Genomic DNA, 57,671 nt, shown 5'->3' with positions numbered 1-57,671 from the left:
TAAACATATTAAATATTATTTTCCGAAAACTAAAACGCCAAAAGTTATTACAATAATCTCTGAAATGGATTATAATAATAAAGCTATTTTTGCGGATAGTTTGGTCATTATTTCTCTTGAATTGTATTTAGGAAAGGAACATAAATTCTATCAATTTCCAAATTATATAAAACAAAACCTAGAGCAAAAACAAATAATGCCGGATATCGTTTCGAGTTTTTCTATTCGAAAGATTGCTCCCGTTTCAGATAAAAATTTACTGAATCAAATGGTCTATTTTGGAAAACAATTATATTTAAAAGACTTACTTTTGCCTAATTATAGTGATGCAGATAAAATGGGTTATACTGCGGAACAAATCAAATGGTGTCAGGAAAATGAAAGTTATATGTGGCGTTATTTCGTAGAAAAAGAAATGCTTTACAGTGATGATCAAAAACTACTGCCTCGTTTTATCAATGCAGCTCCATTTTCTAAGTTTTATTTAGAAATTGATAATGAGTCACCGGGGCGTGTTGGTGCTTGGATTGGTTGGCAAATTGTGCGTTCATACATGAAAAATAATGATGTGTCTATCGCAGATTTATTAAAAACAGATGCAAAAGAAATATTCGGAAAATCAAAATATAAACCTAAAAAGTAATGTTAGATAAAAATACATCAGAAATTAAATTTCTAATCGAATTAGACGATAATCGAGTTCCGGAAAAATTAATGTGGTCTGCTAAAGACGGTGGAGTTGAGGCTCAGGAAGCAAAAGCGATCATGTTGTCTATTTGGGACAGTAAGGCCAAAGAAAGTATGCGTATCGATTTATGGACTAAAGATATGCCGGTAGACGAAATGAAAATTTTCTTTCACCAGACTTTAGTAGCTATGTCTGAGACTTTTAAACGTGCCACCGATGATGAAAAAATGGCCGATACAATGAAAGATTTTTGCGATTATTTTGCAGAAAAATTAGAGCTAACGAAATAAATCAGATAATTTATAAAACAAACAAAATCCCAAAACTACTATTTAAGTTTTGGGATTTTGTTTGTTTTAAAATGTAAAGAAGAAAGTTTCTAAAACTGATTGTTGTTTTTGAAAACTTCTTGATTTACTTCGTCAATATAGCTTAATAATTCTTCTTTTCCAGTAGATTCAGTTGCTGAAGTAACAAAATAGTGAGGCATTTCGGCCCAGTTATTAGCAAACATTTTCTTTTTGTAAGCCGCAACGTGAGAGTCAATTTTTACTTTACTGATTTTATCTGCTTTGGTAAAAACGATGCAAAAAGGAATTTCGCTTTCTCCCATATATGACATGAACTCAATATCTATGGTTTGGGCCTCGTGACGAATATCAATTAGAACAAAAGCACAAACTAATTGTTCTCTTGTTTCAAAATAATCAGTGATGAATTCCTGAAAAATAGATTTTGTCTTTTTAGAAACCTTGGCATAGCCATAACCTGGTAAATCAACAAGAAACCAATTGTTATTAATCAAAAAATGATTTATCAATTGTGTTTTCCCTGGTCTTCCAGAGGTTTTTGCTAATTTCTTTTGATTAGTTAACATATTGATCAATGAAGATTTACCTACATTTGATCGGCCTATAAAAGCATATTCTGGCAAAAAATCTTTGGGACATTTGGCTACATCAGAATTGCTGATAATAAATTCGGCGGTATTAATTTTCATGATTTGCGTATCTAATTATTCTTTTTTTTAAGCGTGTACTTGTAAATGGGTTACTGATAACCATTCTTCCAGCAAACGATTAAATTCTTCCGGTTGTTCCATCATGGCAGCATGGCCGCAATGGTCAATCCAATATAAGGTTGAATTAGGCAATAATTTATTAAATTCTACTGCAACATCAGGAGGAGTTACCTTATCGTTTTTGCCCCAAATGATACAAGTTTGTACATGCATTTTTGGTAAATCCTTTGCCATATTATGACGAATAGCACTTTTGGCAATCGTCAATGTTTTTATTAATTTTATTCTATCATTTACTGAGGCATACACTTCATCAATAAGTTCTTTAGTAGCTACTTTTGGATCATAAAAAACATCTTCTGCTTTTTTCTTAATGTATTCATAGTCCCCTCTTTTTGGATAACTATCTCCCATCGCGCTTTCGTAAAGTCCAGAGCTACCGGTTATTACAAGTCCAGCCACTTTTTCTGGATACATTTTTGTATGGTATAAAGCAATATGTCCTCCTAGTGAATTTCCTAAAAGAATTACTCGTTCTAGGCCTTTAAAAGTGATAAAATCTTTAACGTATTTTGCAAAACTCTTTACATTAGTTTTTAGAATGCTTTGAGTGTATATTGGTAGATCGGGTATTATTATTTTGTATCCTTTATTAGAAAAATAACTGGCAACAGCATCAAAATTACTTAATCCTCCCATCAAGCCGTGAAGGATGACAATAGGGATTCCTTCTCCAGCTTCATAATAGCTGTATCTACCTTCTTTTTTATAGTATTTTTCCATGTTTTTAGAATCCGGATTATCAATTTTGACAAATATAGGATTTAAAAAATAAAAATAAATTTTTACGACAATTTTAATTATTTAATTCTTTAGGCGAATTATGATAAATTTTACTTGTTTAAGGTCTAAAATGTTAATTATTTGCTCTTTTTTCAAAAAAGTAAAATTGAAATTGTAAGGTGTCTTTTAATCTTCTTTTTTAATGATGTTATCTTTCTTACAAATAAAATAAAATCGACATAACCTGCTGATTGTCCAAAAATTAAGGGTTTTTATTCGAAAGTGGTTAAACTTATTAACAAAGTGGTATATAGTGGTAAAATGTGGTAATATTTTTTATATTTTTGCTTTACACCATTTAATACATTTTCTTGGATACAATTGTTGGAACATATGAATGTAAAGTCGATGCTAAAGGAAGGTTGCTGTTGCCAGCACCTTTGAAAAAGCAATTGGCCGCTTCTCTTCAAAACGGGTTCGTTTTGAAGCGTTCCGTTTTTCAGTCCTGTCTGGAGTTGTACCCTATGCAAGAATGGTTGTTGATGACGGAAAAAATCAGTAAGCTGAATCGATTTGTCAAGAAAAATAATGACTTTATCCGCAGGTTTACTGCTGGGGTAAAAGTAGTGGAGATTGATGCTTTAGGACGATTATTGGTGCCGAAGGATTTAGTTCTTTATGCAAGTATAACGAAAGAGGTAGTGTTTTCTTCAGCTATCAATATTGTAGAAATTTGGGATAAAGACTTATATGAGAAATCTATAGGTGATGAAGAAATAGATTTTGCTGATTTAGCAGAAGAAGTAATGGGAAATATAAATGACAACGACTATGGAATATCATAATCCGGTTTTGCTTCAAGCATCAGTAGATGGTTTAAATATCAAGCCTGACGGCATTTATGTCGATGTAACTTTTGGTGGAGGTGGTCATTCAAAAGAGATTTTAAAAAGACTTGGTCCAAACGGAAAATTATTTGCTTTTGATCAAGACGAAGATGCATTGGCTAATGCTTTGCCTGACGAAAGATTTACACTTATTAATGAGAACTTCAGGTTTATTAAACGGTTTTTACGTTTTTACGGAGTGAAGAGTGTTGATGGAATTTTAGGTGATTTGGGTGTTTCATCACATCAGTTTGATGTGCCAGAAAGAGGTTTTTCCACTCGTTTTGATGCGGAGTTGGATATGAGAATGAGTCAGAAAAATGATTTAAATGCTTATCGGGTAGTTAATGAATATGATGAGGTGAATCTGAAAAGAGTATTCCTTGATTACGGAGAATTGAAAAATGCACCAGCTTTAGCAAGAACAATTGTAGAAGCTAGAGAGGAGCGTCCAATCAAAACCACAGATGAATTGAAAGAGGTTTTAATGAAATATTTACCGGAAAGAGTTAGAAATAAAATATTGGCTCAAATCTATCAGGCGATTCGTATTGAAGTAAATCAAGAGATGGATGTTTTGAAAGAATTTTTAGAACAATCCTTAGAAATATTAAATCCAGGCGGTAGATTAAGCGTAATTTCTTATCATTCTTTAGAAGATAGATTAGTGAAGCGATTTGTGAAAAACGGCATGTTTGAAGGCGAGCCTGAACGTGATTTTTTTGGTAATTTTTCAGTTCCATTCAAAACTGTTGGAAAATTAATTGTGCCAGATGCTGCTGAAATAAAAGAAAATAACAGAGCAAGAAGTGCCAAATTGAGAATAGCTGAAAAGATATAATCCCACCCAGCCTTCCCAAAAGGGAGGAGTCAAAGTGGAAAAACAAATACTTTAACTTTTAATATCTCGGCTCCCTTTCCTTTGGAGAGGGCCGGGGAGAAGACACATGAAAAACGGAGTTTACAATCTTTTAAAAGCGAGGTTTCTGATCGATGATGATGCTGTTAAAAACTGGCGTTTCATCGTTTTTGTAATTGTTTTAGCTATAATTATGATTGCTAATACGCAGCGATTTGAACAAAAAGTTTTTAAGATTACTGAGTTGACAAATCAGGTAAAAGAATTGCGTTCAGAATTTGTAGACAAACGATCGGAATTAATGAAATTGAAAATGGAATCGACTGTTTCTGAAAAAATGGTAGAAAAAAATATTTTTCCGTCCACAGTTCCGCCAGTTAAAATAGAAGTTAAAAAAGAAGAAGAAAAAAGTTTCTTTAAAAAAATATGGCAGTAGAAGATAAACACATATCGTACAGAATTTATCTGGTTGCATTCGCTATCTTTTTGATGGCAATTGCGATTGCTGTAAAGTTGACAAATATTCAATGGGTAGAAGGGGATTATTATAGAAAATTAGCCAAAGAAAGAACGGTTAGAAATTTTGTGATTCCCGCTAACAAAGGAAATGTTTATTCTGCTGACGGAAGTCTTTTGGCAACTTCTATTCCTAATTATGAAATACGTTTTGATGCTGTTACTCCAAAAGCAGAAGCGTTCGAAAAAAATGTTAAACCATTATCGGATTCATTAGCAGCAGTTTTAGGAAAACCGTCAAGCTATTTTCAGAATGAATTAAGAAAAGCAAGAGCAAACAAAAACAGATATTATTTGATTGCCCGAAATTTAAGTTACACAGAATATTTTAAAATTAAAGGGTTTCCATTGTTCAATTTGGGAAGTAATAAAGGAGGAATTATTATTGAACAAGAAACGGTTAGGAAACATCCAATCGGAAAAATTGCAGAGCGAACCATTGGTTATGAAAGAACAAATTCAAACGGAACTTCAGATGGTAAAGGTATTGAATGGGCTTATCGTAAATATCTTAATGGTAAAGATGGTAAAATTTTAAAACAAAAAATTGCAAAAGGACAATGGAAACCGTTGCGGGACATTAATGAAGTAGATCCGCAGGATGGTTACGATGTGATATCTACAATTGATGTTTTTATACAGGATATTGCGCACCACGCTTTATTGAAACAATTAGAAGATTATCAGGCAGATCATGGCTGTGTTGTCGTTATGGAAACTAGTACGGGACAAGTTAAGGCGATTTCGAATTTAGGAAGAGGCAAAGATGGAACCTATTATGAAACTACCAATTATGCAGTTGCTGAGTCGCATGAACCAGGTTCTACATTTAAATTAGTTGATTTAATGGCTATTCTTGAAGATAAGGTCGCGGATACAAGCACTGTTTTTGATAGTAATGGCGGTGAAATTAGATATTCAGGAAAAGCGGTGCGAGATTCTCATAAAGGTGGTTATGGAAAAATATCGTTAGCACGTGGATTTGAAGTTTCTTCTAATACAGTTATGGTGCAAGCCGTTTATAATAACTACAAAAACAATCCTTCAAAATTTGTGAATCATGTCGATTCGTATGGTTTGAATAGAAAATTAGGATTGGATTTAAAAGGAGAAGGAATGCCGGTTATTCCTCAACCAAAGGATAAAAACTGGTCTAATATTTCGCTTCCTTGGATGGCTTTTGGATACGGTGTGTCAGTAACACCTATGCAAACACTTACTTTTTATAATGCAGTTGCTAATAATGGCGAAATGGTAAAACCCCAATTCGTTTCGGAAATAAAAGAATGGAATAAAACAATCAAAAAAATTGATAAAGTAGTTTTAAATCCAAAAGTATGTTCACAAGAAACTATTTTGAAACTAAAAGCAGTTTTGTTGAATGTTGTTAAAAAAGGTACAGCATCAAAATTGTATTCTAAAGATTTTTCTATGGCAGGAAAAACGGGAACGGCTGCGGTGAATTATGCAAAAGATGGAGGATTAGGAAAATATTATGCCTCTTCGTTTGTTGGCTATTTTCCAGCGGACCACCCAAAATATTCTTGCATAGTTGTCGTTCACAAGCCGAGTACGATAAATAATAATTACTATGGTGCAGACGTGGCAGGTCCAGTTTTTAAAAGGATTGCCCAAAAGATTTTTACAGATGCTCCTTCAACTAATAAAATTAAAAATTTAGACAGGAAGATTCCAAAACAAGAAAATAATTATGATTCTTATTTTGTAAAGTCGCAAATGAAGTCCCCATTAATCCCTAATGTAAAAGGAATGTCGGGGATGGATGCATTAGCTTTATTAGAAAACTTAGGTTTAAAAGTGAAAGTTACCGGAATAGGAAAGGTAAAAAAACAATCACTTCAAGCAGGTCAAAATATTGTGAAAAACACAACTATACTATTGGAATTATCATGAGTATATTAAAAGACATATTATACAAAGTAGCTATTCAAGCCGTAAAAGGTTCGACGGATGTTGTTGTAAACAAAATGGATTTCGACTCAAGAAAAATCGAAAAAAATGATGTTTTTATAGCTATTCGTGGTTCTATTTCAGATGGTCATGATTATATAGAAAAAGCAATTGAGCAAGGGGCTGTGGCAGTAATATGCGATACATTTCCAGAAAATATTGCTGAAGGAATTACCTATGTTCAGGTAAAAGACACTAATTCAGCCTTAGCATTTATGGCTGCAAATTATTTTGGTGATCCTTCTGAAAAACTGAAATTAGTTGGTATTACAGGAACAAATGGTAAAACGACCATTGCTTCTTTGTTATACCAATTGTTTAAAAAAGCAGGTTTTAAAGTTGGATTACTTTCTACAGTGAAAATTTTAGTTGATGAGAAAGAATTTAAAGCGACACATACCACTCCGGATTCGATTACAATTAATCATTATCTGAAAGAAATGGTGCAGAATGGAGTTGATTATTGTTTTATGGAAGTGAGTTCGCATGGAATTCATCAAAAAAGAACAGAAGCACTACATTTTGTTGGCGGTATTTTCACCAATTTGTCTCACGACCATTTGGATTATCATCCAACATTTGCAGAATACAGAGATGTAAAAAAATCATTTTTCGATTATTTACCTAAAGCAGCTTTTGCATTAGTAAATATTGATGATAAAAATGGGCAAGTGATGTTGCAGAATACGGTAGCAAAAAAATTGACTTATGCTTTAAAATCCTATGCAGATTATAAAGCACAAATCTTGGAAAATCAGTTGTCAGGTTTGTTGCTAAAAATAAATGGAAATGAAGTTTGGGTAAAACTGATAGGAACATTCAATGCTTATAATCTGCTGGCTATTTACGGAACTGCAGTTCAATTAGGAATGGAAAGTCTGGAAGTATTACGATTATTATCAGATTTAGAAAGTGTTTCGGGACGTTTTCAATTTATTGTTTCAAATTCTAATATTACAGCGATTGTGGATTATGCGCATACGCCTGATGCATTAGAAAATGTGCTAAAAACAATCAATGACATTCGAACCAAAAATGAGCAATTGATAACTGTTGTAGGATGTGGTGGGAATAGAGACAAAGCCAAGCGCCCAATTATGGCTGGAATTGCATCTGATTTGAGTGACAAAGCAATTTTTACTTCGGATAATCCAAGAAATGAAAACCCAGAAGTTATTATTACTGAAATGGAGCACGGTGTTGCGCCTCAAAATTATAAAAAAACATTGACTATAACGGATAGAAAGCAGGCTATAAAGACGGCTTGCCAATTGGCTCAGCCAAATGATATTATTTTAATTGCTGGAAAAGGACATGAGACGTATCAGGAAATAAATGGCGTTCGTCATGATTTTGACGACATGAAAATAGTTAAAGAAATATTAGATCAACTTCATAAATAGAAAAATATGCTGTATTACTTATTTGAATATTTAGATAAAACATTAGATGTTCCTGGGACAGGCGTTTTTCAGTACATTACTTTTAGATCTGCATTGGCATTGATGCTTTCTTTGCTGTTATCTACGATTTATGGTAAAAGAATTATCAGTTTTCTGCAAAGACAACAAGTAGGAGAAACGGTTCGTGAGCTTGGTTTGGCTGGTCAAAATGAAAAAGCAGGTACGCCAACTATGGGAGGTTTAATAATCATATTTGCGACATTAGTTCCAGTTATACTTTTTGCAAAACTGCATAATATTTACATCGTTTTATTGATTGTGACCACACTTTGGATGGGGATTATCGGTTTTATAGATGATTATATCAAAATTTTCAAAAAGGATAAAGAAGGACTTAAGGGAATTTTCAAAGTTGTAGGACAAGTAGGTTTGGGTTTAATTGTGGGTATAGTCCTTTATTTTAGTCCTGCTGTAACTGTTAGAACTGATACAGCTAAATCGGATATTTTTAAAACACCTACAGAAAATGTAATTGTTCAAGCCCCAGTCGAAGAAAAATCTACTGCAACGACAATTCCTTTCTTTAAAAATAATGAATTTGATTATGCTGAATTATTAGCTTGGACAGGTGAAGGATATGAAAAATGGGCTTGGTTGATTTTTATTCCAGTTGTTATTTTTATTATTACTGCGGTTTCTAATGGTGCTAATTTAACGGATGGTATCGACGGACTGGCCGCAGGAACTTCCGCTATTTCAGTGCTCGCATTGGGAATATTTACGTTCGTTTCGGGAAATATTATTTTTTCTAATTATTTGAATATAATGTATATCCCTAATTCGGGGGAAATGACTGTTTTTATCGCTGCATTTGTGGGAGCGTTAATTGGATTTCTTTGGTACAATTCCTATCCAGCATCGGTTTTTATGGGAGATACAGGGAGTTTGACTATCGGCGGAATCATTGCTGTTTTGGCAATCGCCGTTCGAAAAGAAATGCTAATTCCTTTACTATGTGGAATTTTTCTTGTCGAAAACTTTTCAGTCGTTTTACAAGTTGCTTATTTTAAATACACCAAGAAACGCTTTGGCGAAGGCCGAAGAATCTTTCTTATGTCGCCTTTGCATCATCATTATCAGAAAAAAGGATATCACGAAAGTAAAATTGTTACCCGTTTTTGGATTGTTGCTATCATGCTGGCCATATTGTCAATCGTCACTTTAAAATTAAGATAATATGAGGCTAGTAATTTTAGGTGCAGGAGAAAGCGGTATAGGAACTGCTATTCTGGGTAAGAAAAAAGGATATGATGTTTTCGTGTCTGATTTTGGAAAAATAAAAGGAAATTATAAAGAGGTTCTTATTATTAATGAAATTGCTTGGGAAGAAGAAAAGCACACCAAAGATTTGATTCTAAATGCTGATGTGGTAATGAAAAGCCCAGGAATTCCGGATAAATCCCCAATTGTGAAAAAGCTTTTAGCGAAAGGAATTCCAGTGCTATCGGAAATTGAGTTTGCGGCTCCTTTTACAGATGCAACTATAATAGGAATCACCGGAAGCAATGGAAAGACCACCACCACGATGTTGACTTATCATTTGTTGAAATCTGCCGGGTTAAATGTAGGATTAGGGGGGAATATTGGAAAGAGTTTCGCTTGGCAAGTAGCAGATAATAAATATGATTCGTATGTACTCGAGTTGAGTAGTTTTCAATTGGATGGAATCTTAAAGTTTAAGCCACATATTGCAATAATTACGAATATCAGTCCGGATCATTTAGATCGATATGATTACAAATATGAAAATTATATTGCTTCAAAGTTTAGAATAACAATGAATCAAACCGAGGAAGATTACCTCATTTATGATGCCAATGATGAAGCCATTACAGAATGGTTTAAAACACATACAACTAAAGCCAAATTAATTCCTTTTTCATTGACAAAAACTTTCAGCGAAGGAGCTTACATAAAAAACAACAAAATGGAAATTTCAATCAATCAAGAAGAGTTTACAATGGATACAGAGCATATTGCCTTAGAAGGAAAACATAACATGAAAAACGCAATGGCAGCAACCTCTGTGGCAAAATTGATGCAAATTAGAAAGTCGACGATACGCGAAAGCTTGTCCAACTTTCAAGGAGTAGAACATCGTCTTGAAAAAGTATTGAAAATTCAAAATGTACAATACATAAATGATTCAAAGGCGACTAATGTAAATGCCTCTTTTTTTGCATTAGATAGCATGAATACGCCTACTGTTTGGATTGTGGGAGGTGTCGATAAAGGAAATGATTACAATGAATTGATGTCGTTAGTTCGTGAAAAAGTGAAAGCAATTATTTGCCTTGGAGTTGATAATAAAAAAATAATAGATGCTTTTGGGAATGTGGTAGATATGATGGTCGAAGTGGATAACATGAACGATGCAGTGAGAATGGCGCAGCGTTTAACCGAAAAAGGAGATACAGTATTACTGTCGCCGGCTTGCGCTAGTTTTGACTTATTCGAAAACTATGAAGACAGAGGAAACCAATTTAAACAAGCAGTAAAGAATTTATAAAAATATTTAAGGTTTAAAACTAAAGGTTGAGAAACTTTAAACATAAAAATTTTAAATAAAAAAAAATGAAACAACTAATAAACAATTTAAAAGGAGATAAAGGTATTTGGTCATTCGTGGCCTTATTAGCCTTGTTTTCGTTTATGCCTGTTTTTAGTGCGAGTAGTAATTTGGCATATATAGGCCAAGGAAACGGAAATACATTGGGGTATTTGGTAAAACATTTAGCTCATATTTGTATTGGTTTCGGGATTATTTATTGGATTCATAAAGTCCCATATCATTATTTTAGAGCTATTTCTAAAGTAGGATTACCAGTCGTTTGGATTTTATTAGCCTACACTTTAATTAAAGGAACTGTGATCGCTGGTGCAAATGCCAGTAGATGGATTCAAGTACCATTTATTGGAATAACATTTCAAACATCTACTTTAGCATCTATCGTTTTATTTATATTTGTAGCACGTTATTTGTCTAAAACCAGAGAAGAACCTATTACTTTCAAGGTCTCTTTGTGGGAGCTTTGGTTACCGGTATTTTTCACTTTAATACTAATCTTGCCTGCTAATTTCTCTACAACAGCGTTGATTTTCTCGATGATATTGATGCTGGCTTTTATTGGTAAATACCCATTAAAATATATTGGAATTATTATTGGATCGGGAATATTATTTCTCGCTTTTTTTGTTCTTCTTTCTAAAGCATTTCCTGATTCCAGATTTTTTAGCAGAGTGCATACTTGGGAAAGTAGAATCGAAAATTTTAGTACAGATAAACCGGATGAAGACGATTATCAAATTGAGAAAGCTAAAATTGCGATTGCATCAGGAAAAATTTATGGATTAGGTCCTGGTAAAAGTGTTCAAAAAAATTTCTTGCCTCAATCTTCTTCAGATTTTATTTATGCAATTATTGTTGAAGAATATGGACTTGTAGGTGGTTTAGGAGTTCTTGCTTTGTATTTGTTATTATTATTTCGATTTGTTGTAGCCTCTCACAAGGCCAATTCATTATTCGGGAAATTAGTGGTTATAGGATTAGGCTTTCCCATGATATTTCAAGCAATGATTAATATGGCCGTAGCAGTAGAATTATTGCCTGTTACAGGACAGACATTACCATTGATCAGTAGTGGAGGAAGTTCTATCTGGATGACTTGTTTTGCACTTGGAATTATAATCAGTGTAACCAAAAAAGAAGAAGAAATCGCTCAGGAATTAAAAGAGTCAACTTTAAGAGACGAAGCGCTTCAAAAATTAATTGACAAACAATTGGAAGAGCAATATAGCTCAGATAATGATTATTCTATCGAGGATAAAGCTAAGAATCCAATGAATGCAGTTTTAAATAAGTAATCGGTTTTAAGATTATTAGATTAAATAATTTTTGAAAACATAGGAACTCAGTAACATTATATAAATGAAACAATACAAATTCATACTAAGCGGTGGCGGAACTGGAGGACATATCTATCCAGCAATTGCGATTGCCAATGAATTAAAATCTCGTTTTCCGAATGCTGAATTTCTTTTTGTAGGAGCTCAGGATAAGATGGAAATGCAAAAAGTGCCGCAGGCTGGTTTTAAAATAAAAGGACTTTGGATTTCCGGTATTCAACGAAGGTTGACATTTGATAATTCGCTTTTTCCACTAAAATTAATGGCGAGTTTATTAAAATCCAGAACTATAATCAGAGAGTTCAGACCGGATGTGGTAATAGGAACAGGAGGTTTCGCAAGTGGTCCGCTATTACAGGTGGCTGCGATTGCAGGAATTCCAACGTTGATTCAGGAACAAAATTCCTATCCTGGAATTACAAATAAATGGTTAAGTAAAAAAGCAAACAAAATTTGTGTTGCTTATGAAAATCTTGAACGTTTTTTTCCAAAAAACAAAATGATTTTGACAGGAAATCCTGTTCGAGAAGATTTAATTGATAGTAAAAGCAAAAGAGCCGAAGCAATTCAGTTTTTTAATTTAGATTCCAAAAAGAAAACGTTGTTGGTTCTTGGAGGAAGTTTAGGTGCCAGAAGAGTGAATCAATTAATTGAAAAAGAGTTGAAAAATTTGCTTTCTCAGAATGTTCAGGTGATTTGGCAGTGCGGAAAATTATATTTTGAAGATTATAAAAAATATAATGAAAGTGATGTTCAAGTAATGGCTTTTATTGAAAAGATGGATTTGGTTTATGCGGCCGCCGATATTGTCATTTCTCGTGCCGGTGCGTCATCGGTTTCGGAACTGTGCATTGTGGGGAAACCGGTGATTTTTATTCCATCTCCTAATGTTGCTGAGGATCACCAAACTAAAAATGCTCATGCGATTGTAGATAGAAAAGGAGCAATTATGTTGAAAGAATCTGAGCTGGATTCGCAATTTGGTCTTGTTTTTGAAGCCTTGCTGAAGGATCAAGGAAAACAGAATCAATTAAGTGAGAATATAAAACAATTGGCCAAACCGGAAGCAACGAAACAAATTGTTGACGAAATCGTGAAGTTAATTAAATAAAAAATAAACGCGCAAAGTATCAAGAATATGAATTTAAATCAAATACATAACGTCTATTTTATAGGAATTGGAGGCATCGGGATGAGTGCTTTGGCTCGTTATTTCAAAAATATCGGTAAACAAGTTTCAGGTTATGATAAAACGCCTACGATGCTTACAGATGAATTAATAGAGAGTGGTATTACAATTCATTTTGAAGATAATATTGATTTAATTCCAAAAGATTTTTACTCAGAAAACACCTTGGTTATTATTACGCCAGCAGTTCCTAAAAGCCATTCCGAATGGAATTATTTCTTAGAAAGAGAGTATCAGGTAAAAAAAAGAGCAGAAGTTTTAGGGATTATAACCCAAGACACTTTTTGTTTCGCAGTTGCCGGAACTCATGGTAAAACCACTACCTCTAGTATTTTAGGACATATTCTATTTGAAAGTGGCGCTGATGTTACTGCTTTTATTGGCGGTATTGTAGAAAATTATAATTCAAATTTAATCGGAAGCGGTAAAACAGTCACTGTTGTTGAAGCAGATGAATTTGATCGTTCGTTTTTGCATTTGCATCCTAATATTGCTTGCATTACGTCGATGGATGCGGATCATTTGGATATTTATGGAACTAGTGCCGCGATAGAAGAATCTTTTATTGAATTTGCTTCTAAAGTGGAAGATAAAAGCAATCTTTTTATAACGAAAGAACTACCAATAGAAGGAATTACTTGTGCAGTAAACGAAGATGCTGTTTATAAGGCGTTTAATGTGAGAGTTGGGAATGGCAGTTACACATTCGACGTACAAACTCCTACTGAAATAATAAAAGATTTACAGTTTGGATTACCTGGAAAACACAATTTAATGAATGCTTTAATGGCTATCGCAATGGCAAAATTATTCGGCACCCCAACCGATGCCATTGCAAAAGCCATTGCATCATTCAAAGGAATAAAAAGAAGGTTTTCTTATCAAATTAAAACCGATAAGCTAGTTTATATAGATGATTATGCACATCATCCAACGGAAATAAATGCCGTTCATCAGGCAGTTAGAGAATTATATCCAAATCAAAAAGTGTTGGCTGTTTTTCAACCTCATTTGTTTAGTAGAACAAGAGATTTTGCGGATGATTTTGCCAAAAGTTTATCTGCTTTTGATGAAGTTGTTTTATTGGATATTTATCCTGCTCGTGAATTACCAATGGAAGGAATAACTTCTAAATGGTTAATGGATAAAATGACGAGTGACAATAAAAAATTGGTGATAAAAAATGACTTGATTCCAACAATTCTCGCATCTGACGCTACGGTTATTGTGACTATTGGCGCAGGAGATATTGGAGAATTAGTTCCAACAATTAAAAAAGCGATAAATGAAACTCTTTAATTGGACAAATATTCGATTAATACTGATGTTTGTGTTGGTTGTTTTTCTGTATTCGTTTACGTCAAATCGAAATGAAAATCGAAAATTAATTAAATCTACCGTTATTTTTGTAGGAGATATTGCTCCTTTTGTTAAACAAGAAACGGTTAATAAATTGTTAATAGAAAATAAAAAAGATGCATCGAGCATTCAAAAAGTTAATTTAGATTTGAATAAGCTGGAAAGAATTCTGGATGCGCAAGAAATGATTGAAAAGTCAGATGTATTTGTTAGTATCGATGGTGTTTTAAAAGCAGTAGTGAAACAAAAGACTCCAATAGCCAGAGTTTTTGATAATGAAGGTTCTTTCTATATTGATTACAAAGGGAATAGAATGCCATTGTCGACAAATTTTACAGCTCGAGTTCCACTTGTTTTAGGGATAATTAATAAAAAAAATAACGAAGATTTAGCTGATTTATTTCGCATAATCTATGACGATGCTTTTTTGAAAAAAAACATAATCGGAATTCAAATTGTGCCTAATGGTAGTTTAATAATGCTCAATAGAAATTTTGATTTCCAAATTGATTTTGGCAGAATGATAAATGTCGAGCGTAAATTTAAAAATTATAAAGCTTTTTTTCAAAAAGCAGTTTTAGATAGTTCGTTGTATAAATATAAAAAAATAGATCTCAGATTTACGGAACAAGTAGTTTGCACTAAATAATAGATAATGGAAAAAGAGAATATTGCAGTAGGTCTAGATATTGGGACAACCAAAATAGTTGCCATGATAGGCAAGAAAAATGAGTATGGGAAATTAGAGATTTTGGGAATTGGAAAATCCAAAAGCTTAGGAGTAGCGAGAGGTGTTGTAAATAACATTACTCAAACTATTCAATCTATCCAACAAGCAATTCAAGAAGCGGAAAATAATTCAGGTTATAAGATTAAAGACGTAGTGGTTGGGATCGCTGGTCAGCACATTCGCAGCATCCAACATACAGATTATATTAGCAGAAATAATCCCGAAGAAGTTATCGGGGAGAATGATATACAGCTTTTGATCGATCAGGTAAATAAATTGGCCATGTTGCCAGGTGAAGAAATTATACACGTATTACCACAGGAATTTAAAATTGACGGACAATCAGAAATAAAAGAGCCTATAGGAATGTATGGCGGAAGATTGGAGTCAAGCTTTCATGTTGTAGTAGGTCAAGCTTCTTCGATACGTAATGTAGGAAGATGTATTCAAAGCTCAGGAATAGAATTGTCAGGTTTGACATTGGAGCCATTAGCGTCTGCTGATGCCGTTTTGAGTCAAGAAGAAAAAGAAGCCGGCGTAGCACTTATCGATATAGGAGGCGGAACAACGGATTTAGCCATTTTCAAAGATGGTATTATTCGCCATACGGCAGTCATACCTTTTGGAGGAAATGTAATCACAGATGATATCAAAGAAGGATGTTCCATCATTGAAAAGCAAGCGGAGTTATTGAAAGTTAAATTTGGTTCTGCTTGGCCAGGAGAAAATAAAGACAATGAAATTGTTTCTATTCCCGGCTTAAGAGGAAGAGAGCCAAAAGAGATTTCCTTAAAGAATCTCTCGAAAATAATTCATGCTAGAGTTGTTGAAATTATCGACCAGGTTTTTACGGAAGTAAAAGCATACGGACATGAAGATCCTCGTAAAAAACTGATTGCAGGAATAGTGCTTACTGGTGGTGGTGCACAATTGAAACACATCAAGCAGTTAGTGGAATATATTACAGGAATGGATACTAGAATTGGATATCCAAATGAGCATTTAGCAGGAAATTCTGATGAAGAAATTTCAAGTCCTTTATATGCTACGGCAGTAGGACTAGTAATGAATAGTATTCAAAATAATTCTCAAAGTGCTGTTAGAATGGACGCTATTGAACCTCCAAAAGCGACTGTTTACAGAGCTCCGGTTATGCAAATTCCAGAGGTGGTAATGCCTATAATAGAAGTAGAAGAGGAATCGAAGCACTTTGGAGAAAAACAAGTATCGACTGGGGATAAAATACAAAGATCATTTTTTGACAGATATGTTGATAAGATTAAAGATTTCCTGGATAACGCAGAATAGCTAAAAGATAATAAACATACAATTCTCCTTTTTGCCCCAAACTTTAAGAAGAAAAAAAAGAATTAAACAAGAATTTAAAAACCAAATAAAATGATGAGCAACTCAGAATTTGGAAGTATTTCATTTGATTTACCAAAAAATCAATCAAATGTAATAAAAGTAATTGGTGTAGGTGGAGGCGGAAGTAACGCCATCAATCACATGTTCAAACAAGGTATTAAAGGCGTTGATTTTATCGTCTGTAATACAGATTCACAGGCTTTGCAAAACAGCTCTGTGCCTAATAAAATACAGTTAGGGGTGCATTTGACAGAAGGACTTGGTGCTGGAGCAAATCCAGATGTAGGTCAGCAATCCGCTATTGAAAGTATTGCCGATATTGAAAAAATGTTGGATCGCAATACTAAAATGGTTTTCATTACCGCAGGAATGGGTGGCGGAACAGGAACTGGAGCTGCACCGGTAATAGCGCAATTAGCTAAAGAAAGAGATATTCTTACGGTAGGGATTGTGACTTTGCCTTTCTTGTTTGAAGGAAAAGTGCGTCAGGAACAAGCTTTAATTGGTATAGATAAATTGCGTAAACAAGTCGACTCATTAATTGTTATCAATAATAATAAATTAAGAGAAGTATATGGAAATCTTGGTTTCAAAGCCGGATTTTCAAAAGCTGATGAAGTTTTGGCTACTGCCTCAAGAGGTATTGCTGAAGTAATTACACATCACTATACTCAAAATATCGATTTAAGAGATGCCAAAACAGTATTGTATAATAGCGGAACGGCTATTATGGGATCTTCTGTTTCTTCAGGCGAGAATAGAGCTAAAGAGGCAATTGTTGCTGCTTTAGATTCTCCTTTGTTAAATGATAATAAGATCACCGGTGCCAAAAACGTATTGTTGCTTATCGTTTCTGGAACTAATGAAATTACAATTGATGAAATTGGAGAAATCAATGATCACATTCAAATCGAAGCAGGTCATAATGCAAATATTATCATGGGGGTTGGCGAAGACGAATCACTTGGAGATGCTATTGCAGTTACCATAATCGCTACAGGATTTGATATTGAACAACAAAATGAAATCGTAAATACAGAGCCTAAAAAAATAATTCATACACTAGAGGACGAGCAAAGAAGTGTTCATAATCTAAGTAATAGGACCGTTGCTGCATTCGATTTAAACAACGTCACTCCAGTATCTAATTCTAACGAAAGAATTGTTTTCGATTTGTTAGAAGACGCGACAATAGTGGTTCCTGAGCCAGTTGTTACAGCTCCAACAATTAATAAAGAGGAATTGACGGTTATGTCTGAATTTATAAAAAATTTAGATGTGACTTTCGAAATCGTTTCGCCAATTAACGATATTGAATTTACTTTTACCGCACCAGAAGTTAAAGAAGTAAAAGCAGTTCAACCAAAAATTATAGAAAGACAAGAACAAACGGCTTTCTCTTTTGATTTGCCACTTTTCAAAGCAGAACCAGTTGCTCGCGTTAAAGAAAATAAAGTTTTATTTGAACTAACGAATGAAACTCGTGACATTAAAGTAAACGAAGCTGTTCAATTTGTTCCGGTAACAGAATTGTCTGATAGAGGAATTATCAAGTATTCTCTTGAGGAGTATATGGAAGCAGATACTGATTTCGCAGCTAAACCAATTGCAAAAGTAGTTGAAGTTCCGGTTCCTGCCGAGCTAAATATTACAATGAAACAAGTCGATGTGGCTACAAATGCACCGGCTCATTTCGAAAGTATTTCTCCAATGGAAATGACTATTGAAGAAACTTTAAAGCTTAGAGCTGACGAAAGAAGAAAAAAACTAAAAGAATTCAATTACAAGTTTCATAATAATGTTTCTAAAATTGATGAGTATGAAAAAGAACCTGCTTATAAAAGATTAGGAATAGATATTTCAAATAATCAACCTAACAATACAAATTCGAGAATTTCTGTTGGAACAGACAGCAACAATGATCTACAGTTGCGTTCTAACAACTCGTATTTGCATGACAATGTAGATTAACAAACGCAAAACAAAATGAGATAGCCCGAAAATTCAATTTAATTTTCGGGTTATTTTTTTTATCTTCGCACAGATATTATCGGAACAGGAATTTTTTGGGCCTTAATCCAGCTGTCGTTACAAGCTTTTTCTCGAAACTTTTTTTTCTAAGTCCTTAAAAGAGCTTCCTTTGGTCGCTTTTTAAGTCCAAGAAAAATACAGTTTCTCCTAAAAAGGCTTTTCACTATCATCTGGGGCATTTAAAAAAGGAGTCGTTTTATAATAAGCATTTCAACAATCGATTAATGGAATAATTGATTAACTAAATTAACAAAAAAGAATATGAGTTTATCAGTACAAATCATGGACGAAATGAAAACCGCCATGAGAGCTAAAGATACCGTTGCACTAGAAGCTTTAAGAGCTATTAAATCTGAAATATTGTTAGCTCAGACAGCTACAGGATCAAAAGAAGAAATAACACAAGATGAAGAGGTTAAATTGCTGCAAAGACTAGTAAAAACCCGTAAGGAAAGTGCTAGAATTTTTACGGAGCAAAACCGTTTGGATTTAGCAGAACCAGAATTAGCACAAATAGCAGTAATCGAAAAATTCTTACCAGCACAATTAAGTGAAGCAGAAGTAGAGGCGGTGATTGCAAAAATCATTGAAGAAACTGGAGCATCAGGAATTGCGTCAATGGGAAAAGTAATGGGATTAGCAGCTGCACAATTAGGCGGAACTGCCGAAGGAAAAACTATTTCTACAATAGTGAAAAAACTATTGACATAAAATTGAGATTTACGGTTAACGATTTTACATCATAAATCTAAAATCGTTAATCAAAATCTTAAATAGAATGGCTGCGTAATTCCTGCCTGCCTGCCTGCAAATGGATACCTGCAGGAAATATCAGATTTCGAGAGTAGATGGAATATTTAGTATACATTTTAGAGAGTGAAATTGATGGCAGACATTATAAAGGTCAGACAAGCGATATAGCCAAGCGAATAATAGAAGATAATTCTGGTAAGACAAAATCCCAAAGGTTATTAAATCATGGAAATTGGTTTATTTAGAAAAATTTGGAACTAGAGATGAAGCAGTTCTTCGTGAAAAATATTTCAAAACAGGAAGTGGAAGAGAATTTTTAAAGACCAAAGTAATAAAATAATGGCTGCGTAGTTCAACTGGATAGAATATCAGATTTCGACTCTGAGGGTTGCAGGTTCGAACCCTGTCGCGGCCACAAGTACATAAAGAATAGCTTCAAAAAAATCAAGTTTACTTGAAATTATTTTGAAGCTTTTTCATTTTAAAAAGGTTATAAAGTATGTCTCTTCAATTTTTTATTTCGGTGCTTTTTGGAACTTTATTTCTCCTTCTTTTGATTTTTAAAGTCGTGGAGCCAGCTTACGTGCTTTTATTCAATAAGCCGCTATATATTCATTGGTATCCTTTTTACAAAAAATTAAGATCAAGTCAACGCCAAATTTTAATAAACGATTTCCCGTTTTATAATAGGCTTTCCCCAAAAAGAAAAATGTATTTTGAACATCGGGTGATCGAGTTTATTGCCAACTATCAGTTTACCGGTAAAGAAATTTTTATTACCGAAGACATGCAAATCTTGATTGCCGGAACGTATGTAATGTTAACTTTTGGAATGAGAAATTATCTAATCCGTTTGTTCGACAAAATAATTATTTATCCTTCTAGTTATTTTTCTACCGTAAATCAAGCGTATCACAAAGGAGAATTTAATCCTAAAATGAAAGCAATCGTTTTTTCTTGGGAAGATTTTTTGATTGGACATTCTGCCTCAAACGACAATATTAATCTTGGTTTACATGAGTTTTCTCATGTGTTGCATTTTCATTGCTTAAAAAGTAATGATCCGAGTGCTATTATCTTTTTTGATGAATTCAAAGAAGTCATAAAATATTACACCGATCCAAATCTAAATGCTATTTTAACACAAAAAGGATATTTTAGATTGTATGCTTATGGAAATCAATTTGAATTTTTATCGGTGATCTTGGAGCACCTTTTTGAAACTCCTCATGTTTTTAAAACAACACATCCAGAATTATACACTCACACTGCTGCGATGATTAATTTTAATGAAGAATATTTTAAATAAAGAATGGCGCCCAAGGCGCCATTTTCTTAAAAGCTTGTTAGCTTCTTTAAATCGTGTATTGTTTGGGTTGGATTTTCTGCTTTGAACACATAGCTTCCAGCTACCAGAACATCGGCTCCAGCTTCAACAAGTTGTTTTGCATTTTTATTAGTAACGCCACCGTCAACTTCTATAAGTGTAGTCGCTCCTTTTCTATTGATTAAATCTTTTAATTTTTTAACTTTTGCGTAAGTATTTTCGATAAATGATTGCCCTCCAAAACCTGGATTCACACTCATAATACAGACCAAATCGATATCACTGATTACATCTTCCAGTAAGTCAATATTAGTGTGTGGATTGATAGCGACACCAGCTTTCATTCCTTCGGCTTTTATCGCTTGCAGCGTTCTGTGAAGGTGCGTACAAGCTTCATAGTGTACACTTAGAATATTAGCACCCAATTCAGCAAAAGTTTTAATATATCGGTCTGGATCTACAATCATCAAGTGAACGTCGACTGTTTTTTTAGCATGCCTTGTAATAGCTTCTAAAACGGGCATTCCATAAGAAATATTGGGAACAAAAACGCCATCCATAATATCAATATGAAACCAATCGGCTTCACTGTTATTTATCATTTCGATGTCGCGTTGTAAGTTGGCAAAATCAGCAGCGAGTACTGATGGAGCAATAAGTGTATTCTTCATTATGTAGTTGTTACGTAGAGATGCACTGCAGTGCATCCTTACAGTTTGTGTTGTTTGTGCAAAAGTAGTTTTTTTGCAGCAATTGGCGAAAGTTTTTTATGGATTCAATTAGTGAATTATCCTGTGATTTGCGTAAAGGATAGAGGCGGTATCCTCGAAGTGTAACGGAGAGATAAAGCCGAAAGCCTGACCCGAAGTTTTTACGAAGGGATACGCTCAAATAATTTTAAACCGGTAAATGGATGAGGGAATCTGAAATGAATTTCAAAAGTAAGAGAATCTGAACCGAATTCAGATTAAAAAATAAAACTCCGGTAATCAGCCGGAGTTTCAATCATCAATCAAAAAACGAACAGTTAATCAGACCGTCGTTACTTATTAGTCTAAAGCGGAAAGTCAAAAATCATATTGTTGTTGGACGATATGATTTTTGATTTTATGGCTCTTGACTGTTTTATCCTAAATACGTTTTTAGTATTTTGCTTCTTGAAGTGTGTTTCAATCTTCGGATTGCTTTTTCTTTGATTTGACGCACACGCTCACGAGTTAAGTCGAAAGTTTCTCCAATCTCTTCTAATGTCATTGGATGTTGATCGCCAAGACCAAAGTACAAACGAACAACATCAGCTTCTCTAGGCGTCAATGTTTCCAAAGAACGCTCGATTTCAGTGCGTAATGATTCGTGAATTAATTCTCTGTCTGGATTTGGAGATTCGCCAGAACGTAAAACGTCATAAAGGTTAGAATCTTCTCCTTCTACAAGAGGCGCATCCATTGATAAGTGACGACCAGAGTTTTTCATGCTCTCTTTTACGTCATTTACGGTCATATCAAGCTCTTTTGCAATTTCCTCAGCAGATGGTGGACGCTCGTTAGATTGCTCAAGTAAAGCGTACATTTTGTTGATTTTATTGATAGAACCAATTTTGTTCAAAGGCAAACGAACGATACGGGATTGTTCTGCCAAAGCTTGTAATATAGATTGACGAATCCACCAAACGGCATATGAAATGAATTTGAAACCACGTGTTTCATCAAAACGTTGTGCTGCTTTTATCAATCCTAAATTTCCTTCATTAATTAAATCAGGAAGTGTAAGTCCTTGATTTTGGTATTGTTTTGCTACCGAAACAACGAAACGTAAATTAGCTTTTGTCAATTTTTCTAGGGCTTTTTGATCCCCAGCTTTAATTTTTTGTGCTAGTTCTACCTCTTCGTCAGCGGTAATAAGGTCAACTTTTCCAATTTCTTGTAAATATTTGTCTAATGATGCAGTTTCACGATTTGTAACCTGCTTGGTGATTTTAAGTTGTCTCATGTTTTTGTCTCCTCAATTTTTTAAGTGTACAAATGATTATACGTATGTAGTTTCAAAAAAGTTACAATTGTTTTGAAAATAATTTAATTATAAGCGAAAAACCCCAATTCAAATACATGAATTGGGGTTTTCTATAAATAAACCTTTAGTAAACTAAGATCTGATTACTCTTTTCTTTCCTCACGCGGAGGTCTTGGCATAAGTGCTTTTCTTGACACTTTTTCTTTTCTTGTTTTTGGATCCAATCCTAAGTATTTTACTTCGAATACATCACCCATTTTTACTACATCAGAAACATTTTCAGTGCGTTCCCAAGCAAGTTCCGATACGTGTAATAAAACTTCGTTTCCTGGAGCGGCAGTATATTCTACTACTGCACCAAAATCTAGCATTTTAATTACTTTCACTTCGTAAGCTTCTCCCATTTGTGGTTTGAAAGTAATTGACTTAATTTTAGCCAATACTGCTTCAATTCCGGCAGGATCCGTTCCTAAGATTTCGATAACTCCTTGTTCATCCACTTCGTTGATTACGATAGTCGTTCCAGTAGCTTTTTGTAATTCTTGAATTACTTTTCCTCCAGGTCCAATCAAAGCACCAATAAAGTTACCAGGAATTGTTCGTGTAATAATTTTTGGAGCATACGTTTTTACATCGGCTTTTGGCTCAGCTAAAGTTTCAATTAATTTTCCAAGAATATGCAAACGACCGTCACGAGCTTGCGCTAAAGCAGCTTCCATAATCTCGTATTTCAATCCGTCAATCTTGATGTCCATTTGACACGCTGTAATTCCTACAGAAGTTCCAGTTACCTTGAAGTCCATATCTCCTAAGTGATCTTCATCACCAAGAATATCAGACAATACAGCAAAACGTTCTCCATCAGTAATTAATCCCATTGCAATTCCAGAAACTGGACGAATCATTTGGATACCTGCATCCATAAGTGCTAATGTTCCAGCGCAAACGGTAGCCATAGAAGAAGAACCATTTGATTCTAAAACTTCAGATACTACACGAATGGTATAAGGACAATCAGTAGGAATCATGTTTTTTAATGCTCGTTGAGCCAAGTTTCCGTGACCTACTTCTCTTCTTGAAGTTCCTCTCAAAGGACGTGCTTCACCAGTTGAGAAAGGAGGGAAGTTATAATGTAAGTAGAATTTTTCTTCACCTTGTTGTGATGGAGAATCAATTTGGTTTGCTTCTCTAGAGGTTCCTAAAGTTGCTGTTGCCAATGCTTGTGTTTCTCCACGTGTAAACAATGCTGATCCGTGTACAGATGGTAAGTAATCTACTTCACACCAGATTGGTCTGATTTCTGTAGTTTTTCTTCCGTCTAAACGTGTTCCTAAATCTAGTGTTACATTACGAACTGCTTCTTTGTTAGCTTTGTAAAAGTATTTAGAAACTAAATCGCCATTTTCAGCCAATTCTTCTTCTGTAAATAACGCTTTTACTTCTTCTTTTACTGCTGCAAATTGAGCTGTTCTTTCTTGTTTGGCTGTACCTTGTTTTGCGATAGCGTAACACATATCGTAAGATGCGGCTTTTACTTTAGCGTAAATTGCTTCGTCTTCTCTCTCTCCTTCATAAGTACGAACTTCCTTTTTTCCAAAAGTAGCTTGCAAACGTAGTTGAGCAGCGATTTGGTTTTTTATGTGTTCGTGTGCAAATTTAATTGCTTCTAACATTTCTGCTTCTGAAATTTCTTTCATCTCACCTTCTACCATTGCGATAGAATCCATAGAAGCTCCAATCATCATATCAATGTCAGATAATGCTAATTGTGCGCGACTTGGATTGATGATGAATTTACCGTCAATTCTTCCAACTCTAGCTTCAGAGATTAATGTTTCAAAAGGAATGTCAGACAAAGCTAAAGCTGCAGAAGCGGCTAAACCTGCTAATGCATCTGGCATTACATCTTCGTCATGAGACATTAATTGAATCATCACTTGAACTTCGGCATGATAGTCATCCGGGAAAAGTGGGCGCAATACACGGTCTACTAAACGCATTGTTAACACTTCGTTATCGCTTGGACGTGCTTCTCTTTTGAAGAAACCACCAGGGAAACGTCCTGCTGCAGCAAATTTTTCACGGTAATCTACCGTAAGTGGTAAAAAGTCGATACCAGGACTTGCTTTTCTTGAAGATACAACTGTTCCTAAAATAACAGTTTTACCTATTCTTACTACTACAGATCCATCCGCTTGTTTAGCTAAACGACCTGTCTCGATTGTGATGTTTCTGCCATCACCTAAATCGATACTTTCTACAAATAATTGTGGAATCATAAAATTAATTTATTAGTTAAACATGGGTTCTAGTTGTGTTGTAGTTGTTGTTTTGCGTAGTTAATGCCTAAAACCCAATGAAAAACCAAACTTTTTTTATTATTGTATATAAAAACAAAAAGAGGCACTTTCGCACCTCTTTTGTATTGATTATTTTCTGATATTCAATACTTTGATAATCTCACGATATCTGTTGATTTCTGTTTTCTTCAAGTAATCCAACAAAGATCTTCTTTTTCCAACTAGCAATACTAATGAACGTTCTGTATTATAATCATGACGATTTTTTTTCAAATGCTCAGTTAAGTGGCTAATTCTGAAAGTGAACAAAGCAATTTGACTTTCTGATTTTCCAGTGTTTGTAACATCTCCGTGTTTAGCGAAAATTTCTTCTTTAATCTCTTTAGTTAAATACATTCCAATATTTGTTTAATGATTTTTATGTATGTCATACATCTATTGTAAGACGGGTGCAAAGATAATCTTTATTTTTAAAAAGACAAGAGAAAATTTGTCTAAGCTTTAAGAATTTAATTTTCAGCGTATTATACTGTAAATATTTTCGCAATTTCTTGATTTACAAATTCTAAAAATTTTTCGTCAGCTTTAGTAAATGGATCAATGACATGACTATCAATATCAATTTGCCCAATATTTTCTCCATTTACAAAAAGAGGTACTACGATTTCTGATTTGACAGTAAAGCTGCAGGCAATATAATTGTCTTGAGCTGAAACGTCCGGGACCACAAAATTCTCATTTGAAACCGCGACTTGTCCGCAAATACCTTTTCCAAAAGGAATTACAGTATGGTCTGTTTCTGCTCCTACATAGGGACCTAAGTGTAAGGTTTTAGTTTCCTGATTGGCAAAATAAAATCCTACCCAGTTGTAGTAGTCAATAGAGTCGCTTAGAAGCTTACAAATAGATAAAAGTTTTTCGTCTCTTGAAAGGGTTGTATTTAAGGTGATTTCGGTTACTTTTGGCTGTAATTCTTGAAATGTCATGGTTTTTATTTATATTTATACAAAAGTAATTTAAAGCAGGTTTTAAAAATTATATAAATTTGTTAAAAAATTGATTTTGAAAAAATATTTTATTCTCTACAAACCTTTTTTACTTTTTCTGGCTACCTTTTTTTTTACATACATAGTATTGACTATTCTTTATCAAGAATATCTAAATAGCTTTGGAGAAAATAAATTGGATGCTATAACAAAAATGGTGGGTAACAATACGAATCAATTGTTGCATTTTTTAGGCTTTAATTTTTCAATTGAAGAAAATCAATCCCATTCCTTTATTAAGTTAATTTTCAATCAAAAATATGTAGCTCGAATCATTGAAGGCTGTAATGCCGTCAGTGTTATTATTTTGTTTATTTCTTTTGTAATTGCTTTTTCTGGGAAGCTAAAGGCTACGTTACTTTTTATTTTTGGCGGAAGCCTACTTATTTATATTTTAAATGTCATTAGAATAGCATTATTATGTGTTTTGATGTTTCATTTTCCAAAAGAAGAGAAATTTTTACACGGAGTACTTTTTCCATTATTTATTTATGGAGTGGTTTTTATTTTGTGGGTAATATGGGTACGTAAATTTTCAAAATATGCTTCGAAAAATACTAAATAATAAAATTAGATTAGCGCAATTCCTTTTTTTGGTAGCATTGTTAGCGCTTATTCGAGCATTTGAAGATCAATTATTTTATGACCCTTTTTTGGATTACTTCAAAAATGATTTTACTAAGTTATCGTTACCCAATTTCAATCCATTTCAATTGTTTTTTGGACTGCTGTTCCGCTATACCTTGAATACCGTTGTATCATTGTGGATTATCTATGTTCTTTTCAAGGAAGTTCAAATGGTAAAATTTGCCCTTGTTCTGTATTACTTTTTCTTTATGATTCTAATTATTTCTTTTTTCTTCATAACCTACTATAGTAAAGGACACAATAATTTCGCGCTTTTTTATGTTCGTAGATTTCTCATTCAGCCCATTTTTGTACTATTGTTTGTTCCTGCATTTTATTATCAAAAAAAAAAATAAGTAGTCTTTTTTTGTTATCCTTATTAAGTCTAATTTGTGTATTATCAAATAAATAACTGTGTGTAGATAGGCAAGCATTACATTTCTCAAGTTGGAATTATTCGACGAATAATAATTTAAATACAAAAGAAGACACTGGTAATTTTTATCCATTAACTTGTTTAACCACTTTAACCTCTTCAAAAAAGATAAATTGTTGATATTGGGTGTAGTTTTGGTAAAAGAAATAATAAAAAATTATGATTGTTTACGGTAAATAGTATCCGGTATTGGCAAATATTCTGGAAATAGAAAGTTTGTCAGCTCAAGGAGATCAGAAGGATTTGCTTAACTGGCTTTCGGCCTAAGAAAACAAACCTATTAAGGTGTTTTTGGTCAATGGTGAAAACAAACCACTAAATGAGCTACGTGTAAAAATCAATGAAAGATATCATTTTGATTTTAAAATCCCTTTTATGGGACAAGAATTTCAATTATGATTTTTAACACTATTTTTGGTTTTAAGAGCCCTTTTATTAACTAATTTTGTATCATGAATATTAAAAAATGCACTAGTTTATTTTTAGCTTTCCTACTATTGGTTTCCAATGCAGGGTTGGCTTTTAATGTGCATTATTGTGGAGAAGAAATTGCTTCGGTTTCTTTAAATACAATTGTTTCTCAAGCAACAGAAAAAGGATGTTGCGAAAAAATCGTTGCCAAAAAGGATAGTTGTTGTAAAGATAAAGTAGTTAATTTTCAAAAAAAATCGGATAACGCATCCATTAAAGCGTTTTCGTTTGATTCTCACTTTTCTTTTGTGATTCAGGAATGGCAAACGATTGTTTTTTCTTCAAATGAAAATTTCAAAAGCACTCAAACAGCTTCTTATTTTTGCGATGCAAATGCACCGCCACTTTTTAAGTTGTACAGCCAATATATTTTCTACGCCTGATTTTAATGTTTTAAAAGTCAAATCACTTCTTGTGATTTAAATCTACTTTTTATAAACATTAAAATATTGTATTATGCAAAAAATAATAACGCTTTTTGTTTTGATTTTTCTTTCGATTCCTGTTTTTTCTCAAGAAACTCTAGAAGAGGTCAAAGTCGTAAAAAAGCGAAAAGGAATTCAAAAATCCTACACGGTAACAGGAAATACCACACTCATAACAAGTAAAGAACTTCTTAAAGCTGCTTGTTGTAATCTTGCTGAAAGTTTTGAAACAAACCCTTCTATTGATGTCAATTTTTCGGATGCTTTGACTGGAACAAAACAAATCAAAATGCTAGGATTAACAAGCCCATATTTAATGATAACCGAAGAAAATATACCGTCTGTTCGGGGCGCCTCTCAAGCGTATGGCTTGTCATTTACTCCCGGAACTTGGGTTGAAAGTATTCAAATTACAAAAGGTGCGGGGAGTGTCATCAATGGATACGAAAGTATTTCGGGCCAAATCAACACAGAATTGTTAAAACCTTTAAATGATATTCCGTTTTTCTTGAATGCGTATGGTTCGACAGATTCCCGTTTTGAATTAAATACCCATTTCAATACCAAAATCTCGGATAAATGGAGTAGTAGTCTGTTTCTACACGGCAATGCACGAGTTGCTAAACTTGATATGAATGATGATGGTTTTCTGGATAATCCATTGGCAAAACAAATCAATATTCTCAATAGATATCAGTATTATAATGCCGAAAAAGGTTTGGTGAGTTTTATCAATTTCAGATATATGAATGATAAAAAACAAACGGGAGAATTAAATTTTAATCCAGAAAGAGACAGAGGAAAAACCAATTATTGGGGTTCTGAAATTAATACGGAACGATTAGATGTTTCAACAAAAATTGGATACGTTTTTAAAGACATGCCGTACCAAAGCATAGGTTTTCAAAATGCTTTTAACAGTCATGATCAACAGTCTTACTTTGGTTTAAACCAATATAATATTAAGCAAAGTAGTTATTATTCGAACTTGATTTTTAATTCGATTATTAGCAATACAATGAATAAATTTGCTACAGGTTTGAATTTTACGTATGATAAATACCAAGAGTTCGTTAACGTGAATGATTACAGCAGAATTGATAATTCAGTAGGTGCTTTTTTTGAATACACTTACGACAATGAAGATGATTTTAGTATAATTCTTGGCGGAAGAATCGATAACCATAATCGTTTGGGTACATTTCTGACGCCACGATTGCATGTTCGATACAATCCTTGGGAAAAAGGAGTTTTACGATTTTCCGCGGGAAGAGGAAAACGTTCAGCGAATATTTTTGCTGAAAATCAACCTCTTTTTGCCAGTTCCAGAACCTTTGATGTTTTAGATACAAACGGGAAAATTTATGGTTTGAATCCTGAAATTGCATGGAATTACGGTTTGAGCTTTGCGCAAAAATTCTCACTCTTCGGTAAAAGTGCCGATGTTGGTTTTGATTTCTATAGAACCGATTTTCAGAATCAAGTAGTGGTTGATGTAATGCAAAGCCCTCAGCAAGTTTTGTTCTATAATTTAAATGGAAAATCCGTTGCCAATAGTTTACAACTGGAATTCAATTATGAAATTTTTAATCATTTAAATTTGCGTTCAGCTTATAAATTTTATGATGTAAAAACGGATTATCTTTCAGGAAATTACCAAAAGCCATTACAGGCGAAACATCGTTTTTTTGGTAATTTAGAATATGAAACATTCGTTGGTGAAAATGGGAAACAATGGAAATTCGATTACACATTCAATTTGATTGGTCAACAACAATTGCCTAATACGGCTGCAAATCCAATAAATGACAGGTTACCTGAATTTTCGCCATCTTATTCTTTGATGAATGCTCAAATTACAAGGACTTTCTCTCCAACGTTTGAAATGTATATTGGAGGAGAAAATATTGGTAATTACACCCAGGAAAAGGCTATTATTGGTAGTGAGAATCCTTTTGGCTCCACTTTTGATGCATCGATTGTATATGCGCCGGTTTTTGGACAAATGTATTATGCAGGATTACGATTTAAAATAAAATAAGCGCAGTATAAAAAATTAATAATCACAATAAAAAAAAAGAAATGAAAAATATTATTTTAATACTAATGGTAATTTTTCTTGGATTTGCTGCTCAAGCTCAAGAAAAGAAGAATAAAAATGCTAAATATTTCACTGAAGTAAATGGTAATTGTGAGCAATGCCAGAAACGAATTCAAAAAGCGGCTTATTCCGTGGCTGGTGTGAAATCAGCAATTTGGAATATAGAAACGCATCAGTTGAGTTTGATTCTTAATGAAGAAAAGGCATTTCCACTAGATGTAAAAAAAGCAATTGCTAAAGTAGGTCATGATACGGATGAGGTGAAAGCGACAAATAAAGATTATGAAGCTTTACATACTTGTTGCTTGTATGAGCGAAAATAATTGTGAAACCCAAAGCGAAAGTTTTGGGTTTTTACTTTTGTTTAAATGACTAAACTTAAAACAGATTTATAATTACGTTTAGCAGGACGACTATAATGGTTTTAAGCGTTAATTAAACTTTAAAGTACAGCAATAAATTGCGGTTAAGGTAAATTATCCTTAATTTCACAACCAATAAATTTAATTACAAATCGTTTTTATGAATAATTTTGATTGGACACAATTACTTAATCCCGAATTTTATATTAACCTTCAAATAGGAGGAGTTCAAATAGGTTTGTATATAATTTTATTTATAATTTTTGCGGAAACTGGTTTATTTGCCGGTTTTTTTCTACCTGGAGATAGTTTGCTTTTCCTTGCCGGAATTTACAGTAAAGATTTAATCCATAATATGATTACGATAGAAAGTGAATTTATTAATGTTACTTTATTGTCGTTACTGGTTGCCGCTGCAGGAATTGTGGGTAATACCGTTGGTTATTGGTTTGGAGCAAAAAGTGGGTATTATTTATTTAAAAAAGAAGACACTTTTTGGTTCAAGAAAAAATACTTACTGCAGTCAAAAGATTTTTTTGAAAAATATGGAGGCAAGGCGATTATTTTTGCCCGCTTTTTACCAATTTTTAGAACCTTCGCGCCTATCGTTGCGGGAATTGTGTCTATGGACAAAAGTAAATTTATGTTCTTCAATATTTTAAGTTCTTTTCTATGGTCCTTCATTTTAATTTTTTCTGGACATTATTTATATGGCCTCTTTCTAGAAAATTTCGGAATTAATTTGAAAGAACATATAGAATATATCATAATAATAATTGTTTTGATTACAACGGTTCCCGTTTTATTCAAGCTTTTGAAAAAAAGAGTACATATAAAATAATTGTTGATTATAATAAATAAAAAACTCCGTTTCAATTAAGAAACGGAGTTTTTTTATTTGTAAAGAGGAATAAATTACATCATTCCTGGCATACCGCCACCCATTGGGTTTCCGCCACCATTATCTTCTTTAATATCAATCAAAGCACATTCAGTAGTTAAGATCATGCCTGCAACTGATGCTGCATTTTCTAAAGCTACACGCGTTACTTTTTTCGGGTCAATAATTCCAGCTTTTAGCATATCTACATATTCGTCTGTTTTAGCATTGTATCCAAAGTCACCTGAACCTTCCGCAACTTTTGCAACAACTACTGAACCTTCAAGCCCTGCATTTTCAACAATAGTTCTCAAAGGAGATTCTACAGCACGAGACACAATTTGAATTCCTGTAGCTTCGTCAGCATTGTCGGCTTTGATAGTGCTTAATACAAGTTTTGCTCTTAGTAAAGCAACACCGCCTCCAGCAACAATTCCTTCTTCAACAGCCGCACGAGTTGCATGAAGAGCATCGTCAACTCTGTCTTTTTTCTCTTTCATTTCTACTTCTGAAGCAGCACCAACATAAAGGACAGCAACACCACCAGCTAATTTAGCCAAACGTTCCTGTAATTTTTCTTTGTCATAATCAGAAGTTGTAGCTTCCATTTGACCTTTGATTTGGTTTACACGATTTTTGATCATATCAGCTTCACCAGCACCACTTACAATAGTCGTGTTATCTTTATCAATAGTCACTTTTTTAGCAGTTCCTAGCATTTCGATAGTCGTGTTTTCTAAAGTATAACCTCTTTCTTCTGAAATTACTGTTCCTCCAGTTAAGATAGCGATATCCTCTAACATAGCTTTTCTTCTGTCTCCAAAACCAGGTGCTTTTACTGCAGCGATTTTCAAGGCTCCACGTAATTTATTTACCACTAAAGTAGATAATGCTTCACCATCAACATCTTCAGCAATAATTAATAATGGTTTTCCAGATTGAGCAACTGGCTCAAGAACTGGCAACAATTCTTTTAAAGAAGAAACTTTTTTATCGTACAAAAGGATGTAAGGATTTTCTAATTCCACTTCCATTTTTTCTGGATTGGTAACAAAGTATGGAGAAAGATATCCTCTGTCAAATTGCATTCCTTCCACAACATCTACATAAGTGTCAGTTCCTTTGGCTTCTTCAACAGTAATAACGCCTTCTTTTCCAACTTTTGCGAAAGCAGCAGCAATCAGCTCACCAATTACTTCATCATTATTAGCTGAAATTGAGGCAATTTGTTTGATTTTTTCAGAATCACTTCCTACTACTTTTGCTTGTTTAGCCAAATCAGCAACAATAGCTTCAACCGCTTTGTCAATACCGCGTTTCAAATCCATTGGATTTGCTCCTGCAGCAACGTTTTTCAAACCTTCTTTCACGATAGCTTGAGCTAAAACAGTTGCAGTTGTTGTTCCATCACCGGCTAAATCATTAGTTTTAGAAGCAACTTCTTTAACCATCTGAGCACCCATATTTTCTAATGGATCTTTTAACTCTATTTCTTTTGCAACTGTAACACCATCTTTGGTAACTGTTGGTCCACCGAAAGATTTACCAATAATTACATTACGACCTTTTGGTCCAAGTGTTACTTTTACAGCATTTGCTAATGCATCAACACCACGTTTTAATCCGTCACGTGCTTCAATATCAAATTTTATATCTTTTGCCATTTTTTTTTATTTAAAGTTTTAAATTGTCTTAATACTTAATTTTCAGACTTGATACTATATTAGATTATTGCTAAAATATCATCTTCTCTCATTATCAAATAATCCTTTCCTTCCAATTTCAATTCTGTACCAGCATATTTTCCGTAAAGTACAGAATCTCCAATTTTAACAGTCATTGTATGGTCTTTTGTGCCATTTCCCACAGCAACAACAGTTCCTTTTTGTGGTTTTTCTTTAGCGGTATCCGGAATAAAAATCCCTGACGCAGTTTTGGTTTCAGCAGCGACTGGTTCGATAAGAACTCTGTCTGAAAGTGGTTTAATGTTTAAAGCCATGATTTTATTTTTTAATTATTTTTATAAAGATTTCAGAAATTATGCCAACCTATTTAAACTGACATATTTTCTTATAAAAAATGCCAGCTTTGACAGGCTGGCATTGGAATAAGGGGTAATAATTTATTTTGCTGGATTTGTCGCAGCAGGTGTGTTTTGAACTGGAGAAGTTGGTGCAGCATTTGTTGGTGCAGTAGTTTCTGTTGGCTCAATAATTTTTGAATCATTATCACTTAATGTTCCTGTAAAGCTTAAACTTGAAAGAAGTATTAATGCAATTAAAATAGTAGCAAGTGTCCACGTACTTTTATCTAAAAAATCAGTTGTTTTTTGTACACCACCTAACATTTGAGAGCCACCAACTGTAGAAGATAATCCACCACCTTTAGGGTTTTGAACCATTATTACTACAATTAATAGGAAACAAACGATTGTTATTAAAACTAAAAAGATTGAAAATGTGCTCATTGTTTAATTGTTATAATTATTTTGTTGTAAAATCTTAATATCTGATATACGGTCTACAAAGAAACTACTTTTTTCTGGATATTTCAAAATTAATATTTGATATGCTTGAATCGCTTTTAGATATTTTTTTTGTTCCAAGTATACTCTTGCTAAAGTCTCCGTCATCAAATATGAATTGTCGTCTTTATTCAAGTCGAAAGTCAGTGTGGATGTCACGCCGTGTTTGACTGGAGGGATCTTTGGACTAGTTTCTATAAATTTATCGATTAGCTGCGCATTTTTCTTTTTGGTATCGTCTATTGGTAAAGTTTTACGACTAATTGTATTTTTAGCTTCTCGATCAATGGGTAATGTTCTGGATAATTGTAACCATTCTTGGAAGGAATGTTTTTCATTTATGGAGAAATCTAAAGGTTGTCCAATAGCTAATTTTTCTTCAAATATTTTAGAAGAATCATCAAATTCTAATGGTAAAGCTTCCTTTATGGAGGTAAGAATTGACTGTTCTAAAGTATTTGTTTTGTATTCCAATTTTTCTTCGTGAATAATTATTTCACTTTCGATTACATCGATGTTGTGGAGTTGAAGTGTTTTTTTGTCGTAAAATTCTTTTTGTATGGCAGTAAAATTGTCTGATGTAATGAAATCAAACAAAACACTTCTGTCTGTGGTATGTGCCGCCGCAACTTTTAGTGCGAAATTATATTTAAAACTATTTAGGTTGTAAAGTCCTTTTAATGTTAACGCTTTGGCACTTTGAAAATAAGGAAATTCATGCACTATTTTTTCCAATGATGCCGTTTGCTTATCATTGATAGCATTTGATTTGTTAATCAGGTAAGTATAATCGGTTACATTCATAAAGGTTATTCGTTTAAGTGGTTATCTTTAATTTGTTATCCGATTTACCAAATCAACAAATTACGGAATCAACATCTTATTTACCATTTAGCTAAAGATTCATTAAAGATATCTTGGGTTATTCTTTCAAAAATTTCTTTCAAAGCATTATTCAATGTAGAACCCACTAATTGTTGTTCTGCAGGATAATCATAATAAAACTCAAATGTTTTTTCAAAATTATCTACCTCTTTGTTTTTATTGGTAAATCGAACATTTACTCTAATTTTTAAACGGTTTTGTGCCGCTTTTTGGTCGGCTGTTGCCGTCATTGGACTTATTCTGTAATCTACAATTTCTCCTTCATACGTTAAATCAGCGCCATTTTTAGCCAAATTCAAATTAGTTTGATTCTGAATTATGTCTTGTAAAGCTAGGGTAAAAGTCCGGTCAATTCCAGGTTCGATTATTTCCGCATTATTCTGAAAAAAATTGACTTGAAAAGTTTTTGCATCAATTTTCCCTGTTCCTGTAAAGTTATAAACCGAACAGCTGTTCATGCTCAACATAATTATTGTAAGAAGAATAAGTTTTATGTGTTTCATTTTCTATTTTAAAAATTGCTTCGCCACTTCGCTAAAGATCGGGTCAAATATATTCATTTTCAATCAAATCATTTAGGTTTTTGCTTCTTTGTGGCAAAAACTACAAATCAAATTGTTTTATTTTTCTATATAATGTTCTTTCGGAAATTCCCAATTCATCAGCTGCGGCTTTTCGTTTTCCTTTATTTTTTTCCAATGATTTTTTAATCATTTCAATTTCTTTTTGCTCTAACCTCAATATCTCTTCTTCCTCTTCGACAGTCTCTGCAAATAAATAATTATCATCATTTTCTTGATAATGTTCTTCTTTGTTTTGTGCAGCAATCAATGCTGTTCTTGGTTCTTCTTCAAAATCTATTTCGCTGTCATTTTCTTTAGAACCGTATATTTTTGTAATTAAGTTTTTATTGGTTTCCTGCACCTTAGAACTGCCGTTTTCCATTAATTCTAAAGTAAGTTTTTTCAAGTCATGCAAGTCACTTTTCATATCAAAAAGTACTTTATACAGAATTTCTCTTTCGTTACTAAAATCACTGTCGTTTTTTTTATCTTTGATTACAGAGGGCAAATTACTTCCTTCAGCGGGTAGGTAAGATTGTAAAGTCGCAGCCGAAATTTCACGATTCGTTTCCAAGACTGAAATTTGTTCCGCTACGTTTCTCAATTGACGAATATTACCACTCCAGCGGAATTTTTGTAAAACAAGTACAGCACTCTCTTCCAATTTTAAAGGAGGCATTTTATATTTATGAGCAAAATCAGAGGCAAATTTTCTAAATAATAAATGGATATCATCTTTTCGTTCTCGCAATGGAGGTAAAGGTATATCTACCGTACTCAAACGATAATACAAATCTTCACGGAATTTTCCTTTTTCAATAGCATTAAATAAATTAACATTGGTTGCAGCCACAATTCGGACATCCGTTTTTTGTACATGAGAAGAACCAACTTTTATGAATTCTCCATTTTCTAGTACACGCAACAATCGTACTTGAGTAGTCAAAGGCAATTCGCCAACTTCATCCAAGAAAATAGTACCACCATCGGCAACTTCAAAATAACCTTCGCGGGTATTGGTTGCACCTGTAAAGGATCCTTTTTCATGTCCGAAAAGTTCACTGTCTATTGTTCCTTCAGGAATCGCACCACAGTTTACAGCAATATATTTCCCATGTTTTCTATGAGAAAGCGAATGTATGATTCTGGGAATATTCTCTTTACCAACACCGCTTTCACCCGCTACTAATACTGAAATATCAGTAGGAGCAACCTGAATGGCTTTTTCTATGGCACGATTGAGCTTTGGGTCATTCCCAATAATCTCAAATCGTTGTTTTATAGCTTGAACTGATTCCATATTTTTATGTTTAAAGTTTTTATTGTTTAAGGTATAAAAGATTTTTCGATTGCTTTAAAATCTTAAACGTAGGACTTTTTTTATTTAAAATATTCTATTCGTAATAATTATTGTGGTTTTGTTATGCTGTCTCTTAAAGGGACCTTTTTTTCAACTTTATGTTTTGGAAAATAGGTTTTGATGATATAGAATGTCACTCCAAATCCAACTATAAAAGTAACTAAACTAATTATTATATTTTTTCTTAACATTTTACACTTTTAAAATTTACTTTATGAATTTAAATTGCAGCTAATTTTTTAATTCATTTCGCTGAAACCAACAGCTTCTCCTTTCAAAGTTCCGCTGGTACAACTTAAAATTCTCACATTGACAAAATCCCCAATTTTATAATTCTCTTTTGGAAAAACCACAGTGATACTTTGGGAATTTCTTCCTGAAAATTCTTCGGTAGATTTTTTTGAAACTTTTTCTATTAAAACTTCCACTGTTTGACCAATGAATTCCTCAGCGCGCAACCAAGCGTGTTTTTGTTGTAAATCAACAATTTCCTGCAATCTTCGCGCTTTAGTTTCTTCGGTAACATCATCTTCCATTTTCCTTCCTGCCAAGGTTCCCGGCCGTTCTGAATACGAATACATATAACCAAAATTATATTTTACGTATTCCATTAAACTCAAGGTATCTTGATGATCTTCCTCGGTCTCGCTTGGAAAACCACTAATCATATCCTGTGAAATCGATCCGTTTGGAATAATAGTTCTAATTTTGTCAATCAAAGTCATGTATTCTTCGCGTGTATGCAAACGATTCATTTCTTTCAAAATTCTATTACTTCCAGACTGAACTGGCAAGTGAATGTGCTTGCAAATATTAGGATGTTTTGCAATCACGTGCAAGATGCTTTCATGCATATCTTGTGGATTTGAAGTCGAAAATCGGATTCTCATTTTTGGGAAACCAATAGCCACCATTTCTAACAATTGATCAAAATCAACTGCAGTAGCTTTTTGCATTTCGGTTGCATTTACAAAATCTTTTTTCAATCCACCGCCGTACCATAAATAACTATCCACATTTTGTCCCAAAAGTGTAATTTCCTTAAAACCTTTCTCCCACAAATCCTGAATCTCCTTCATAATGCTTTGCGGTTCACGGCTGCGTTCGCGTCCACGGGTGAAAGGCACCACGCAAAACGTACACATATTATCGCAACCACGGGTGATAGAAACCAAAGCCGTAATTCCGTTGCTCATCAATCGCACCGGCGAAATATCGCCATAGGTTTCGTCTTTCGACAAAATCACATTAATTGCATCGCGACCTTCTTCCACTTCTTGCAAAAGGTTCGGCAAATCTTTATACGCATCAGGACCTACAACAAGGTCGACAATTTTTTCTTCTTCCAGAAACTGACTTTTTAATCGTTCCGCCATACAGCCTAAAACGCCTACTTTCATCTTAGGATTAATACGCTTTACAGCATTATATTTTTCTAAACGTTTGCGAATTGTTTGCTCAGCTTTGTCCCGAATAGAACAAGTATTGACCAAAACCAAATCGGCTTCCTCCAGAATTTGCGTCGTATTATACCCGTTTCCAGATAAAATAGAAGCTACAATTTCACTGTCCGAAAAATTCATCGCACAGCCATAACTTTCTATAAATAATTTTTTAGTATTCTCGGGTTTATGTTCTAAAACAAGACTTTCGCCCTGCTTGCTTTCTTCAATAATCTTTTCCATCTTATATTTTCAAAGTGCAAAGATAAGGCAATTCAAATAAATATGACAAGATGTCAGCCGAAGATTTAACATTGTTTTAAGTGATTTTAAACGGGTTCGTTTTTAGAAGCAATTTCCCGCTTTCCGTTACAATTCCTCCTCTCGTTGGCAACATTTTTAAATACCTGCAAGAGCTTCCTTTGGTCGCTTTGCAGCTATAAAAAATGTAAGCCATCGCGACTCTGGGATTTTCACTTTAACCGGGGTTAAGGCATTCGAATTAAAATTATTGTTGTTAATTGTTCTATAAGATTTTTATTATTTGCAATTTAATTCTTCGAAATTTAATCCAATTCAGGTCATCTTAAACTCGCATTTCAACGAGAATTTTGACTTTTAAAATTTAAAAAACTCAAAATTTAAAAAAATCATATACTTTTGCCGACATAAACAATCGGGACATGGCAAAGAATTTAGTTATAGTTGAGTCACCTGCAAAGGCAAAAACAATTGAAAAATTTCTGGGAAGTGATTTCCAAGTGGAGTCGAGTTATGGGCATATTGCCGACTTACCTTCCAAAGAAATTGGGGTAGATGTAGAAAATGGTTTTAAACCTAAATATGAAGTTTCTGCTGATAAGAAAGCGTTGGTTTCCAAACTTAAAACTTTAGCCAAGAATGCCGAAATGGTTTGGTTAGCAAGTGATGAGGATCGCGAGGGAGAAGCTATTTCTTGGCATCTTGCCGAAGAATTAAAATTAGACAAAACCAAAACTAAGCGAATTGTTTTTCACGAAATTACTAAAACAGCAATTTTAAAAGCGATTGATAATCCACGAGAAATCGATTATAATTTAGTCAATGCGCAACAAGCACGTCGTGTTCTAGACAGATTAGTTGGTTATGAATTGTCACCAGTACTTTGGAGAAAAATAAAAGGTGGACTTTCTGCAGGACGCGTACAATCAGTATCCGTTCGTTTGATCGTAGAGCGCGAAAGAGAAATTCAGAATTTCAAAGCCGTAGCGACGTATTCTATTGTAGCAGAATTCACTAATGAAGCAGGCAAAGCATTCAAAGCAAAACTTCCTAAAAATTTCAATACAAAAAAAGAAGCTGAAGGTTTTTTAAATAAAAATATTGGTTGTACATATAAGGTAGCAGATTTAGAAACTAAACCTACTAAAAAATCACCAACAGGACCTTTCACCACTTCAACTTTACAACAAGAAGCGGCGAGAAAATTGTATTTACCTGTTGGAATTACGATGCAACTCGCACAACGTTTGTATGAAGCCGGACTCATCACTTATATGAGAACAGATAGTGTGAATTTATCCAAAGATGCGATGGAAGCTGCTCAGGCAGAAATAATCAAATCCTACGGAAAAGAGTTTTGTAAACCTCGAACTTTTGTCAATAAAAGTAAAGGAGCACAAGAAGCGCATGAGGCAATTCGTCCTACGGATATGTCACGTCATACGGTAGATATCGACAGAGATCAAGCGCGTTTGTATGATTTGATTTGGAAACGAACTTTGGCTTCGCAAATGAGTGATGCGCAATTAGAACGTACTAACGTGAAAATTGAAGCGAATAATCACGGTGAAATTTTTACCGCATCAGGTGAAGTATTACTTTTTGAAGGTTTTTTGAAAGTATATTTGGAAGGTCATGATGATGATGAAGAGGAGCATGAAGGCATGTTGCCTGCAATGAAAGTCAACGAAAAATTACAAAATAATTACATCACTGCTACGGAAAGATATTCTCGCGCGGCTGCAAGGTATACAGAAGCGTCTTTGGTGAAAAAATTAGAAGAATTGGGAATTGGCCGTCCTTCTACTTATGCGCCAACAATTTCTACAATTATTAACAGAAATTATGTAGAGAAAGGAAATCTTGATGGACAAGAACGTAATTATACGCAACTGACTTTGCAATCAGGAAAAGTTGGAGAGAAGTTGCTAAAAGAAAATACGGGTTCTGACAAAGGAAAATTAGTTCCGACAGATATTGGAACTATTGTTACTGATTTCTTGGTTAAAAATTTCGGAAATATTCTTGATTATAATTTCACTGCAAAAGTGGAACAGGATTTTGATGAAATTGCAGAAGGAAATATTGAATGGACAAAAATGATGCAGGAGTTCTACGATAATTTTCACCCAACGGTAAAAGATGTCGAGGCGAATGCAGAGCGTGAAAGCGGTGAAAGAATTTTAGGAACGGATCCAAAAACAGGTAAGCCAGTTTCGGTGCGTTTAGGGAAATTTGGACCAATGGCTCAAATTGGAGCTGCAGATGATGAAGAGAAAAAGTTCGCCAGTTTAATGTCAGATCAAAATATTGGAAATATAACTTTAGAGGAAACTTTGAATTTGTTTTTGTTGCCAAAAAATCTTGGAGAATATAAAGACGAAGAAGTTGAGGTAAGCAATGGTCGCTATGGTCCTTACATTCGTCACGGAGCAGCATTTGTTTCTTTGCCAAAAGGTGAAAACCCTTTGGACATAGATTTAGAAAGAGCAAAGGAATTAATTGACGAAAAAGCTCTGGCTGATGCGCCAATAGCAGTTTATAAAGGCGAAGGCGTTCAAAAAGGAACGGGTCGTTTTGGTCCTTTCATCAAATGGGACGGTTTGTTTATTAACGTAAGCAAGAAATATGATTTTGATAATTTGTCACAATCCGATGTGGAAGCTTTAATTGAAGATAAATTGCAGAAAAATATAGACAAGGTTTTACATAATTGGGAAGAAGAAGGAATTTTAGTTGAAAAAGCCCGTTGGGGACGTTCGGTGATTACCAAAGGGAAAATCAAAATTGAATTGAGTAAGGATGTTGATGCCACAAAATTGACATTAGCCGAAGTTCAGGAAATGATTGCAAAAAAAACACCTGCTAAAAAGGTAGCAGCTAAAAAAACACCAGCGAAGAAAGCTGTCGCAAAAAAACCAGCTGTTAAGAAACCGGCGGTAAAAAAGTAAAAAACAATAATTAATTCCAGTTTCATTTCTCTCTCGCTTAGGAAAGAGTTGGAATAGGATAAAAAGAAATAAAATGGAATTTGATTTTCTAAAACCAGTAGATAATGAAATCCTTGACTACATAAGCGGATTGACTTCTCAGCAATTGGGGAGTAAAATTGTTTTGCATACAAAAGATCAATTCCCTGATTTAAACAAGATTAAAATTGCCGTAATAGGCGTTTTGGAAAACCGTGGCGATAAAAATGCGATTTCTTATGTCGATTTAATACCGTTAAGGAAAGAATTGTATGGATTGTTTCCCGGGAATTGGGATGCCTCTATTGCTGATTTAGGCGATATTCTTGCTGGAAATTCAAGCGATGACACTTATTTTGCGCTGAAGAAAGTAGTAGCAAGTTTAATCAAGAAAAAGATTATTCCCATTGTTATTGGGGGTTCTCAAGACTTAACTTATGCACTTTATAGAGCTTATGATAATTTAGACCAGATGGTCAACTTGGTTTCTATTGATAATAAATTTGATTTTGGAAAAGAAAGTGAAGAAGTTTCGACCTCTTCTTATTTGACAAAAATAATTATTGATGAACCTAACAATCTATTCAATTATTGTAATATTGGTTATCAAACGTATTATAATTCCCAAGAGGAGATTGATTTGATAGAAAAATTATTTTTTGATGCTTATAGATTAGGTGAGGTATCTAAGAATATTTCTCTTTCGGAACCTGTTTTTAGAGATGCAGATTTAGTAAGTATTGATTTGAATTCTATTAAATCCTCCGATTCAGGAAATTTTATTTCGTTTACTCCTAATGGATTTAATGGTAAAGAGATTTGTTCGTTATCCAGATATGCTGGAATAAGTGATAAAGTGTCCTTGTTAGGGATTTTTAATCATAATAATTCAGCACAAGAATCGGTTATAATGGCGCAAATAATTTGGTATTTTATTGAAGGTTTTCATTATCGTTCTTATGAATATCCTTACGGAAGTCGAGAGAATTACATCAAATACATAGTCCCATTAGAAGAAGAAGAACTTGTTTTTTACAAAAGTGATAAAACCGACCGTTGGTGGATAGAAATTCCTTTTATTTCAAACGGAAATAATAAATTAAAAAGAAATACGTTATTACCATGTTCTTACGATGAATATTTATTGGCATGCAATCAAGAATTGCCAGAAAGATGGTGGAAAGCACAAAGAAAAAATATATTATAAGTTTTTTGGTGCTTTATTAACAATATTTTATAAAAAACAGGTTGTTTAGTGAGAAAAGATTGTTTTTTAAATAAATAATAAATAGGTTTACACCCTTAAAAATAATGAATAGATAATCCAAATTTATATGAAGAAGTTCATTGCATTTACGGCAATTTTGACCCTATTAATTGGCTGTGGTAAGTCAAGCGATAAAGGAGAATTAGTTGGTATTAATGGAGGAAAATGGCATCCTGAAAAACCTTATGGGATGACTTTAGTGCCTGGAGGTGCTTTTATTATGGGTAAATCAGATGATGATTTAGCTGATGTTGAGGATGCTCCTACAAAAACAGTGACTGTTCGTTCCTTTTACATGGATGAGACCGAAATCACTAACAGTGAATACCGTCAATTCGTTGAATGGGTAAAAGATTCTACGATGAGAGTTCGTTTGGCAATTCTTGCGGACGAAAGTGGACAAAAAGCGGGAGAAACAAAAGGTAAAGGTAAAAATGCCGGTAGTATTGGTGATTTTGCTTTTAACGATTCAGATCCTGAAAAAATGACCGCTTACGATAAATATATGTATGATAATTATTATAGCGTAGGAACAGCGGATGATCCTTATGCTGGAAGAAAGTTAAACAAAAAAGTAAAACTTATTAAAGACACGAAGTTGTATCCAGATGAGTATTATACTGAAGTGATGGATTCTATGTATTTACCTATAGAAGCGTCTTACAATGGATTACGTACAATTGACGTAAATAAATTAAAATTCCGTTACTCTTGGATGGATATTCAGGCTGCAGCCAAAGCTAAAGTTGGAAAAAGAAAAGATTTTATAAAAACGGAAGAAGTGAATGTTTATCCAGACACAACTGTGTGGATTAAAGATTTTGCTTACTCGTACAACGAACCTATGCATAATGACTATTTTTGGCATAAAGCGTATGGTGACTATCCGGTTGTAGGAGTAAAATGGACACAAGCCAAAGCTTTTTGCGCTTGGAGAACTTTAAATAAAAATACCTACATCAAATCTAAAAAGAAAGGTCGCGATTTGATTAACTCTTTCAGATTGCCAACGGAAGCAGAATGGGAGTATTCAGCAAGAGGAGGTTTAGAATCAGCTACTTATCCTTGGGGCGGACCTTATACTAAAAATGACAGAGGTTGTTTTCTTGCTAATTTTAAACCCAACAGAGGTGATTATGCAGCAGATGAAGCTTTGTACACTGTAGAGGCAAAATCGTATGAGCCAAATGGTTATAATCTTTATAATATGGCAGGAAATGTGTCTGAATGGACTGATTCTTCTTACGATCCCAATGCCTATGAATACGTTTCTTCAATGAATCCAAATGTATTGGATGCTTCTAACAAGCGTAAAGTTGTTCGTGGAGGATCATGGAAAGATGTTTCTTACTTCTTACAAGTAAGTACTAGAGATTTTGAATATGCTGATTCTGCAAGAAGTTTTATCGGTTTCAGAACTGTTCAAGATTACATGGGATTGCAAACAACTGGAAACGGTAAAAAAGCAAAATAAAATTAAATAAACTGACCAAATCAAATTTATCAAATAAACCTTAAAAAAAAGATCATGGGAATACTTAGCAAAAAAACAATGAATTTCGCATACGGAATGGGAGCGGCAGTGGTAATTATCGGTGCGTTATTCAAAATTACACATCTTGAATTTGGGATTATTACAGGAAATTTAATGTTGACAATAGGATTAGTTGTTGAGGCAGCGATTTTTGCTCTTTCTGCTTTTGAAGATGTTGATGATGATTTAGACTGGACTTTAGTATATCCTGAATTGGCAAATGGTCAAGCAAAAACAAAAACAGTAAAAGTAGAGTCAGCTCCAGCTGAGGCTCAAGGATTGTTATCTCAAAAATTAGATGCAATGTTAAAAGACGCTAAAATTGATGGAGAATTAATGGCTAGTTTAGGAAGTAGTATCAAAAATTTCGAATCAGCTGCAAAAGGGATTGCACCAACAGTAGATTCTATTAATTCAACCAAAAAATATAGTGAAGAGTTGACTTTGGCAGCAGCCCAAATGGAATCTTTAAATAGTTTGTATAAAATTCAATTGCAAAGCGCTTCAAGAAATGCACAAATAAACGAAGAAGTTGCTGAAAATAATTTAAAATTAAAAGATCAAATGCAGTCTTTAACATCTAACTTGTCATCACTTAACAATGTATATGGCGGAATGCTTTCTGCAATGAATAACAAAGGATAATTAGTTTCAAACTATATAAAAATAATAAACTAATTAGTAGAAAATATGGCAGGAGGAAAATTAACCCCTAGACAGAAGATGATTAACCTAATGTACTTGGTTTTTATCGCAATGTTAGCATTAAATATGTCCAAAGAAGTGTTATCAGCATTTGGAATTTTGAATAATAAAATAGTAGAGTCTAACTCTATAACAGATACTAGAAATCAATCTTCTTTTGAGCAATTATCTCAAAAAGCGGTAGATCAACCAGGGCAATTTGGTGACAAAAAAGCTAAAGTAGAGAAGATCAGGGCAGTTTCTAAAGAATTTAACGATTATATAGAAAATATTAAAACAACTGTTACTAAAAAATTCGTAAGAGATGCAGAAGGAAATCTGCCTTACGAGCAAATGGATAAGGGAGATTTAATTGACAGAATGTTTTTTACTGGAGATAAAGTTTCTAAACAAGGTCAGGAATTTTTAAATAAAGTGAATAATTATTCAACTCAAATCAAACAAATTGGTGGAAGTTCAGTAGCTGATTCAGAAATGAAAAAAATTGAAGCTCGTTTTGCAACTAAACCCGTTTATTCTGAAAAAGCAGGTGCTAAATTAGCTTGGATCGATTACAATTATAAAGGATACCCACTTATTGCTACAATTACTAAATTGTCTCAATTGCAAGCGGATATTAAAACTACCGAAAGTGATGTTATGACAGGGATGTTTCAATCAGATTTGGTTGCAGCAGCTTCTCTTACGGCTTACCAACCGATAGTAGTTCTTGAAAAATCTGTTTTCTTTCAAGGTGAAGCAGTTAAAGGAAAAATTATTCTTGGAAAATTCGATCCTTCATTAAAAGCTAAATCAGTAATTGTAAACGGATCAAGTGTTGCAGCTCAAGCAGGTCAGGCTAATTTCTCTTTTGGAGCGGGAAGCATTGGCGAGCATCCAATAGGAGGTTCTTTCAATTTTGATGAAAATGGTAAAGTTGTAAGCTTACCTATTAAAGATAAATACGTTGTTGTAGCAAGGCCAAAATCTGCTACGATCTCTGCTGATAAAATGAATGTAGTTTACAGAGGTGTTGTTAATCCTATGACTATTTCTTTTGCTGGGGTTTCAGCTGATAAAGTTTCAGCTTCTGCACCTGGTTTAAGTTCAGCGGGTGGCGGTAAGTATAATATGAGCCCTGGTGGAGGAACAGAAACAGTTATTAATGTGACTGCTACGCTTCCTGATGGTTCTAAAGTTTCCGATAAAAAATCGTTTAGAATAAAAGGTATTCCCGGTCCTGCTGGAACAATCAGAGGAGAAATGGGAGTTGTAAAAGGTCCTAAATCAAATTTAGAAATCGCAACTATTGGAGCAAAATTAGTTGATTTCGATTTTGAAGTTGGTTTAAATGTTGTTGGATTTAATTTTAAAGTTACTGGTCAGCCTACTGTAGTAGTTCCCGGAAATAAATTGAATGCACAATGTAAAGCGGTTCTTTCTAAAGTTGGAAGAGGTGATCAGGTTACTATTTCCGAAATTAAAACTAAGCTTGTAGGTGCGGGTAGTTATTTATTACCTAGAACTGCTCCGGTAATTTTTGAAATACAATAATAAGTACGTTTTTAAGCAAAACATACTTCAATAACTTATTATGATATAATGATGAATGTAAGAAATTTTTTAATAGCTATAATCTCTATCACTTGGAGTTTTACATCTCTAGCACAATCTAATTTGCTTAATGCTAAAACCCCGGATCAAATAGGTTTAAAATCCGCTGCACAACTTATTTCGGATAATGATAAGCCTTTGGCATATGGTTATGTTCACGATAGAGACGTATTGATGGGTAAAACAACTTGGGAAATTATTGATTTAAGTGAGAAGATAAATTTCTCCTTGTATTTTCCAATTGATACTGCAAATATTGGCTCAGATAGACGCTCTTTATACGATGTGTTGACAAAAGCTATGAAAAATGGAAAAATTACTGAAGTTTATACTGATAGTTATTTTAACACCAAAAAATCTATAAAAGACATTCAAGGTTCGCTTTCCCGTATTGATACGACAGATGTTGGTAGAGAGCAAATAAATGCTGGTCAAGCAGTGTCTGCTGAGAATATTTTGAAACAAGATTTAACAGCTCAGGATGTTACGCAATATAAAATTAAGGGATATTGGTATTTTGATAAACGTCAAAGTGAATTAAAATATCGGTTGTTAGGGATTTGTCCAGTTACACCGGATGTCTATACGATGAACAGTGATGAAAAAGATTATATTGAATTGTTTTGGATCTTTTTCCCATCTGCCAGAGAAGTTTTGCATGAAGCAAAAGCTTTCAATGATAAAAATTCTGCTATGCCGGTTTCTTTTGATCAAATTTTAAATTCTAGGCGTTTCAACAGTACCATTTACAAAGAAGAAAATGTTTACGGAGATAGATCAATTGCTGAATACATGAAAGATAATGCTCAGAATCAATTATTGGAATCAGAAAGAGTGAAAGAAAAAATTCGAAATTTCGAACAAGATATGTGGAATTACTAAATTTCATATTTTAGATTACAAAAAACTCTTACTATAGCGGTAAGAGTTTTTTTTATTTTAATAAACTACCTTTGTGGTTTTTAAAAGATACTACAACAGATGATTGATTATTTAATAATAGGTTCGGGATTAGCAGGAATATCATTTGCTGAAAAAGCTTTACAAAATGATAAATCCATCTATGTCCTTGATAATAATTCTCAAAATTCTTCTAAGATTGCGGGTGGATTGTATAATCCTGTTATATTAAAACGTTTTAGTGAAGTATGGCAGGCCCAAGAGCAATTGCTTCTTATGAATGAATTCTATACTGTTTTAGAACATAAATTAAAATGCAAAATGGATTTTAAGAAGCCAATTTTAAGGAAATTTTTTTCTGTTGAAGAACAAAATAATTGGTTTGCTGCCTCAGATAAAACAGCGCTGGCTCCTTTTCTTTCTACTGAATTGATCTTTAAGAAATACCAAGGGATTGATTCTCCTAATGATTATGGTGAAGTACTGCAAACTGGTTATGTAGATACAGCATTGTTGCTGAATAAGTACAAAAAATATCTTATTAAGGAAAAATTATTTCTAGAAGAATCATTTGATTATGATGCTTTACTGATAGAAAACGATAGTATTCGATATAAAAACATAGAGGCAAAACATATTATTTTTGCAGAAGGTTTTGGAATGCATTCTAATCCTTATTTCAAGAATTTACCATTAGACGGTACAAAAGGGGAACTTTTTATTATTAAAGCTACTGGACTTGATTTGGATGTAATCGTAAATACGAGTGTGTTTATTCTTCCACTGGGAAATGATTTATTCAAAGTTGGTGCGACATACAATTGGAAAGATAAAACTGATTTGCCCACCGAAGAAGGGAAAACTGAACTAATCGAAAGAATTAAAGAAATTATAACTTGTGATTTTGAAATTGTGGAGCATTTTGCCGGAGTTAGACCAACGGTCAAAGATAGAAGACCATTGGTGGGAACACATCAAAATTATGGATCAATACACATTCTTAACGGTTTGGGAACTAGAGGTGTGATGTTGGGACCTGCAATGGCCAAAGCGCTATTTGACTTTATTGAATTTAAAACCCCTTTAAACAAGGAAATTGATATCAACCGATTTCTGCCTAAAGAAAAAAAATAATGCTATTTTATTTTTGTATTAGGATTATAAGAAACAAACATATTTATGTAGATATTTCTTGACCATCGTAATACAAATGGGAACAATACAATAAGTGAGACAATTATAGTGATAAAAGACACTTTTATTGACGCGCTAAAGATAACATAAGAAATTATGAAAGCGGCGATTCCAATGGCAACATTTAGGCCGTAACTGACATACATTGCGCCGTAAAAAAACGAAGGCTCAATTTGATATTTAAATCCACAGTGGGTGCAATTTTCATGCATTTTTAAGATTTTATTGAGATGCAACGGATTTTTATCCAAATACATACTCTCATTCTGACATTTAGGACAAGTTCCTGTTAAAATACTATTTAGTTTGGATCCTTTTTTTAACATTTGCAAAAATTTTTAACAAAGGTACATTTTTAGAAAAGGTACCAATGTAACATTATCACAAATTATGCTTAATATACACAATTTATCTGTTTCTTTTGGAGGTTCTTATTTGTTTGAAGAAGTCACCTTTCGTCTGGGTGCAGGTGATCGAGTTGGTCTCGTTGGTAAAAACGGTGCTGGAAAATCCACCATGCTTAAAATTTTAGCAAAAGATTTTGCGCCTGACTCTGGAAGTATCGCTCAAGAGAAAGAAGTACGGATGGGATTCCTGCGTCAAGATATCGATTTTGAACAAGGGAGAACCGTTCTTGAAGAAGCTTATGAAGCTTTTACAGATATTAAAATTGTAGAAAATAAACTCGCAGAAATTAATCATTTATTAGTTACTCGTACCGATTATGAGAGCGAGGAATACAGCCAAATCATTGAGGATTTATCAGATTATACACATCGTTTTGAATTATTAGGCGGATACAATTATGTTGGAGACACAGAAAAAATTCTTCTTGGTCTAGGTTTTAAGAGAGAAGTATTCAATAATCAAACCGAAACTTTCTCGGGAGGTTGGAGAATGCGTATTGAACTAGCTAAACTACTGTTGCAGGCAAACGATGTTTTGCTACTCGATGAGCCTACAAATCACTTGGATATCGAAAGTATTATTTGGCTGGAAAGTTTCTTGCGAAATTATCCTGGTGTTGTGGTGATTGTTTCGCACGATAAAATGTTCTTGGATAATGTGACTAATAGAACTATCGAAATTTCCCTTGGAAAAGCGTACGATTTCAATAAGCCCTATTCTCAATATTTAGAGTTGCGTCATGAAATTCGGGAGAAACAATTGGCAACACAAAAAAATCAAGCTAAAAAGATTGAAGAAACTGAGAAATTAATTGAAAAATTCCGTGCCAAAGCGTCTAAAGCTTCGATGGCACAATCGATGATTAAGAAACTCGATAAAATAGAACGAATCGAAGTCGATGAAGATGATAATTCTGTAATGAACATCACTTTTCCTGTTTCAAAAGAACCTGGCAGAGTAGTTGTCGAGGCCGAAAATGTAACCAAAAGTTATGGTGATAAAACCATTTTGAAAGATATTAATCTCTTAGTGGAGCGTGGAAGCAAAATTGCTTTCGTGGGACAAAATGGCCAAGGGAAATCAACATTTATCAAAGCAATTGTAAACGAATTCGAATACCAAGGAACGATAAAGTTGGGTCATAACGTACAGTTAGGTTATTTTGCGCAAAATCAAGCGGAATATCTGGATGGTGAAATTACCTTGTTACAAACCATGGAAGATGCTGCTGCAGACACAAACCGAATGAAAGTACGCGATATGCTGGGTTCTTTCTTGTTTCGTGGTGATGATGTAGATAAAAAGGTAAAAGTCCTTTCTGGAGGCGAAAGAAACCGTTTGGCACTATGTAAATTGCTTTTGCAGCCAATCAACGTCTTATTGATGGATGAGCCTACCAATCACTTGGACATTAAATCCAAGAATGTTCTGAAAGCAGCTTTGCAAAAATTTGGTGGAACTTTATTACTAGTTTCCCACGATAGAGATTTCTTGCAAGGCATGTCAAATTTAGTTTACGAATTCAAAGATCAAAAAATAAAAGAATATTTAGGCGACATAAACTATTTCTTGGAACAACGTAATTTAGAGAATATGCGTGAAGTCGAGAAAAAAGATGCAATAAAAGCTTCTGCTCCAAAAGAGAGCAATAAAACTTCCTATGAAGATCAGAAAAAGGGTAAAGCATTGCAAAATAAATTGAGTAAAGTGGAGAGTCAAATCAAGCAACTGGAACGAGACATTCAGAACGACGATAAAATGTTAGCTTCTAATTATGATAAACATATTGAGGATGCAAAATTTTTTATGGCATACAACAAGAAAAAAGCAGAATTAGATAAATTGCTGCTAGATTGGGAAATCGTTCAAGAAGAAATTGATAATTTTAGCTAATTCAGCTGTATGTTTTAATTTTGAGATTTCACAACTACTAAAAAAGTCACGTTTCTAATGTTCATAAAAGAACTTCTCTTGGTCTCTTTTTAAAAACAGGAAACCTGACGTTTTTGTTACAATATTTAGTTAAAATAAAATCATTGTGAGGTAATCGTGATTATGAAATTCATCTCAATATCAGATGCCTCTAAATTAAATCAAACCCATCATTTCTGAATGAGCAATAGCTTCTTTGCTATTTTTGAAATAACAAACGGACACATTTAAACTCTCGAGATTTTTTAAGATTACTTCTACTTTTTCTTTTTTATGAAGTCCTGTTTGTCGGATATAAACTGCTTTTACGGTAACTGGAAATATTTTGCAAATTGCTTCGTACAGGAAAGGATCGTGTTGAGAATCATCCCCTAGTAGCACATATTCTAAATTGGGATAAAATTCTAAAATGTGTTTTATTTTATCAAACTTGTGATTGTGGTTTCCTCTTCCGCTCATAAAAAAATCAGTAAGACTGGTTTTGATATCCTTTAGCAATAAGACAGCTCTTGGCAATTGATGAATTTCGGTAAATTTTACTATGAAACGATATAAATTCCATTCACTGCTCGATACATAAAAGAAGGCATTTCGTTCTTCTTTATTATTTCTTCCTGCCGAACTTAAAGCTTGGTAATGAGGTACAACATCTTCAAAAACTTTCCGCTTATCAATGTTTTTAAATAACAAGATGTATAATTTCATAAACGGATTTTCAGTATTAGATACCAAAAAAGTGTCGTCAATATCAGATATTATTCCTAAATTTCCTTTATGTGGACGAATGTAACTTTCTGTAGTTTCTATTCTCTCGTTTTTGTAAATGATACTTACCGTATAATCTATCCAGCCATATTTTGTAAATTGGTCTAAGGGAACGCAAAATTTAAAATAGCCGTCATCCAGTGTCTTTGTATGGATCTTTATATGGTTATGTTGTAGATACACATCAGCGTTTGCCTGTGTTTTTATTCGAAACATTCGGATTACCGAAGCTGCATTTTTAAAGTTTTTTTTCTGAAAATTATAATCTTTCGTACTCGTTGGTCTAAAAACATGTCCCATCACAATTAATTCCTGATCATTTGCATATCCGCGATATAATTTTAAAATAGGCTTCATTTATCGTACTTTTGAGAGGAATTATAAATTCAATTTTTTTAATCACTAAATGTAGCTAAATTTTGAGAAAAAATATCATTATGGTCGTAAATCCTATTTCAGGAGATGTAGATAAGTCAGAATTGATTGAAGCTGCATTAATTTTTTCTGAAAAAGAAAATCTAAATCTTGTGATTTATAATACTTCAGGAGTCAATGATGTTGTGAACATAAAAACGCTACATAAAACCTATAAATCAGAAAGAATTATCGTTGTTGGTGGTGATGGAACCATAAAAATGGTTGCTGAAGCAATGGAAAAAGAGAATGTAATTCTTGGGATATTACCGGCAGGTTCTTCCAATGGTTTGGCTGTTGATTTGGATTTGATGTTAACTCTGGAAGAAAATCTTAAAATTGCATTTCTAAATGATTATGTAGAAATAGATATTATTACTATAAATGATAAAATTAGTTTGCATCTGAGTGATTTAGGCCTTAATGCAGAGCTTGTTAAAAACTATGAAAATGCAACAATTCGAGGTAAATTGGGCTATGCTCTACAGGCATTAAACACTTTAATGGATTTTGAGGGGCCTTTTACTGCAACAATAACCGCTAACAATCAAACTATAAATTGTGTTGCAAGAATGATTGTAATTGCCAATTCTAAAAAATATGGGACTGGAGTTGTTATTAATCCGCAGGGAGTAATGAATGATGGAATGTTTGAATTGGTAATTTTGAAAAACTTAGACTTATACGTTTTTGGACAAATTATTTCGGGAAATATGCCTATTGAGTCTAATGATGTCGAGATAATATCAACGAATCAGGCAACTATAAAAACTAATTTTCCGGTTAGTTTTCAAATGGACGGTGAATATTGCGGCACAGAAACAGAGTATGATGTTGAAATTTTGCACAAACAAATGAAAGTGGCCATTCAATAGATTAATAATTTGGTTTTATTTGAAAGGATTTCGTTCCTGCCAAATTGTTTCCGGTTCCAAATAACTAAAAATTTTGGGCATCTGTGAGTTGATTATACGATTACTATGAGCAATAAATCCATACATTTTTAAAGGTTTTGCTCCAACCGAACTTTTGATTTCCAAAGCCGTTCTAGCAAAAATAATTTCCTTAAAACCTTTGTTGATAGAATAGGCAATCATGTCGTATAACATATTTAAATATAACATTTTTTCGCGCTGGATGCTTTCGTCATAACCTAGAAAATAGGTGTCCATTACATCACCATTTTTAATTAAAGTATTGAATCCTATTAGCTGTTCGCCAATAAAATAACCATAAAAAAGGAATTTTTCATGAAAAATTTCTTTGAATATTCTAAAGTGATTTTTCGGCAGGAAAAAAGTATTAAAAGGCGCATTTTTAGCTACGTGGATATACAGGTCATAAATAGTTTCTTCATATTCGATTATGTCCGCTAAATGCATCTTTCTTTTCTCAATCACATCCGCTTTTTTTCGAGCTCTTTTGTACTGATCTCTATATTTTTTTGAAAGGGAATTTATGTAGTCTTGTTCTGATTTCCAATGTTCATTTATGGTAAAAACCATATTTGGCTGTGTAGAAAATTGATAATTATTTTTGAATTCTGAAATGTCAAAGTGTTTGATTTCCTCTTCGTCAAAATCTTTAAACGAGGTGATATGTATTTTTTTTCCTTTGGATTCAAATAATTTTTTTAACGATAATGAAGCCTTTTTTAATGTTTTTATAGCTTCCTTTTTATCAATTTCATCTGAAAAAGCAAAAGAATTTTGTCCAGTTAGCATATTATTGCCAATTAATAAAACATTGGAACAAAAATTCTTGAAGGCAAAATTTCTTAGGGCAGTTTTGATACATTTATCACGTTCTCCAAAAGATTCCAGTTTATTTAAATCTAAAAATTGGGAAACAGCAATGCCGGCTAAAAGATCATTTTTAAAAATCCCTATAAAATGACAAATCATATTTTCAGGAGATGATTTTTCTAATACTTCCAGGTATTTTTTGGATAAAAATATAGTCGATGTAGCTAAATCATCCCAATTTGTTGGAAGTTCATCTATTGAGGAGTAAATTTTATAAGAATAAGATGGATTCAAATTGAATTTTAATGTTTGGTCAAATTTAGTTAATAAAGTTAAAGTATTTTTATATGATTTGAAATTAACTAACTTTAGCTAATAAATAAAAAAATTATGGAAAAGTATACAGATGAAAAGATTCAGCACCAATTAGAAGACTTGAAAGATTGGAAATTTGTTGATAATGCAATCGAAAAAAAATTTAAATTTTTAGATTTTACACAGGCTTTGGGATTCATTGTTCAAGTAGGATTGATGGCCGAGAAAAGAAACCATCATCCGGAAATATTCAATGTGTATAATAAAGTTTCTATAAGATTGAATACACACGATGCTAATGGCGTGACTGAAAAAGATTTTGACCTGGCAAAAGCTATTGATTTGATCGCATAAAAAACTTGTCTTCTTATAAAAATGAGACGAGATTAATTTGATTTTTTTGTTATTTCCAGGCACAAATGATCCCGCCCATAATCATAAAGCATACAATCCAGAAACCTCCGGTTATTAATGTGTATTTAAAACTTCTTCTTTCGTACAACGCATTAGTTCCGATCAATGGTAAGGCGAAAAATAAACCTGCAATAAAACCATGTAAAGCACCATGTTTGAAAGTTCTAAATGCCATTCCATAATCTGCCATAAAAGCGACATAAGAAGGTTTAGCGATGGTGTCATCACCACCAACCATTCCTAAAGCACCCGTTTGATGAATTGTGAGCATTTGAATTACAAAACTCATTAAAAAGGCATAAATAAAGGATACTGCAAAAGTCACAAGCATGTTGCCACCTTTCATTTTTTCTTCGGTCATTCCAGATTCTTTCATCCAAATTGTTCCGAAAACTTTTGGGTTGTACCAAACAAACCCGACTACAAGCGTAGAAAATGAAGCAACTAAAAGTGCTAGAAAATTAATGTCCATAAAATAAGTTTTTAAAGGTTAATTAATCAAATATAATAATTTTTATTAAAGAATAATTTTTATTGTTTTGTAAGAAATAGACATATATAAACTACATTAAGTTGCATTTCATCGATTATATTTGTCGATTAGATAGTTAGTATGTAAATTTAGATGTGTGAAAAGTAAAAATTTTAGCTTATGAAAAATGTAACTACTCTATTTTTAACTTTAGTGCTTTCTTTTTCTATGTTTGCCAATGTTGCGCCTGCAGAAAGAGATGCGTTGGTTAAATTCTACGAAAAAACAAATGGAAGTCAGTGGAAAACAAAATGGGATTTATCAAAATCTGTATCTACATGGTACGGAGTTAAACTAGAAGGAGAAAAAGTAATTTCGTTAAATTTATCCGATAATAATTTAGTTGGCGAAATTCCTTATGATATTGTCAATCTTGTTAGTTTGCAAGAATTAGACTTACACAAAAATCACATATCTGGAGAAATACCTTCAATTGTTGGAGACTTAAAAAATCTTAAAGTATTAGATATCTCATTTAATGATTTATCAGGAATTATTCCTGTATCTATTTGTGAAATGAATAACTTAGAACAGTTAGCATTATATATGAACAATCTTTCGGGTGAACTACCAGAACAAATTGGTAACTTGAAAAATTTAGAAGTACTTTCTTTATTCAATAATGGAATTACGGGTCAAATACCAAATTCGCTTTATAATGTAAAAACATTAAAAGTATTGCTTTTAAATAGTAATAAACTTATTGGAGAGCTAGGGCATGAAGTTGCAAATTTAAAGTCTCTTGAGAACCTTAGTTTGTTTGATAATAAAATGAATGGAGAAGTTCCAGTGGAGTTGGGAAAATTAAATAAATTGAAAGAAATGAATATTTCTTATAATATGTTTTACGGACAAGTGTCCAAAAGTTTGGCGCTGTTGGATACATTAAATATGACTATGTTAAATAATATTGGAACTCCGATTTTACTAGATGTAAATCAAGATAAAAATAAAGCTATCGTTTCCGAAGATTAGTATAAGTTAAAATAACCCTGTTTTTGTAGTAATTAGATTTAATAATTTTTAGTTTTTTTTTAAGTACGTTTTAATTAATTTAGTTGTTTGAAGCCTGTAAAGTATTTATAACTTACAGGCTTTTTTTAAATAATATTTCGAATAGCTATGTTCTACAACAAGTTTTGGACTGAACAGAAATTAGTTGTAATAAATAAAGCACAAACCAAGTTCACCAATTCCTTTATCAAGTCCACTACAATAACCACAAGTCTTTACGATATTATTTGTTGCTTTGTTTACAATACCCCCAATGTGTTGAATTACCGCATTTATAGTGCTTATCAATTTTTTGTTGCTTTTCCGTGGCTACTACTCTTCTTGACGGGATTAGAGTCATAAAATGAAATTTCGATAACGTCTTTAATGTCTGCGGCCAAAATTTGACGCAACACTATATTTTTGTTGGAGATGCTTGGATAAAAGACATGGGTCGTAATTTCATTTCGTATGTTTTATATCTGTCAATTATTATTAACGTATCGCCTTCATTAAGTAGCGGAATTTACGCAACTACAGTTTGGTTAAATTAATGTTTTTTTGTTTTCTTGGCGGTTTTAAAAATTTAACACTCTTGCTGTGATTGGTAGAAATCGCTGGTATGCTTATATGTACTAGCATTGTTTTTGTTTATTGTTATTTGTTGAGTTTTTAGATGTCATTTCAAATTTAATTTCACTTTTTCTTCGTATTCCAGTTTTTCTCCAACCTGTTTTTCTATAAAATTTTTCCGCTTTAATCTTTGGGGAAGTTTCTAGCCAAACATTATTTATTGTTTGGCTAAAATTCCAGTCAAGGATAATGTTGTGAAGTTATTTTCTAATTCCTTGTTTTTCAAAGTCAGGTTTTAAAAATAGAGCCCAAATCGTATTGTCTTTCAAGTGTGCAAGTGAAAACCCAGCCATTTCATTATTAATTTCACAAACCCAACCTTTTCCTCTTACTGTAAATTCTGTGCAATCTTCGTCTATTACTAAGTTAGGGCTAAATAAAGTGTTTTGCTGTTACTGAATTTATAACTAATGGAATTTGTAATATGTCGTCAATTTTGACGTGTCTAATAATCATTTTTTTGTTCAGTTCAATTAGATTGTATCGGTTGTCTCGATGAAAGGAATCTTTTATATATGACCATTTTAATTTTCCTCAATTTGGTAAGTCTGGTATGATTAAAGTCTGATTTCATTTAAACTAAATATAGGTATTATCGTTTTAATACCAATTAATTACGGCAAAAATAGAATTTCACAGAAGGTTTGTTTTCTAATTATGTTCATGCAACCTTAAGTTTATTGCATAAAAAAAAGCTCTAGATTTCTCTGAAGCTTTTCTAGTAGCGGGAACAGGACTCGAACCTGTGACCTTCGGGTTATGAGCCCGACGAGCTGCCTACTGCTCTATCCCGCGATGTGCGTTTGTAATTTCA

General features: G+C 33.3%; 56 protein-coding genes and 2 tRNA genes (1 of these 58 running past the window's edge). 37 read left to right on the top strand and 21 right to left on the bottom strand.

The annotated features are described in order from the left end of the window. Together gldB and gldC are read left to right on the top strand one after the other, a co-directional pair. On the top strand, positions 1 to 643 hold the 3' portion of the coding sequence (gene gldB / locus C4S35_RS03420; protein ID WP_103998838.1) for a gliding motility lipoprotein GldB. 314 nt of this gene lie to the left of the window's left edge; 643 of the gene's 957 nt are visible here — the last part of the coding sequence; the start codon falls outside the window, past its left edge; the stop codon is at positions 641 to 643. Continuing rightward, positions 643 to 978 carry a gliding motility protein GldC gene (gene gldC / locus C4S35_RS03415; protein ID WP_103998837.1) on the top strand — a complete coding sequence of 112 codons (336 nt, stop codon included), beginning with the start codon at positions 643 to 645 and terminating at the stop codon, positions 976 to 978. The genes gldB and gldC overlap by 1 nt, the downstream gene beginning before the upstream one ends. 89 nt (positions 979 to 1,067) lie before the next feature. Here the strand turns inward: gldC and yihA are convergent, their stop codons facing one another. Together yihA and C4S35_RS03405 are read right to left on the bottom strand one after the other, a co-directional pair. Beyond that, entirely contained in the window at positions 1,068 to 1,688 is a 621-nt protein-coding gene (gene yihA / locus C4S35_RS03410; protein ID WP_103998836.1) for a ribosome biogenesis GTP-binding protein YihA/YsxC, read from the bottom strand. Between the two features lie 27 nt (positions 1,689 to 1,715). Next, positions 1,716 to 2,492 (bottom strand): alpha/beta fold hydrolase, encoded by a 777-nt coding sequence (locus tag C4S35_RS03405; protein ID WP_103998835.1) that lies wholly within the window; start codon positions 2,490 to 2,492, stop codon positions 1,716 to 1,718. A gap of 371 nt (positions 2,493 to 2,863) precedes the next feature. Between C4S35_RS03405 and mraZ the strand changes: the two genes are divergently transcribed. The 17 genes from mraZ (at position 2,864) to C4S35_RS03320 (ending at position 20,833) form a co-directional block, all read left to right on the top strand. Next, positions 2,864 to 3,337 carry a division/cell wall cluster transcriptional repressor MraZ gene (mraZ, locus tag C4S35_RS03400; RefSeq protein WP_103998834.1) on the top strand — a complete coding sequence of 158 codons (474 nt, stop codon included), beginning with the start codon at positions 2,864 to 2,866 and terminating at the stop codon, positions 3,335 to 3,337. Beyond that, entirely contained in the window at positions 3,312 to 4,220 is a 909-nt protein-coding gene (rsmH, locus tag C4S35_RS03395) for a 16S rRNA (cytosine(1402)-N(4))-methyltransferase RsmH (protein WP_208618860.1), read from the top strand. The genes mraZ and rsmH overlap by 26 nt, the downstream gene beginning before the upstream one ends. A gap of 106 nt (positions 4,221 to 4,326) precedes the next feature. Beyond that, positions 4,327 to 4,674 (top strand): FtsL-like putative cell division protein, encoded by a 348-nt coding sequence (locus tag C4S35_RS03390; RefSeq protein WP_103998832.1) that lies wholly within the window; start codon positions 4,327 to 4,329, stop codon positions 4,672 to 4,674. After that, positions 4,665 to 6,668: a penicillin-binding protein gene (locus tag C4S35_RS03385; RefSeq protein ID WP_103998831.1), complete on the top strand. Its 2,004-nt coding sequence runs from the start codon at positions 4,665 to 4,667 to the stop codon at positions 6,666 to 6,668. The genes C4S35_RS03390 and C4S35_RS03385 overlap by 10 nt, the downstream gene beginning before the upstream one ends. Further along, positions 6,665 to 8,128, top strand: coding sequence for a UDP-N-acetylmuramoyl-L-alanyl-D-glutamate--2,6-diaminopimelate ligase (locus C4S35_RS03380; protein WP_103998830.1), 1,464 nt, complete (start codon positions 6,665 to 6,667; stop codon positions 8,126 to 8,128). Before C4S35_RS03385 ends, C4S35_RS03380 begins: the two co-directional genes overlap by 4 nt. 6 nt (positions 8,129 to 8,134) lie before the next feature. Next, positions 8,135 to 9,364, top strand: coding sequence for a phospho-N-acetylmuramoyl-pentapeptide-transferase (gene mraY / locus C4S35_RS03375; RefSeq protein ID WP_103998829.1), 1,230 nt, complete (start codon positions 8,135 to 8,137; stop codon positions 9,362 to 9,364). A 1-nt stretch (position 9,365) separates the two neighbouring features. Then, positions 9,366 to 10,697, top strand: a complete 1,332-nt coding sequence (murD, locus tag C4S35_RS03370; protein WP_103998828.1) for a UDP-N-acetylmuramoyl-L-alanine--D-glutamate ligase — start codon at positions 9,366 to 9,368, stop codon at positions 10,695 to 10,697. Between the two features lie 65 nt (positions 10,698 to 10,762). Continuing rightward, positions 10,763 to 12,052 (top strand): FtsW/RodA/SpoVE family cell cycle protein, encoded by a 1,290-nt coding sequence (locus tag C4S35_RS03365; protein WP_103998827.1) that lies wholly within the window; start codon positions 10,763 to 10,765, stop codon positions 12,050 to 12,052. Positions 12,053 to 12,116: 64 nt separating this feature from the next. After that, complete coding sequence (gene murG / locus C4S35_RS03360; RefSeq protein WP_103998826.1) at positions 12,117 to 13,205, top strand: undecaprenyldiphospho-muramoylpentapeptide beta-N-acetylglucosaminyltransferase; 1,089 nt, start codon at positions 12,117 to 12,119, stop codon at positions 13,203 to 13,205. Positions 13,206 to 13,232: 27 nt separating this feature from the next. Beyond that, complete coding sequence (gene murC, locus C4S35_RS03355) at positions 13,233 to 14,582, top strand: UDP-N-acetylmuramate--L-alanine ligase (RefSeq protein ID WP_103998825.1); 1,350 nt, start codon at positions 13,233 to 13,235, stop codon at positions 14,580 to 14,582. After that, on the top strand, positions 14,569 to 15,291 hold the full coding sequence (locus C4S35_RS03350; RefSeq protein ID WP_103998824.1) for a cell division protein FtsQ/DivIB: 723 nt from the start codon (positions 14,569 to 14,571) through the stop codon (positions 15,289 to 15,291). Before murC ends, C4S35_RS03350 begins: the two co-directional genes overlap by 14 nt. Before the next feature lie 6 nt (positions 15,292 to 15,297). Then, positions 15,298 to 16,680: a cell division protein FtsA gene (gene ftsA / locus C4S35_RS03345; RefSeq protein ID WP_103998823.1), complete on the top strand. Its 1,383-nt coding sequence runs from the start codon at positions 15,298 to 15,300 to the stop codon at positions 16,678 to 16,680. A 90-nt stretch (positions 16,681 to 16,770) separates the two neighbouring features. Then, the gene (gene ftsZ / locus C4S35_RS03340) at positions 16,771 to 18,711 is read left to right on the top strand and encodes a cell division protein FtsZ (protein ID WP_103998822.1); all 1,941 of its coding nucleotides are present in this window, start codon (positions 16,771 to 16,773) and stop codon (positions 18,709 to 18,711) included. Positions 18,712 to 19,032: 321 nt separating this feature from the next. Next, positions 19,033 to 19,482, top strand: a complete 450-nt coding sequence (locus C4S35_RS03335; RefSeq protein ID WP_103998821.1) for a GatB/YqeY domain-containing protein — start codon at positions 19,033 to 19,035, stop codon at positions 19,480 to 19,482. A gap of 137 nt (positions 19,483 to 19,619) precedes the next feature. Beyond that, positions 19,620 to 19,769 (top strand): GIY-YIG nuclease family protein, encoded by a 150-nt coding sequence (locus C4S35_RS16290; RefSeq protein ID WP_425269134.1) that lies wholly within the window; start codon positions 19,620 to 19,622, stop codon positions 19,767 to 19,769. A gap of 96 nt (positions 19,770 to 19,865) precedes the next feature. Continuing rightward, a tRNA-Arg gene (locus C4S35_RS03325) sits at positions 19,866 to 19,939 on the top strand. 84 nt (positions 19,940 to 20,023) lie between these two features. After that, positions 20,024 to 20,833: a zinc-dependent peptidase gene (locus tag C4S35_RS03320; RefSeq protein WP_103998820.1), complete on the top strand. Its 810-nt coding sequence runs from the start codon at positions 20,024 to 20,026 to the stop codon at positions 20,831 to 20,833. Between the two features lie 26 nt (positions 20,834 to 20,859). Here the strand turns inward: C4S35_RS03320 and rpe are convergent, their stop codons facing one another. The 5 genes from rpe to C4S35_RS03295 form a co-directional block, all read right to left on the bottom strand. Further along, complete coding sequence (gene rpe, locus C4S35_RS03315; RefSeq protein WP_103999096.1) at positions 20,860 to 21,522, bottom strand: ribulose-phosphate 3-epimerase; 663 nt, start codon at positions 21,520 to 21,522, stop codon at positions 20,860 to 20,862. A 454-nt stretch (positions 21,523 to 21,976) separates the two neighbouring features. After that, positions 21,977 to 22,840: a sigma-70 family RNA polymerase sigma factor gene (locus tag C4S35_RS03310; protein ID WP_007137700.1), complete on the bottom strand. Its 864-nt coding sequence runs from the start codon at positions 22,838 to 22,840 to the stop codon at positions 21,977 to 21,979. A 164-nt stretch (positions 22,841 to 23,004) separates the two neighbouring features. Next, a complete protein-coding gene (locus C4S35_RS03305; RefSeq protein ID WP_103998819.1) occupies positions 23,005 to 25,140 on the bottom strand; it encodes a polyribonucleotide nucleotidyltransferase in 2,136 nt (711 codons plus the stop codon). A gap of 150 nt (positions 25,141 to 25,290) precedes the next feature. After that, positions 25,291 to 25,557 carry a 30S ribosomal protein S15 gene (gene rpsO, locus C4S35_RS03300; RefSeq protein ID WP_073203920.1) on the bottom strand — a complete coding sequence of 89 codons (267 nt, stop codon included), beginning with the start codon at positions 25,555 to 25,557 and terminating at the stop codon, positions 25,291 to 25,293. A gap of 128 nt (positions 25,558 to 25,685) precedes the next feature. After that, on the bottom strand, positions 25,686 to 26,147 hold the full coding sequence (locus tag C4S35_RS03295) for a GAF domain-containing protein (RefSeq protein WP_103998818.1): 462 nt from the start codon (positions 26,145 to 26,147) through the stop codon (positions 25,686 to 25,688). 76 nt (positions 26,148 to 26,223) lie between these two features. On the opposite strand from C4S35_RS03295, the gene xrtF reads away from it, so the two are divergent. The 6 genes from xrtF (at position 26,224) to C4S35_RS03265 (ending at position 31,470) form a co-directional block, all read left to right on the top strand. After that, entirely contained in the window at positions 26,224 to 26,772 is a 549-nt protein-coding gene (gene xrtF, locus C4S35_RS03290) for an exosortase family protein XrtF (RefSeq protein WP_103999095.1), read from the top strand. Continuing rightward, positions 26,750 to 27,190: an exosortase F system-associated membrane protein gene (locus C4S35_RS03285; protein ID WP_103998817.1), complete on the top strand. Its 441-nt coding sequence runs from the start codon at positions 26,750 to 26,752 to the stop codon at positions 27,188 to 27,190. Before xrtF ends, C4S35_RS03285 begins: the two co-directional genes overlap by 23 nt. A 532-nt stretch (positions 27,191 to 27,722) precedes the next feature. After that, positions 27,723 to 28,124 carry an HYC_CC_PP family protein gene (locus C4S35_RS03280; RefSeq protein ID WP_103998816.1) on the top strand — a complete coding sequence of 134 codons (402 nt, stop codon included), beginning with the start codon at positions 27,723 to 27,725 and terminating at the stop codon, positions 28,122 to 28,124. Positions 28,125 to 28,197: 73 nt separating this feature from the next. Then, positions 28,198 to 30,207: a TonB-dependent receptor plug domain-containing protein gene (locus C4S35_RS03275; protein ID WP_103998815.1), complete on the top strand. Its 2,010-nt coding sequence runs from the start codon at positions 28,198 to 28,200 to the stop codon at positions 30,205 to 30,207. Positions 30,208 to 30,248: 41 nt separating this feature from the next. Continuing rightward, on the top strand, positions 30,249 to 30,590 hold the full coding sequence (locus C4S35_RS03270; RefSeq protein WP_103998814.1) for a heavy-metal-associated domain-containing protein: 342 nt from the start codon (positions 30,249 to 30,251) through the stop codon (positions 30,588 to 30,590). Positions 30,591 to 30,789: 199 nt separating this feature from the next. Further along, on the top strand, positions 30,790 to 31,470 hold the full coding sequence (locus tag C4S35_RS03265) for a DedA family protein (protein WP_103998813.1): 681 nt from the start codon (positions 30,790 to 30,792) through the stop codon (positions 31,468 to 31,470). Positions 31,471 to 31,544: 74 nt separating this feature from the next. Here the strand turns inward: C4S35_RS03265 and groL are convergent, their stop codons facing one another. The 8 genes from groL to miaB all read right to left on the bottom strand — a co-directional run bounded on the left by groL (position 31,545) and on the right by miaB (position 38,526). Then, positions 31,545 to 33,173, bottom strand: a complete 1,629-nt coding sequence (groL, locus tag C4S35_RS03260) for a chaperonin GroEL (protein WP_103998812.1) — start codon at positions 33,171 to 33,173, stop codon at positions 31,545 to 31,547. 59 nt (positions 33,174 to 33,232) lie between these two features. Continuing rightward, positions 33,233 to 33,508, bottom strand: coding sequence for a co-chaperone GroES (locus tag C4S35_RS03255; RefSeq protein WP_035670228.1), 276 nt, complete (start codon positions 33,506 to 33,508; stop codon positions 33,233 to 33,235). Between the two features lie 123 nt (positions 33,509 to 33,631). After that, entirely contained in the window at positions 33,632 to 33,976 is a 345-nt protein-coding gene (gene secG, locus C4S35_RS03250) for a preprotein translocase subunit SecG (RefSeq protein WP_103998811.1), read from the bottom strand. Between the two features lie 3 nt (positions 33,977 to 33,979). Next, complete coding sequence (locus tag C4S35_RS03245; RefSeq protein ID WP_103998810.1) at positions 33,980 to 34,837, bottom strand: hypothetical protein; 858 nt, start codon at positions 34,835 to 34,837, stop codon at positions 33,980 to 33,982. Positions 34,838 to 34,917: 80 nt separating this feature from the next. Beyond that, a complete protein-coding gene (locus C4S35_RS03240) occupies positions 34,918 to 35,421 on the bottom strand; it encodes an LptE family protein (RefSeq protein ID WP_103998809.1) in 504 nt (167 codons plus the stop codon). A 100-nt stretch (positions 35,422 to 35,521) separates the two neighbouring features. After that, entirely contained in the window at positions 35,522 to 36,781 is a 1,260-nt protein-coding gene (locus tag C4S35_RS03235) for a sigma 54-interacting transcriptional regulator (RefSeq protein WP_103998808.1), read from the bottom strand. Positions 36,782 to 36,888: 107 nt separating this feature from the next. Further along, a complete protein-coding gene (locus tag C4S35_RS15550; protein ID WP_159916631.1) occupies positions 36,889 to 37,032 on the bottom strand; it encodes a hypothetical protein in 144 nt (47 codons plus the stop codon). Between the two features lie 48 nt (positions 37,033 to 37,080). Then, entirely contained in the window at positions 37,081 to 38,526 is a 1,446-nt protein-coding gene (miaB, locus tag C4S35_RS03230; RefSeq protein WP_103998807.1) for a tRNA (N6-isopentenyl adenosine(37)-C2)-methylthiotransferase MiaB, read from the bottom strand. A 440-nt stretch (positions 38,527 to 38,966) separates the two neighbouring features. On the opposite strand from miaB, the gene topA reads away from it, so the two are divergent. The 7 genes from topA (at position 38,967) to C4S35_RS03195 (ending at position 48,646) form a co-directional block, all read left to right on the top strand. Next, positions 38,967 to 41,495, top strand: coding sequence for a type I DNA topoisomerase (gene topA / locus C4S35_RS03225; protein WP_103998806.1), 2,529 nt, complete (start codon positions 38,967 to 38,969; stop codon positions 41,493 to 41,495). Between the two features lie 73 nt (positions 41,496 to 41,568). After that, complete coding sequence (locus tag C4S35_RS03220; RefSeq protein ID WP_103998805.1) at positions 41,569 to 42,720, top strand: formimidoylglutamase; 1,152 nt, start codon at positions 41,569 to 41,571, stop codon at positions 42,718 to 42,720. A gap of 127 nt (positions 42,721 to 42,847) precedes the next feature. After that, positions 42,848 to 44,254 (top strand): T9SS ring complex lipoprotein PorK/GldK, encoded by a 1,407-nt coding sequence (gene porK / locus C4S35_RS03215; protein ID WP_103998804.1) that lies wholly within the window; start codon positions 42,848 to 42,850, stop codon positions 44,252 to 44,254. Between the two features lie 54 nt (positions 44,255 to 44,308). Continuing rightward, positions 44,309 to 44,959 (top strand): type IX secretion system motor protein PorL/GldL, encoded by a 651-nt coding sequence (gene porL / locus C4S35_RS03210; protein WP_103998803.1) that lies wholly within the window; start codon positions 44,309 to 44,311, stop codon positions 44,957 to 44,959. A 45-nt stretch (positions 44,960 to 45,004) separates the two neighbouring features. After that, positions 45,005 to 46,552, top strand: a complete 1,548-nt coding sequence (gene porM, locus C4S35_RS03205) for a type IX secretion system motor protein PorM/GldM (protein WP_103998802.1) — start codon at positions 45,005 to 45,007, stop codon at positions 46,550 to 46,552. A gap of 51 nt (positions 46,553 to 46,603) precedes the next feature. Next, the gene (porN, locus tag C4S35_RS03200; RefSeq protein WP_103999094.1) at positions 46,604 to 47,494 is read left to right on the top strand and encodes a type IX secretion system ring subunit PorN/GldN; all 891 of its coding nucleotides are present in this window, start codon (positions 46,604 to 46,606) and stop codon (positions 47,492 to 47,494) included. A 99-nt stretch (positions 47,495 to 47,593) separates the two neighbouring features. Then, positions 47,594 to 48,646, top strand: a complete 1,053-nt coding sequence (locus C4S35_RS03195) for an NAD(P)/FAD-dependent oxidoreductase (protein WP_103998801.1) — start codon at positions 47,594 to 47,596, stop codon at positions 48,644 to 48,646. Positions 48,647 to 48,648: 2 nt separating this feature from the next. On the opposite strand, the gene C4S35_RS03190 is transcribed toward C4S35_RS03195, so the two are convergent. Next, entirely contained in the window at positions 48,649 to 49,032 is a 384-nt protein-coding gene (locus C4S35_RS03190) for a DUF983 domain-containing protein (protein ID WP_103998800.1), read from the bottom strand. Positions 49,033 to 49,096: 64 nt separating this feature from the next. Between C4S35_RS03190 and C4S35_RS03185 the strand changes: the two genes are divergently transcribed. Beyond that, positions 49,097 to 51,007, top strand: a complete 1,911-nt coding sequence (locus C4S35_RS03185; RefSeq protein ID WP_103998799.1) for an ABC-F family ATP-binding cassette domain-containing protein — start codon at positions 49,097 to 49,099, stop codon at positions 51,005 to 51,007. Between the two features lie 195 nt (positions 51,008 to 51,202). Here the strand turns inward: C4S35_RS03185 and C4S35_RS03180 are convergent, their stop codons facing one another. Then, positions 51,203 to 52,168 carry an App1 family protein gene (locus C4S35_RS03180; RefSeq protein WP_103998798.1) on the bottom strand — a complete coding sequence of 322 codons (966 nt, stop codon included), beginning with the start codon at positions 52,166 to 52,168 and terminating at the stop codon, positions 51,203 to 51,205. A 62-nt stretch (positions 52,169 to 52,230) separates the two neighbouring features. Here C4S35_RS03180 and C4S35_RS03175 point away from each other — a divergent pair, with 62 nt between their 5' ends. After that, positions 52,231 to 53,100, top strand: coding sequence for a diacylglycerol/lipid kinase family protein (locus tag C4S35_RS03175; RefSeq protein WP_103998797.1), 870 nt, complete (start codon positions 52,231 to 52,233; stop codon positions 53,098 to 53,100). A 15-nt stretch (positions 53,101 to 53,115) separates the two neighbouring features. Here the strand turns inward: C4S35_RS03175 and C4S35_RS03170 are convergent, their stop codons facing one another. Continuing rightward, the gene (locus C4S35_RS03170; protein ID WP_103998796.1) at positions 53,116 to 54,264 is read right to left on the bottom strand and encodes a GNAT family protein; all 1,149 of its coding nucleotides are present in this window, start codon (positions 54,262 to 54,264) and stop codon (positions 53,116 to 53,118) included. A gap of 96 nt (positions 54,265 to 54,360) precedes the next feature. On the opposite strand from C4S35_RS03170, the gene C4S35_RS03165 reads away from it, so the two are divergent. Beyond that, a complete protein-coding gene (locus tag C4S35_RS03165) occupies positions 54,361 to 54,639 on the top strand; it encodes a 4a-hydroxytetrahydrobiopterin dehydratase (RefSeq protein ID WP_103998795.1) in 279 nt (92 codons plus the stop codon). Positions 54,640 to 54,688: 49 nt separating this feature from the next. On the opposite strand, the gene C4S35_RS03160 is transcribed toward C4S35_RS03165, so the two are convergent. Further along, positions 54,689 to 55,171, bottom strand: a complete 483-nt coding sequence (locus C4S35_RS03160) for a DUF1761 domain-containing protein (protein ID WP_103998794.1) — start codon at positions 55,169 to 55,171, stop codon at positions 54,689 to 54,691. A 180-nt stretch (positions 55,172 to 55,351) separates the two neighbouring features. On the opposite strand from C4S35_RS03160, the gene C4S35_RS03155 reads away from it, so the two are divergent. Beyond that, positions 55,352 to 56,206, top strand: a complete 855-nt coding sequence (locus tag C4S35_RS03155; protein ID WP_103998793.1) for a leucine-rich repeat domain-containing protein — start codon at positions 55,352 to 55,354, stop codon at positions 56,204 to 56,206. A 180-nt stretch (positions 56,207 to 56,386) separates the two neighbouring features. Here the strand turns inward: C4S35_RS03155 and C4S35_RS15545 are convergent, their stop codons facing one another. Continuing rightward, positions 56,387 to 56,533 (bottom strand): hypothetical protein, encoded by a 147-nt coding sequence (locus C4S35_RS15545; protein WP_159916627.1) that lies wholly within the window; start codon positions 56,531 to 56,533, stop codon positions 56,387 to 56,389. A 95-nt stretch (positions 56,534 to 56,628) separates the two neighbouring features. On the opposite strand from C4S35_RS15545, the gene C4S35_RS15785 reads away from it, so the two are divergent. Next, positions 56,629 to 56,778: a hypothetical protein gene (locus tag C4S35_RS15785; RefSeq protein WP_208618859.1), complete on the top strand. Its 150-nt coding sequence runs from the start codon at positions 56,629 to 56,631 to the stop codon at positions 56,776 to 56,778. Positions 56,779 to 57,579: 801 nt separating this feature from the next. On the opposite strand, the gene C4S35_RS03145 is transcribed toward C4S35_RS15785, so the two are convergent. Further along, a tRNA-Met gene (locus C4S35_RS03145) sits at positions 57,580 to 57,652 on the bottom strand. Positions 57,653 to 57,671 lie beyond the last annotated feature (19 nt).

Origin of the sequence: Flavobacterium urumqiense (genome assembly GCF_900108015.1) — a bacterium.
In the GTDB taxonomy this organism is placed as follows: Bacteria; Bacteroidota; Bacteroidia; order Flavobacteriales; family Flavobacteriaceae; genus Flavobacterium; species Flavobacterium urumqiense.
Note: the sequence above shows the minus strand (reverse complement) of the source record. Positions and strands in the feature narration are given on the sequence as shown.

Coding starts and splice junctions, on each gene's coding strand:
- gldC (WP_103998837.1), top strand. CDS start 643: ATGTTAGATAAAAATACATCAGAAATTAAATTTCTAATCGAATTAGAC.
- yihA (WP_103998836.1), bottom strand. CDS start 1,688: ATGAAAATTAATACCGCCGAATTTATTATCAGCAATTCTGATGTAGCC.
- C4S35_RS03405 (WP_103998835.1), bottom strand. CDS start 2,492: ATGGAAAAATACTATAAAAAAGAAGGTAGATACAGCTATTATGAAGCT.
- rsmH (WP_208618860.1), top strand. CDS start 3,312: ATGACAACGACTATGGAATATCATAATCCGGTTTTGCTTCAAGCATCA.
- C4S35_RS03390 (WP_103998832.1), top strand. CDS start 4,327: ATGAAAAACGGAGTTTACAATCTTTTAAAAGCGAGGTTTCTGATCGAT.
- C4S35_RS03385 (WP_103998831.1), top strand. CDS start 4,665: ATGGCAGTAGAAGATAAACACATATCGTACAGAATTTATCTGGTTGCA.
- C4S35_RS03380 (WP_103998830.1), top strand. CDS start 6,665: ATGAGTATATTAAAAGACATATTATACAAAGTAGCTATTCAAGCCGTA.
- mraY (WP_103998829.1), top strand. CDS start 8,135: ATGCTGTATTACTTATTTGAATATTTAGATAAAACATTAGATGTTCCT.
- murD (WP_103998828.1), top strand. CDS start 9,366: ATGAGGCTAGTAATTTTAGGTGCAGGAGAAAGCGGTATAGGAACTGCT.
- C4S35_RS03365 (WP_103998827.1), top strand. CDS start 10,763: ATGAAACAACTAATAAACAATTTAAAAGGAGATAAAGGTATTTGGTCA.
- murG (WP_103998826.1), top strand. CDS start 12,117: ATGAAACAATACAAATTCATACTAAGCGGTGGCGGAACTGGAGGACAT.
- murC (WP_103998825.1), top strand. CDS start 13,233: ATGAATTTAAATCAAATACATAACGTCTATTTTATAGGAATTGGAGGC.
- C4S35_RS03350 (WP_103998824.1), top strand. CDS start 14,569: ATGAAACTCTTTAATTGGACAAATATTCGATTAATACTGATGTTTGTG.
- ftsA (WP_103998823.1), top strand. CDS start 15,298: ATGGAAAAAGAGAATATTGCAGTAGGTCTAGATATTGGGACAACCAAA.
- ftsZ (WP_103998822.1), top strand. CDS start 16,771: ATGATGAGCAACTCAGAATTTGGAAGTATTTCATTTGATTTACCAAAA.
- C4S35_RS03335 (WP_103998821.1), top strand. CDS start 19,033: ATGAGTTTATCAGTACAAATCATGGACGAAATGAAAACCGCCATGAGA.
- C4S35_RS16290 (WP_425269134.1), top strand. CDS start 19,620: ATGGAATATTTAGTATACATTTTAGAGAGTGAAATTGATGGCAGACAT.
- C4S35_RS03320 (WP_103998820.1), top strand. CDS start 20,024: ATGTCTCTTCAATTTTTTATTTCGGTGCTTTTTGGAACTTTATTTCTC.
- rpe (WP_103999096.1), bottom strand. CDS start 21,522: ATGAAGAATACACTTATTGCTCCATCAGTACTCGCTGCTGATTTTGCC.
- C4S35_RS03310 (WP_007137700.1), bottom strand. CDS start 22,840: ATGAGACAACTTAAAATCACCAAGCAGGTTACAAATCGTGAAACTGCA.
- C4S35_RS03305 (WP_103998819.1), bottom strand. CDS start 25,140: ATGATTCCACAATTATTTGTAGAAAGTATCGATTTAGGTGATGGCAGA.
- rpsO (WP_073203920.1), bottom strand. CDS start 25,557: ATGTATTTAACTAAAGAGATTAAAGAAGAAATTTTCGCTAAACACGGA.
- C4S35_RS03295 (WP_103998818.1), bottom strand. CDS start 26,147: ATGACATTTCAAGAATTACAGCCAAAAGTAACCGAAATCACCTTAAAT.
- C4S35_RS03285 (WP_103998817.1), top strand. CDS start 26,750: ATGCTTCGAAAAATACTAAATAATAAAATTAGATTAGCGCAATTCCTT.
- C4S35_RS03280 (WP_103998816.1), top strand. CDS start 27,723: ATGAATATTAAAAAATGCACTAGTTTATTTTTAGCTTTCCTACTATTG.
- C4S35_RS03275 (WP_103998815.1), top strand. CDS start 28,198: ATGCAAAAAATAATAACGCTTTTTGTTTTGATTTTTCTTTCGATTCCT.
- C4S35_RS03270 (WP_103998814.1), top strand. CDS start 30,249: ATGAAAAATATTATTTTAATACTAATGGTAATTTTTCTTGGATTTGCT.
- C4S35_RS03265 (WP_103998813.1), top strand. CDS start 30,790: ATGAATAATTTTGATTGGACACAATTACTTAATCCCGAATTTTATATT.
- groL (WP_103998812.1), bottom strand. CDS start 33,173: ATGGCAAAAGATATAAAATTTGATATTGAAGCACGTGACGGATTAAAA.
- C4S35_RS03255 (WP_035670228.1), bottom strand. CDS start 33,508: ATGGCTTTAAACATTAAACCACTTTCAGACAGAGTTCTTATCGAACCA.
- secG (WP_103998811.1), bottom strand. CDS start 33,976: ATGAGCACATTTTCAATCTTTTTAGTTTTAATAACAATCGTTTGTTTC.
- C4S35_RS03245 (WP_103998810.1), bottom strand. CDS start 34,837: ATGAATGTAACCGATTATACTTACCTGATTAACAAATCAAATGCTATC.
- C4S35_RS03240 (WP_103998809.1), bottom strand. CDS start 35,421: ATGAAACACATAAAACTTATTCTTCTTACAATAATTATGTTGAGCATG.
- C4S35_RS03235 (WP_103998808.1), bottom strand. CDS start 36,781: ATGGAATCAGTTCAAGCTATAAAACAACGATTTGAGATTATTGGGAAT.
- C4S35_RS15550 (WP_159916631.1), bottom strand. CDS start 37,032: ATGTTAAGAAAAAATATAATAATTAGTTTAGTTACTTTTATAGTTGGA.
- miaB (WP_103998807.1), bottom strand. CDS start 38,526: ATGGAAAAGATTATTGAAGAAAGCAAGCAGGGCGAAAGTCTTGTTTTA.
- topA (WP_103998806.1), top strand. CDS start 38,967: ATGGCAAAGAATTTAGTTATAGTTGAGTCACCTGCAAAGGCAAAAACA.
- C4S35_RS03220 (WP_103998805.1), top strand. CDS start 41,569: ATGGAATTTGATTTTCTAAAACCAGTAGATAATGAAATCCTTGACTAC.
- porK (WP_103998804.1), top strand. CDS start 42,848: ATGAAGAAGTTCATTGCATTTACGGCAATTTTGACCCTATTAATTGGC.
- porL (WP_103998803.1), top strand. CDS start 44,309: ATGGGAATACTTAGCAAAAAAACAATGAATTTCGCATACGGAATGGGA.
- porM (WP_103998802.1), top strand. CDS start 45,005: ATGGCAGGAGGAAAATTAACCCCTAGACAGAAGATGATTAACCTAATG.
- porN (WP_103999094.1), top strand. CDS start 46,604: ATGAATGTAAGAAATTTTTTAATAGCTATAATCTCTATCACTTGGAGT.
- C4S35_RS03195 (WP_103998801.1), top strand. CDS start 47,594: ATGATTGATTATTTAATAATAGGTTCGGGATTAGCAGGAATATCATTT.
- C4S35_RS03190 (WP_103998800.1), bottom strand. CDS start 49,032: ATGTTAAAAAAAGGATCCAAACTAAATAGTATTTTAACAGGAACTTGT.
- C4S35_RS03185 (WP_103998799.1), top strand. CDS start 49,097: ATGCTTAATATACACAATTTATCTGTTTCTTTTGGAGGTTCTTATTTG.
- C4S35_RS03180 (WP_103998798.1), bottom strand. CDS start 52,168: ATGAAGCCTATTTTAAAATTATATCGCGGATATGCAAATGATCAGGAA.
- C4S35_RS03165 (WP_103998795.1), top strand. CDS start 54,361: ATGGAAAAGTATACAGATGAAAAGATTCAGCACCAATTAGAAGACTTG.
- C4S35_RS03160 (WP_103998794.1), bottom strand. CDS start 55,171: ATGGACATTAATTTTCTAGCACTTTTAGTTGCTTCATTTTCTACGCTT.
- C4S35_RS03155 (WP_103998793.1), top strand. CDS start 55,352: ATGAAAAATGTAACTACTCTATTTTTAACTTTAGTGCTTTCTTTTTCT.